At 44.6% G+C, this 46,596-nt stretch carries 38 protein-coding genes, 1 pseudogene and 1 other annotated feature; of the genes and pseudogenes, 12 read left to right on the forward strand and 27 right to left on the reverse strand.

Annotated features, from left to right (window positions below):
• From R7P67_RS19975 to R7P67_RS19985, 3 genes and pseudogenes are all read right to left on the reverse strand, one after another.
• Positions 1-161 (reverse strand): annotated as a pseudogene (locus R7P67_RS19975) (1-aminocyclopropane-1-carboxylate deaminase/D-cysteine desulfhydrase); the annotation flags it as partial.
• A gap of 107 nt (positions 162-268) precedes the next feature.
• The gene (locus R7P67_RS19980) at positions 269-1,555 is read right to left on the reverse strand and encodes a sensor histidine kinase (protein ID WP_213897749.1); all 1,287 of its coding nucleotides are present in this window, start codon (positions 1,553-1,555) and stop codon (positions 269-271) included.
• Positions 1,552-2,229 carry a response regulator transcription factor gene (locus tag R7P67_RS19985; RefSeq protein WP_005389368.1) on the reverse strand — a complete coding sequence of 226 codons (678 nt, stop codon included), beginning with the start codon at positions 2,227-2,229 and terminating at the stop codon, positions 1,552-1,554. Before R7P67_RS19985 ends, R7P67_RS19980 begins: the two co-directional genes overlap by 4 nt.
• 152 nt (positions 2,230-2,381) lie before the next feature.
• On the opposite strand from R7P67_RS19985, the gene R7P67_RS19990 reads away from it, so the two are divergent.
• The 3 genes from R7P67_RS19990 to R7P67_RS20000 are packed head-to-tail and all read left to right on the forward strand — an operon-like array spanning position 2,382 to position 5,252.
• Positions 2,382-3,422: a glycosyltransferase family 2 protein gene (locus tag R7P67_RS19990; protein ID WP_167415328.1), complete on the forward strand. Its 1,041-nt coding sequence runs from the start codon at positions 2,382-2,384 to the stop codon at positions 3,420-3,422.
• Positions 3,423-3,424: 2 nt separating this feature from the next.
• The gene (locus tag R7P67_RS19995; RefSeq protein ID WP_045412049.1) at positions 3,425-4,831 is read left to right on the forward strand and encodes an ArnT family glycosyltransferase; all 1,407 of its coding nucleotides are present in this window, start codon (positions 3,425-3,427) and stop codon (positions 4,829-4,831) included.
• Positions 4,832-4,835: 4 nt separating this feature from the next.
• Positions 4,836-5,252: a GtrA family protein gene (locus R7P67_RS20000; protein ID WP_262597335.1), complete on the forward strand. Its 417-nt coding sequence runs from the start codon at positions 4,836-4,838 to the stop codon at positions 5,250-5,252.
• 134 nt (positions 5,253-5,386) lie between these two features.
• Here R7P67_RS20000 and R7P67_RS20005 read toward each other — a convergent pair whose 3' ends face one another.
• The 3 genes from R7P67_RS20005 to R7P67_RS20015 all read right to left on the reverse strand — a co-directional run bounded on the left by R7P67_RS20005 (position 5,387) and on the right by R7P67_RS20015 (position 12,428).
• Positions 5,387-6,331, reverse strand: a complete 945-nt coding sequence (locus R7P67_RS20005) for a hypothetical protein (protein ID WP_167415325.1) — start codon at positions 6,329-6,331, stop codon at positions 5,387-5,389.
• A gap of 3 nt (positions 6,332-6,334) precedes the next feature.
• Positions 6,335-9,832, reverse strand: coding sequence for a T6SS effector BTH_I2691 family protein (locus R7P67_RS20010; RefSeq protein WP_167415324.1), 3,498 nt, complete (start codon positions 9,830-9,832; stop codon positions 6,335-6,337).
• Positions 9,833-10,094: 262 nt separating this feature from the next.
• A complete protein-coding gene (locus tag R7P67_RS20015; RefSeq protein ID WP_213874783.1) occupies positions 10,095-12,428 on the reverse strand; it encodes a YgiQ family radical SAM protein in 2,334 nt (777 codons plus the stop codon).
• A gap of 425 nt (positions 12,429-12,853) precedes the next feature.
• On the opposite strand from R7P67_RS20015, the gene R7P67_RS20020 reads away from it, so the two are divergent.
• The 3 genes from R7P67_RS20020 (at position 12,854) to R7P67_RS20030 (ending at position 16,460) form a co-directional block, all read left to right on the forward strand.
• A complete protein-coding gene (locus R7P67_RS20020; RefSeq protein WP_213874782.1) occupies positions 12,854-15,310 on the forward strand; it encodes an EAL domain-containing protein in 2,457 nt (818 codons plus the stop codon).
• An 86-nt stretch (positions 15,311-15,396) separates the two neighbouring features.
• Positions 15,397-16,107 carry a hypothetical protein gene (locus R7P67_RS20025; protein WP_064368604.1) on the forward strand — a complete coding sequence of 237 codons (711 nt, stop codon included), beginning with the start codon at positions 15,397-15,399 and terminating at the stop codon, positions 16,105-16,107.
• Positions 16,108-16,259: 152 nt separating this feature from the next.
• The gene (locus tag R7P67_RS20030; protein ID WP_005376762.1) at positions 16,260-16,460 is read left to right on the forward strand and encodes a DUF4250 domain-containing protein; all 201 of its coding nucleotides are present in this window, start codon (positions 16,260-16,262) and stop codon (positions 16,458-16,460) included.
• A gap of 21 nt (positions 16,461-16,481) precedes the next feature.
• On the opposite strand, the gene metR is transcribed toward R7P67_RS20030, so the two are convergent.
• Entirely contained in the window at positions 16,482-17,393 is a 912-nt protein-coding gene (gene metR / locus R7P67_RS20035; protein WP_005376763.1) for an HTH-type transcriptional regulator MetR, read from the reverse strand.
• Positions 17,394-17,674: 281 nt separating this feature from the next.
• Here metR and metE point away from each other — a divergent pair, with 281 nt between their 5' ends.
• Complete coding sequence (gene metE / locus R7P67_RS20040) at positions 17,675-19,957, forward strand: 5-methyltetrahydropteroyltriglutamate--homocysteine S-methyltransferase (protein WP_262653437.1); 2,283 nt, start codon at positions 17,675-17,677, stop codon at positions 19,955-19,957.
• A gap of 133 nt (positions 19,958-20,090) precedes the next feature.
• Here the strand turns inward: metE and R7P67_RS20045 are convergent, their stop codons facing one another.
• The 8 genes from R7P67_RS20045 to R7P67_RS20080 form a co-directional block, all read right to left on the reverse strand.
• The gene (locus tag R7P67_RS20045; protein ID WP_005386726.1) at positions 20,091-20,483 is read right to left on the reverse strand and encodes a GspS/AspS pilotin family protein; all 393 of its coding nucleotides are present in this window, start codon (positions 20,481-20,483) and stop codon (positions 20,091-20,093) included.
• A gap of 3 nt (positions 20,484-20,486) precedes the next feature.
• Positions 20,487-20,783 carry a YciI family protein gene (locus tag R7P67_RS20050; protein WP_005376766.1) on the reverse strand — a complete coding sequence of 99 codons (297 nt, stop codon included), beginning with the start codon at positions 20,781-20,783 and terminating at the stop codon, positions 20,487-20,489.
• A gap of 115 nt (positions 20,784-20,898) precedes the next feature.
• Positions 20,899-21,294: an acyl-CoA thioester hydrolase YciA gene (gene yciA, locus R7P67_RS20055; protein ID WP_005376768.1), complete on the reverse strand. Its 396-nt coding sequence runs from the start codon at positions 21,292-21,294 to the stop codon at positions 20,899-20,901.
• A 225-nt stretch (positions 21,295-21,519) separates the two neighbouring features.
• Positions 21,520-22,083: a septation protein A gene (locus R7P67_RS20060; RefSeq protein ID WP_213874780.1), complete on the reverse strand. Its 564-nt coding sequence runs from the start codon at positions 22,081-22,083 to the stop codon at positions 21,520-21,522.
• A gap of 198 nt (positions 22,084-22,281) precedes the next feature.
• Entirely contained in the window at positions 22,282-22,524 is a 243-nt protein-coding gene (locus tag R7P67_RS20065; RefSeq protein ID WP_005376770.1) for a hypothetical protein, read from the reverse strand.
• 111 nt (positions 22,525-22,635) lie between these two features.
• Entirely contained in the window at positions 22,636-25,176 is a 2,541-nt protein-coding gene (locus tag R7P67_RS20070) for a hybrid sensor histidine kinase/response regulator (protein WP_262653440.1), read from the reverse strand.
• Positions 25,169-26,353 carry an acyl-homoserine-lactone synthase gene (locus tag R7P67_RS20075; protein WP_262653441.1) on the reverse strand — a complete coding sequence of 395 codons (1,185 nt, stop codon included), beginning with the start codon at positions 26,351-26,353 and terminating at the stop codon, positions 25,169-25,171. The genes R7P67_RS20070 and R7P67_RS20075 overlap by 8 nt, the downstream gene beginning before the upstream one ends.
• Positions 26,354-26,509: 156 nt before the next feature.
• The gene (locus R7P67_RS20080) at positions 26,510-27,769 is read right to left on the reverse strand and encodes a dicarboxylate/amino acid:cation symporter (RefSeq protein WP_005376774.1); all 1,260 of its coding nucleotides are present in this window, start codon (positions 27,767-27,769) and stop codon (positions 26,510-26,512) included.
• A gap of 543 nt (positions 27,770-28,312) precedes the next feature.
• Between R7P67_RS20080 and R7P67_RS20085 the strand changes: the two genes are divergently transcribed.
• On the forward strand, positions 28,313-29,854 hold the full coding sequence (locus R7P67_RS20085) for a long-chain-fatty-acid--CoA ligase (RefSeq protein ID WP_213894015.1): 1,542 nt from the start codon (positions 28,313-28,315) through the stop codon (positions 29,852-29,854).
• A gap of 126 nt (positions 29,855-29,980) precedes the next feature.
• On the opposite strand, the gene R7P67_RS20090 is transcribed toward R7P67_RS20085, so the two are convergent.
• The 8 genes from R7P67_RS20090 to R7P67_RS20125 all read right to left on the reverse strand — a co-directional run bounded on the left by R7P67_RS20090 (position 29,981) and on the right by R7P67_RS20125 (position 37,927).
• Positions 29,981-30,676 (reverse strand): Crp/Fnr family transcriptional regulator, encoded by a 696-nt coding sequence (locus R7P67_RS20090; protein WP_182016734.1) that lies wholly within the window; start codon positions 30,674-30,676, stop codon positions 29,981-29,983.
• A gap of 196 nt (positions 30,677-30,872) precedes the next feature.
• Positions 30,873-31,679, reverse strand: coding sequence for a tryptophan synthase subunit alpha (trpA, locus tag R7P67_RS20095; RefSeq protein WP_047103302.1), 807 nt, complete (start codon positions 31,677-31,679; stop codon positions 30,873-30,875).
• The gene (trpB, locus tag R7P67_RS20100; protein ID WP_005445041.1) at positions 31,679-32,869 is read right to left on the reverse strand and encodes a tryptophan synthase subunit beta; all 1,191 of its coding nucleotides are present in this window, start codon (positions 32,867-32,869) and stop codon (positions 31,679-31,681) included. The genes trpA and trpB overlap by 1 nt, the downstream gene beginning before the upstream one ends.
• 64 nt (positions 32,870-32,933) lie before the next feature.
• Complete coding sequence (trpCF, locus tag R7P67_RS20105) at positions 32,934-34,373, reverse strand: bifunctional indole-3-glycerol-phosphate synthase TrpC/phosphoribosylanthranilate isomerase TrpF (protein ID WP_258473895.1); 1,440 nt, start codon at positions 34,371-34,373, stop codon at positions 32,934-32,936.
• A 13-nt stretch (positions 34,374-34,386) separates the two neighbouring features.
• On the reverse strand, positions 34,387-35,397 hold the full coding sequence (gene trpD, locus R7P67_RS20110; RefSeq protein WP_262653443.1) for an anthranilate phosphoribosyltransferase: 1,011 nt from the start codon (positions 35,395-35,397) through the stop codon (positions 34,387-34,389).
• A gap of 37 nt (positions 35,398-35,434) precedes the next feature.
• The gene (locus R7P67_RS20115) at positions 35,435-36,043 is read right to left on the reverse strand and encodes an aminodeoxychorismate/anthranilate synthase component II (protein ID WP_054574752.1); all 609 of its coding nucleotides are present in this window, start codon (positions 36,041-36,043) and stop codon (positions 35,435-35,437) included.
• Between the two features lie 16 nt (positions 36,044-36,059).
• Positions 36,060-37,625, reverse strand: coding sequence for an anthranilate synthase component 1 (locus R7P67_RS20120; RefSeq protein WP_262653445.1), 1,566 nt, complete (start codon positions 37,623-37,625; stop codon positions 36,060-36,062).
• A gap of 126 nt (positions 37,626-37,751) precedes the next feature.
• Positions 37,752-37,855 (reverse strand) — a sequence feature (Trp leader region).
• Complete coding sequence (locus R7P67_RS20125) at positions 37,802-37,927, reverse strand: trp operon leader peptide (RefSeq protein WP_005376787.1); 126 nt, start codon at positions 37,925-37,927, stop codon at positions 37,802-37,804. Its footprint overlaps the feature before it by 54 nt.
• Positions 37,928-38,022: 95 nt before the next feature.
• Between R7P67_RS20125 and rnm the strand changes: the two genes are divergently transcribed.
• Positions 38,023-38,880, forward strand: coding sequence for an RNase RNM (gene rnm / locus R7P67_RS20130; RefSeq protein ID WP_005386777.1), 858 nt, complete (start codon positions 38,023-38,025; stop codon positions 38,878-38,880).
• 59 nt (positions 38,881-38,939) lie between these two features.
• Complete coding sequence (locus R7P67_RS20135) at positions 38,940-39,560, forward strand: L-threonylcarbamoyladenylate synthase (RefSeq protein WP_005376791.1); 621 nt, start codon at positions 38,940-38,942, stop codon at positions 39,558-39,560.
• Between the two features lie 93 nt (positions 39,561-39,653).
• Here R7P67_RS20135 and R7P67_RS20140 read toward each other — a convergent pair whose 3' ends face one another.
• Entirely contained in the window at positions 39,654-40,364 is a 711-nt protein-coding gene (locus R7P67_RS20140; protein ID WP_005376796.1) for a calcium-binding protein, read from the reverse strand.
• Between the two features lie 565 nt (positions 40,365-40,929).
• On the opposite strand from R7P67_RS20140, the gene rluB reads away from it, so the two are divergent.
• The gene (gene rluB / locus R7P67_RS20145; protein ID WP_005376798.1) at positions 40,930-41,868 is read left to right on the forward strand and encodes a 23S rRNA pseudouridine(2605) synthase RluB; all 939 of its coding nucleotides are present in this window, start codon (positions 40,930-40,932) and stop codon (positions 41,866-41,868) included.
• Positions 41,869-42,055: 187 nt separating this feature from the next.
• On the opposite strand, the gene R7P67_RS20150 is transcribed toward rluB, so the two are convergent.
• Together R7P67_RS20150 and yeiP are read right to left on the reverse strand one after the other, a co-directional pair.
• Positions 42,056-42,376: an HI1450 family dsDNA-mimic protein gene (locus tag R7P67_RS20150; RefSeq protein ID WP_005376800.1), complete on the reverse strand. Its 321-nt coding sequence runs from the start codon at positions 42,374-42,376 to the stop codon at positions 42,056-42,058.
• Positions 42,377-42,378: 2 nt separating this feature from the next.
• Positions 42,379-42,945: an elongation factor P-like protein YeiP gene (gene yeiP / locus R7P67_RS20155; RefSeq protein WP_005376801.1), complete on the reverse strand. Its 567-nt coding sequence runs from the start codon at positions 42,943-42,945 to the stop codon at positions 42,379-42,381.
• Positions 42,946-43,139: 194 nt separating this feature from the next.
• Here yeiP and R7P67_RS20160 point away from each other — a divergent pair, with 194 nt between their 5' ends.
• Positions 43,140-43,907, forward strand: coding sequence for a nucleotidyltransferase (locus R7P67_RS20160; RefSeq protein ID WP_033905668.1), 768 nt, complete (start codon positions 43,140-43,142; stop codon positions 43,905-43,907).
• On the opposite strand, the gene R7P67_RS20165 is transcribed toward R7P67_RS20160, so the two are convergent.
• Positions 43,904-46,267 (reverse strand): DNA polymerase II, encoded by a 2,364-nt coding sequence (locus R7P67_RS20165; RefSeq protein ID WP_213876408.1) that lies wholly within the window; start codon positions 46,265-46,267, stop codon positions 43,904-43,906. The two genes, R7P67_RS20160 and R7P67_RS20165, sit on opposite strands and share 4 nt — an antisense overlap.
• Positions 46,268-46,596 lie beyond the last annotated feature (329 nt).

Raw genomic sequence — 46,596 nt, forward strand, 5'->3', positions numbered from 1 at the left:
CTTATTAACGTGGTGATGTCGGGATTTTGCTCTTCCATTAACGCCATAAACTTACGTGCTTTGTTCCCAGAAAAGTGAGAATGCAGCATGTCATCACGCTTAAGAAAAAACGTATGACCGTTGAAGTTGTGTTGAGTTATCGGGCTTTCAGAGAGTTTCATGTGACTGCTGACGTGTCCAACCACGCGACCTTGCCGTTAAAAAGGGCGCGTAGTGTAACGCCATTAAACCCAGATAAAAAGTCTGTGTTTCAGTACAACCATTTCGGTTATTCCTGATGCTCTGACGCAAGATCAATTACTGCCTCACAACCACCTTCTGGATGTGTACCAATCTTAAATTGCCAGCCATAGCGTTGGCACAAATCATCCACAATCATCAAACCTAATCCGTGCCCATCTGAGTGCGGAATGGTCGAAAAGCCTTCACCTTCATCGCGCACCGAGATGGTGTTTTCATCCATGCTGATATGAATTGATCCCGATGGTGTCGCGGCGATGCCGTTGCGAATCAGGTTACCAAGAATTATGGTCAACACGGCATTGGTCGCACGCGTTCTTGGGTTGCCGTCGTTCTGTACATTAAAGTTGAGTGCTTTCTCATCCGCCTGAGCTTGGCTTTGGAAGATGATTTGGTTGAGTTCTTCTTCGGTGATGCTGCGCACTGGTGAATCATCTGCATTACGCTCGTAACGTACTAAGCCGAGTAGGGCATCCACCATAGTCGACATTTGCTGCGTTGCATCCTGAATTCGATTCACTTGGCGGGTCTGGAAATCTGTGTTCGCACTTCTCGCCAGTAAGCTACTTGAGCCTTTCATCACGGTTAACGGTGTACGCAGTTCATGGCTTGCGTATCGTGCAAAGGCTTGCTCTCGCTTGATGACTTGGTTGATTTTGTGGCGATATTCATTCAACTCATCCGCGAGGGTTTGGAACTCTTTGGCCGAGCCCTCAGGCACACTAAAGGTCTGCGTGGCATCGCCTTGGTGGTGATCGAGTTGAGTTTTAAGCGCATTGACGGGTTCAATTAAGCGCTGTGATAAGCGCAGCAGCAGACTACCAAACAGAAACACCAGCACGGCGACAATGGACAGCACCATAGCGACGACGAGAATGAATTCCTCTGAGGTGATCTCGATTTCATCAATCAAGGAAACCAGAATAACGGGATGTTCAACGCCTTTGTAGGTGTAAGTGCTCATGTAAACCATGCGCGAGTATTCACCGTCTTCTACTTCATCAAGAAAGTGCTTTTGACCAATCAGGTATTTTTGATAGCGCTCGGCAACCAATGAGATGTCGTTGTATGCAGTGGTGAGCAGGTCAAGCTGAATACTGCCTTGCTCTGGGTGGGACTGGAAATGTTCAATTGCTTCTTTTTTGTCGACCATAATACGACGCTCGCCCACGCGGTCTTCAGACCAAAGCAGGGAGCCGGTAATCAACAAAAAGCAGAAGATGCCAATCACGACCGACACAAAAGAGAAAAACAGAGCGAGTCGCCCTGTCATACTTTGTGTGCTTTGCGTGCTAGCAAGTAAGCGATTGATCATGCACCTGTCTCCAAGCGGAAGCCAACTTTCGGCACGGTGATAAGCACATGTTGTTCAAATGGCTTATCAAGTTGGTTGCGAAGTTGGTAAATGTGGCTGCGCAGAACGTCGTTGTTCGGCTCGTTCTCTTGCCAAAGTTGGAAGGCAATTTCTTCGCGTGTCACTACGTCTGGCGCGCTTTTCACAAGCATTTCCAGAATGGTGTAAGTGGTAGGGTTTAGCGCCAACAGTTTATCTTGGCGATAAGCTTTACGCGTTTTTTGGTCGATAGACACTTCACCGTATTCCAACTTGCTCGATGCGACAGTGCCACGGTAACGGCGGATCAGTGCCATCATACGCGCTTCAAGAATATCCAGATCGAAAGGTTTGGTCAGATAGTCATCCGCACCGTGTTGGAAGCCTTTGAGCATATCGTCACGGCTATCGAGCGCCGTCAGCATAAGTACCGGTGTGTTGTTGCCCGCGTCGCGAAGTTTATTACACATGGTCAGGCCATCCATGCGTGGCAGCATGAGATCGAGCAAGATGATGTCGAAGGTGTTTTCCATCGCTAGTTTCAGGCCGAGTTCGCCGTTGTCTGCATAATCGAGTTCCATACCTGCACACTCAAAATAATCGAACAGCATGCCTGCAATTTCTCGATTATCTTCGACTAAAAGTACGCGTTTCATGTATTTCTCTCCAAGTGGGCAGGTGTTCGAAAATAAGACTTCGTCTTAACCGAACATTATTCACTAAGGACGTGAAAAAGATGTCAATAACATCTCTTTCACGTTGATGTTTGTAGACTGGATTCATTCATCGGATTTAGTGGAAGAGTAGCATGTCAACCTTCAACATTCACGCTGCAACCTTTTCAAAGGTGAGCCAACACACTGAGCCTAAAACAGTTTTGTCTGTTGTGGTGCCATTCTTTAACGAGCAAGAAGTCTTACCTGAATTTCATCGTCGTTTAGCCGCCGTTTTGGATGAAATGCCAGAACGCTGTGAAATCGTTTATGTGGACGACGGCAGCAAAGACGAGAGCCTAATGATCGCGCAAAACTTTTCTCAATCTTCTAGCGACGTTCGTTGTATTGCACTAAGCCGTAACTTCGGCAAAGAGTCCGCCATGAGTGCGGGTCTGGAACACTGTCAAGGTGAAGCGGTGATCGTGATTGATGCCGACTTGCAAGACCCGCCTGAGTTGATCCCGCAAATGGTATCAAAATGGCGTGAAGGGTATGACGTGGTGAACATGCAGCGCAGCGAGCGCCACGGTGAAACTTGGTTCAAACGCTTCTCGGCCGCTTGCTTTTACAAAGTGCTTAACAGCATGGCGAAATTGGATGTGCCTGAGAACGTGGGCGATTTCCGTCTACTGAGCGCAAAAGTGGTTAAGCACATCAATGCGCTGCCAGAACGTAACCGATACATGAAGGGCATTTTTTCTTGGCCGGGTTTCAAGCAAGTGACGGTTCAGTTTGAGCGTGACGCTCGTTTCTGTGGTGAGACCAAATGGAACTATCTCAAGCTGATTGGCCTTGCAATGGATGGCATTACCTCGTTTTCCATTCGCCCTTTGCGCTTAGCGACACTTGCTGGTGCGTTAGTGGCGTTCAGTGCCTTTATCTATGGCGTATTCATAGTGATGAAAACCGTTGTGTTTGGTGAACCCGTCACTGGTTACCCATCCATGATGGTCGTCCAACTTGCCTTGGGCGGTGTGCAACTGCTGTCGATTGGCCTTTTGGGCGAGTACATTGGCCGCATTTTTGTCGAGACCAAGCAACGTCCTCTTTATCTTGTTCAGTCCGTTTACGAGCAGCCTGCAAAACATCAATCCATCCAAACCATGAAGTTTAAACTTGGAGAAACCGCGTAATCATGAGTATTAATAAAACCCATTTGTGGTTGTTGTTGGCGTTTGCTCTTTTACTCCGTCTTATTTCACTTGCTGCTTACCCTTTGATGGACACCACAGAAGCCCGCTACGGCGAAATGGCGCGCTTAATGGTGGAAACCGGCAATTGGCTTACCCCACAGTTTGATTACGGCGTGCCTTTTTGGGGGAAGCCCCCCCTGTTCACGTGGATGAGTGCTTACGGCATTGAGCTGTTTGGATTGAATGAATTTGCAGTGCGCGCGCCTCATTGGTTAGCGGGTGTTGCGACGATTGTTTTTGTTGCTTTCATGGCGCATCGTGCAGGCTTTAATGCTGTCATCGCAGCGTTGGTACTGGCGACGTGTGGCATCTTTTCAATTGCGGCGGGTGCGGTGATGACAGACATGGCACTGACGTTGGCAATGACGATGGCGATGGTTGGTTTTTACTATTGCTGGCTTGGCAAAGACAAACACAGCCGATTGTGGGGTTACCTCGGTTTCTTTGGCTTGGCTTGCGGGCTGTTAGCGAAAGGTCCAGTGGCGATCGTGATCATGGGCATCGCAGTATTTCCTTGGCTCGTGATTCAGCATGGTTTCTTTGGTGCCTTCAAAGCCTTGTGGCAGCGTTTTCCAATTGTGTCGGGGTTGGCGCTCATGCTGGCGATTGCTCTACCTTGGTACATCATGGCTGAAATGGCGACGCCTGGATTTATTGATTACTTCATTGTTGGCGAGCACTTTAAGCGTTTTGTTGTCAGCGGTTGGGAAGGGGATCTGTATGGTTCTGCTCATGATCAACCACGTGGGATGATCTGGGTATTCTGGCTACAGTCGGCTGCGCCTTGGTCAATTGTATTGCCTATCTTGGCGTGGAAACGTCGTAAGGTGCTCAAAGCCATTGAAACTGATCATCAAGGTTTGTTTAGCTTCCTGATGTGTTGGCTGATTTCCCCAATGATCTTGTTCACCATGGCTGGGAATATTTTGCCTGCTTACGTGCTACCGGGTGTGCCTGCATTGGGTATCTTGATTGCGATGCTGGTGGATAAACACGATTTCAAATGGCTGACCGGAACGGCAGCGGTGTTGCCAGCGCTGCTTATGATTGCGATGTTGGTTTTGAATATGGGCAAAGCAGATAGCCGCAGCGACCGCATCATCTTCGCGCAAATTAATGACAACGCTCCAGTCTTCTACATTGGTAAGCGCCCGTTCTCAGGCCAGTTCTATAGTCATGGTCAGGCGAAAAAGCTTGAAGATAAGAATGACTTAAACAATCTGAAGAAATTCCACCTGATTGGTAAATCGCAGCAAGTGGATAGCATGATTCATGAAAATGCGTTGAGTTGTACCAACGAGTTCACAGCAAAATCGAAACGCTCACTCTACACCTGTGTGGTTGGGTAACGGAATGTGCAAATTACCAAGATTTGCTTCTTTAGAAAGGTTTGCTTCGTTAACAAGGTTTGCTCTGGTAGGTGGTGTCGGCTTTATGGTCGACACCCTTATCTTTTCTGTGTTGTTCCATTGGTTTGGTCTGGAGCTGATGTTGGCTCGTGGGATAGCATTTTTGTTTGCGGCAACCACGACGTGGCTTGGCAATCGCTGGCTGACTTTCTATCAAGCAGAAAAAACCAACCCTTTCGCTCAATGGCAAAAATTTATGGCGAGTGCCTTTATCAGTGCTTTGCCGAACTTTATTGTGTTCAAAGGCGTAACGCTCGCGCTAGGAACGCAAGGGGTGATGGTCTATTTGGCTTTGATCTTAGGCATATTGGCAGGCATGGTGAGTAACTATTTACTCAGTGCAAAATGGGTGTTTAGTTGAGGATAGAAAGGTTCGGGCTTACTATCCTATCCTCGAGTTAAAAATTCGTTATTTGAACCAATTTTTCTTTTTGTACATCAGAGTAAACCTAAAGCTTTTCATGGGGGGATGTAAAAAGGTAAATAAGCCAAGGTTTATACCTTGGCTGCCGTTAGTTCAGATTTTGATTGTTCGATTTCAGACTCGGTTTGCCACTTACCGTTGTAAAGGTATTCACGCTCAGGAAGCGGGGCATTTGATGCTCTTAAATCAAATACCTCATCGGCTTTATATTCTCTATTACAAACAGGAATGTTAAACAGTCTAGCTTCTGGCTTCGATTCAAACAGCTTTTTGTGGTCATCTACCTCTGTACAATCCAGCTTATATTCCGTAGCTAACTGATTTACCATCGATTCTAAGTCCGTTTCAGTTTTGAAAAATACGTAGCAATCAGATCTACTATGTGAACGGACAATAGTGTTGTGTTCCATATCGATATATTCACACTTATCCTGCTTAAAGTAGAACTGGATCACTTTGCGCTTTTTGTTGTAGTCGGCAAACAACCAATCTTCACGCTCTCCAATTCTCACTTCTGTTGGTTCATCGGGCTTGCGTTTTAACATACCAAATGAGAATAAAATAAGAGCGCCCGCTCCAGCTAACGCCATCGGGCCAACTACCGCTACCATCAAAACGCAAACTACCGCACCGATCCAGCCAACGGCTTGTGTGGCGGTATTCGCCCACTTAGGCATGTTGCGACGCTTCTTCATCACAAAGCCTTTGTCAGAAAAGATATAGTCATAGCGATAGTCGAGGCCAATCGTAAGATAAAAGATCCCGGCCATCATTACTGACAAGATAAGGCCAAAAAAGGTCACGACAAGCGTATCACTTGAGTGTGTCAAAAATACAATTCCAAATAAGAAGCTCATAAATGGCAAAGCCGTTAACTTGTAATGGTAGCGAAATGGCTCTTCTACATCATACTTATGCCATGTTGTTAAATTGTCCCCTTTGAGAATCTCTTGCTCTTGTGCTTCTTGATAAACCGCCAATTCTTCTGGGGTGATATAAAACGGTGAATATGCCAAGGGTTACTCCTGAAAACCTAGTGTGCCAACAGCGGGGGTGAGTGTTTTTTTAATTATGTCTTGTTTGATATTGTCTGAAATAATGCCATAAGTTGCACTCTGTTTTATGCCGTTTTGGAACCAATACTCACGCTTAGCAGGGGCATCATCTTCCACATCGTAAGCTACTTGCATTGCAAGGTAATGATCTGCTTCTTCAATTGGCAAGGTTACTTTGTACACCAGTGATTCTTTGCTCGCTTGATCTTGAGTTTGTAGCGTGACTAAATCTGCGTTTTGATGCCACGAGCCTGACATCAAATCATCTTCTGTTGCCTTGCTGTTAGTTCTCAACGTAATACCATTCGTTGCAGCACGCCTTGGCAGTTGAATATGCACTTCCAAACCGATTAACTCACGATGTGTGTAACCTGGGTAAGCTTGTACTTTTTCAATAGGTTGATGGTATACCGTAGGCTGTTGAATAATAGATTGTAAGTCAAACAGCGCTTGCTGAACCAATGCTGAATTATGCTTCTCTCGTTCGGGTAAGCTCGAAGATTGGCTCCACTGAGTGCGAGTCGGGTGATAACCCCAAGGCAGTTTATCTAACCATTTTTGGAAATCATCTTGTTTCAGTTTATTCAACTTATAATTGATGGCTAGGTATGCAATCGTGAGAATAACCAGGCCGGCCGTTATAGGCCCGCCAAAGGATAAGTTTAATGCAAATTGTCCAGTTAACCCTCCGTATACTTGGAATATACCGACAGCTGACATTGCTGTTAATACTAGGGAATTTGCTACATGCAGATATTTTTCTTGACCATAAACTTTGTCAGCACTCTGCCAAGAACGGTAAGCCTCAATACCCGAAGCTAACGCACCTAAAGCCCCTGTGATTGCTAGCCATTTATTGAATACCTTTAGGTCATCAAGGTTTAAGTTTTTAAAGGTATCTTCGTTTCTATTCACTAACTTTTTTAAGACATTATATGAATGTGACCTTAACCTAGGTTCACCCTTCACTTTCTCCCATAACTTACCTGTACGAACACCTGTCCAAGCGTTGACTGTGTAAAATAACTTTTGCTGGATATCCAAAAATTCATCTGAGGACATTAACCCCGTGTCTTGAATACTGCTCATGGCATCACCAAGCGCGATGCAGTTAAATATTAATGCCAGAAAGCCTAGACCACCGGCATTCTCGAACAGTTTATTCAAATCATTGAGCTTATTCATCACGATCCGCGTTCTAAGCTCGATGGTTCTTTGAGGTAGATCATCAGGTAACTCAATGTACTGCGGGTACTCCAATGTAGCTACAGCGAGAGCCTTCTTAATAGTCTTTTTATTTTTTAAAGCTGTTGTGTATTTAGAGTCAGCTTTGCGGTTATTTTTCTGGAAGTCAGCAATGATTGCATCGTTTTTTTCGAGCTTAATCAGATAATCATTTACGCGTGTTTTCCATTTTTTAAAATCGTGAGCGTAACCTTCTTTTATTGTTACGGGCATATTGTGTGCCATATGTTCTGCAATAACGGCAAATAAATAATAGCTATGACGGTTCAGAGGTTTAGCGAAAACAGGCATCAGCGAAATTGATACTTGTGAGGTCATGCTAACACCAAACTCTACAACGCCTTTTGCAAGCGCACCTATTGCAGATTTAAAAATAATATCCAGCTCTTGGAAACCTTTGGCGATATCTTTGAGAAAGGCTGTTTCCGCAGTGTTTGGGTTGGAAACAAAGTCCATGATCTTAGAGTACATATTCACGCGGTTGCTTGTATCAGATATCTGGTCCATCAACTGATTATCAGGTTCAGGATTTCCTGAGACGATCGACTGTTCATCAAGCGCCTCTGTAATATTCTTCTCCATCACTTTAAATAAACTACGACTAAACCCAGAGGCATAGAGAGCAAGTAAACTGGTTGGTTTCTCCCATTGGCTTTCAGCCCATTGGCGGTCTTCTTCTTGTATCACCAAAGTAAATGACTCAACCGCTTGCTTGTGTAGTTGATACAAGCTGTACTGCGTGTCTTCGCTGTATAGGTCGAAGGTTCTTTCGAGATGATGCGGCGTTAAGGACTCCATTACTGCGATAAAGTCGCGTTTGACCGAAACCACTTGGGCTAGCATGGTTTCTTTTTGTTCTGACAGCTCTTGCATCTCGCTCAGCATTTGCTTCCAGTTGAGCTGCTGACGCCAGCGTTCAGTCGCTATCCATTGTTCGTATTTACCAAAACGGCTCGCAGAAATTCGATATTTGTCCTGTATCGCTTTAGCAATGTCACTTTGGGTATGTTGGTGTGATTCAATCGCTCCAGCGGAAAATTTAGCAGGATAGCCGGACTGAACTGAGCTTTTGTTCTGCTCTGCCAAATCAAGTTGGTGAGAGGAGTCATAATAGTCAGCCATGTCGGTATAAAACGACAGCTCTTCGCCGTTACGCTTAACGCTAGCTGGCATGTCTATCTCGTCACTTGCACCAAACATACACAGTTGCATGGCGGTCTGCATCAAGTTCCACTGGTTTGAAAACTGGTCAGTGAAAAGGCGGTAAGGGCTTGCGGCACCAACAAAATGCAGTGACATATCTTGAATGTCTGCGGCGTAATCTTTTATCGCGACGAAGTAGCCTGATTCTTCTTCTGGAATCGCAGAGGTTAAATCGCTTTCGACTGCGACAGGTTTAAAGACAGAACCATCTTCATCTGCTTTGGTGGCGATGCCAGAATCCGCAAAGCGACCATCATCGACGGTAGAAGATTCAATATCAGCGACTTGGGTTAACTTATCTATTGGTGCAATGTTGTGCTGATTCTCGTTTGAGGACAGAACAATGGTTTGCATGCGATCGATATGATTACTCGGATTGTTAAGTACGCGCATGAACGTGTGCCATGTCCACCGGTGCTCAGAGAAGCAAATCGATAGTACGCTTCCGTTGACGTAAGTAAGGAAGGGCTTTGCATCTTGTGGTGTCCCACGCTGCTCTGATTTTGGGCTTTCTGATTCTCCCAACTTATAGAGCGTGAATTGCGTTCCTTTGATTTCGTATTCGTCTAAGCTTTTGTTGATTGCATCATAGACATACAGCCAACCGTCGCGCAGTTGACGCAGGGTGTAACCAACGGTATTGAGTTTGGCTGGGCCTTGGCCTTTCCATTCTTCAGGCAAACCAAAAGGTTGTGTCTCTTCTGTTTCTAGCTGATCGATGGCATAGCGGACTGGGATAAAGTGCGCAGGTGATGCTTCCGTTGCTTCTTTCTCAGTTTTTAAATTGAGAGGCTCTGGTTCAGACGGCGGTGGCGGATCGATTTTTTTTGTTTCTCCCTCCCAAAACATACTGCGCTCTGGGGGTGAGCCAGCAAGATCATCAGATTCCGTGGTTGGAACGATATTCAGCGATTTCAGTGTACCATCGCTTTCAAATGCCTGAACGGCCTCTTCATAGGTATAGCTGTTGTCATACCAGAACATAGAAGTTTTTGGGGGAAGTGGATTATTCATCGTTAGCCCATGTTTAAGAGTTTTACTCTGTTACGCAAATATCGCACCAAAATAAAGCAATTAAAAATCAATGAGTTAGATTTTTATGGTTTTGCGTCAATCAAATAATTGTTTGTTTTTCCAATAAGTTGGTTGGTGTTTACCATTTTTTGTATTGATTGAATCAAAGTTTGAGTTGTGAGTGATGCCTCAATGAGCCGACAAAACAAAAGGGCTCCAGAGTTACCTCTGGAGCCCTTTCTAGTATCTAAGTGCTAAAGAGTTAGCGACGCTTTGGTTTACGTTGACCAGTTGGTTTGCCTTGTGCTTGTGGGCGACCTTGGCCTTGCGGCTTGCTACCTGCCGGGCGGTTTGCACCGTTGCCGCTAGGACGTTGGCCGTTGCTTGCAGGGCGTTGACCACCTGTAGCTTTACCCGAACCGTTACGGTTGCCAGATGGTTTACCATCTTTTGAACCGCCTTCAGAGCGTTTGTTCAAATGACCACCGAAGCCTGGTTGGTTTTTGGTATGTTTGGTTGCAAAGCGGTTTGCCCCGTGACGACCAGATTTACGACGTTGCGCAGGTGTTTGTGCTTCAATGTCTTCTGCAGGAACGAGACAGCCTTGTTTGTCACCAATCAAATGTTTTTTACCCATACTGACTAGGGCTTCACGGATCATTGGCCAGTTTGCTGGATCGTGATAACGCAACAGCGCTTTATGCAGGCGACGTTGACGTTCACCTTTTGCTACAGGTACATCTTCACGTTTTTTGTACTTCACGCGTTTCAGAGGGTTTGTCTCTGAGTAGTACATCGACGTTGCGTTACACATTGGCGAAGGGTAGAAGTTTTGTACTTGGTCACATTCGAAGTTGTTCTTTTTCAGCCACAGAGCAAGGTTCAGCATGTCTTCGTCTTCTGTGCCTGGGTGCGCAGAGATAAAATAAGGGATTAAGTACTGCTTCTTGCCTGCTTCTGCACTGTATTTCTCGAACATCTCTTTAAAGCGATCGTACGTACCCATGCCTGGCTTCATCATTAGATCAAGAGGACCTTTCTCTGTATGTTCCGGTGCAATCTTCAAGTAACCGCCTACGTGGTGAGTCACGAGCTCTTTCACGTATTCTGGTGATTCAATCGCAAGGTCGTAACGTACGCCAGATGCAACCATCACTTTCTTCACGCCTTCAACTTTACGCGCTTCGCGGTATAAATCGATCGTGTGTTTGTGGTCTGTGTTTAGCTTGTTACAGATGCCCGGGAATACACAAGAAGGACGACGACAGTTCGCTTCCGCTTTTGGATCTTTACAGCCCAGGCGGTACATGTTTGCAGTCGGGCCACCAAGATCGGAAATTGTGCCGGTAAAGCCTGGAACTTTGTCGCGAATTTCTTCAATCTCGTTGATGATAGACTCTTTCGAACGGTTTTGAATGATTCGACCTTCATGCTCGGTAATCGAACAGAAAGAACAGCCACCAAAGCAACCACGCATGATGTTTACAGACGTCTTGATCATGTCGTACGCAGGAATTTTTGCTTTCCCGTACATAGGGTGAGGGACACGCGCGTAAGGCAGGCCAAACACAAAGTCCATCTCTTCGGTCGTCAATGGAATTGGAGCTTGGTTTACCCAAAGTTCACGATCACCATGGCTTTGAAGTAACGCTCGACCAGAGTACGGGTTCGTTTCTAAATGCAGTACACGGCTTGCATGCGCATAAAGAATGCGATCGTTTCTTAGCTTTTCAAACGAAGGTAAACGGACCGCAGTCGTCGCAGCATCGTGGCGTGATGGGCGAATTGTGATTGGTTGTGCAACTGGTTCGTCTTTTTTAGTTTCACACTGAGTTTCTACTTCGTATGGGTTCTTTGGTACGAACGCTTCTTTACGAGGTTTTTCAATGCGAGAAGAATCAATAACCGTGTAGCCATCTGGCGCCGCTGGCAAGTTCACGGCAGTACCACGAATATTGGTCATGGTACTGATCTCTTCGCCGTTTGCGATGCGATGTGCTACTTCGACAAGTGCGCGCTCTGCGTTACCAAAAAGTAGGATGTCTGCTTTTGCATCAAATAGTACCGAACGGCGAACTTTATCTGACCAGTAATCGTAGTGCGCAACACGGCGTAGGCTGGCTTCGATACCACCTAAAACAATAGGTACTTCTTTGTAAGCTTCACGACAACGCTGAGAGTAAACCAAAGTCGCGCGGTCTGGGCGTTTGCCACCTTCGTTATTTGGTGTGTACGCGTCATCGTGACGAAGTTTTTTATCCGCAGTGTAACGGTTGATCATGGAGTCCATGTTACCCGCAGTGATCCCGAAGAACAGATTTGGCTTACCAAGTTGCATGAACGCATCTTTATTTTGCCATTCTGGTTGAGCAATGATACCGACACGGAAACCTTGTGCTTCTAGCAGGCGGCCAATGATAGCCATACCAAAGCTTGGGTGATCCACATAAGCGTCACCGGTTACAATGATAATGTCACAGCTATCCCATCCTAGGGCATCCATTTCTTTGCGACTGGTCGGCAAGAAAGGTGCCGTACCAAAACACTCTGCCCAGTATTTTTTGTACTCATGAATAGGAGTGATGTTATTGGTCATATTTTGCTCTCTGTTCCAGGGAGCGCGAATTATAGCGATTTGATTATCAGGTATCTATAACAAACTCATCTATTCCAGCTTAGTTCATCGAGTTTTATTTGGTTTGTAAAAATATCAATGCTCTATCGGCGATTTTCTGTCTAATTTCACCTTGAAAGCCTCATGGTTATAGATCGGTTCATGAAAAATGTCGCAATCTTAATACAAAGTATAAGCAATGGTGTGCTTATATGGGGTAAGGCCTATAATCAAATTAGTGCATATTAAATGCAAAAGGCTGAGCTGCTCTGGAAATAGTTCTAAGTCGATAGGCTTATCGTTGACACAATCCATCTATAAAGAGGATCGGCAGGTCCCAACTGGAATGTCGCGAATTGACTGTGAATTTTGAGCCTTGGGCTAATTACAAAAAAAGGGGCTAGGGTATGAGTGAATCTACGACAACAGTGCATCCAAAAATGCAAACGACTTCCAGTCTAACTCCTGTTATAGAGTGGTCTTACGATATTGATACTCGCGAGTTCGAATGTGATCAGCAAGGAATGGCAAAGGCATTTGGGATAAGTACGCCAGTAACCAGCCTAAATAACTTGTTTGATCATATGCTGATGGGGCAACAAGAAACGCTAAAACAACGAATTCTAGAAGTGGAACTCTTTGGCGGACGGGGGCGGTTTTCTTGTTGCATGATGCTAAAAAACGTTAACTTAGTGCACGTTACTATTAGTTTTGAAAGGCTCAATAAGCGCATTATCCAAGGCACTATCATTCCACAATTAACAATCACTGGTTGCGAGGAGTTAGCGAAAATCCTCGAAACGATTTTTGATTTGCCAAATGTAGGCGTTTTAGTTGCCGATGAAGATACGCGCATCTTAGGTTGTAACCGTGCCTTTGAGTTACAAATGGGCTATCAAAACCGAGATCTGGTTGGGCTTAAAACTCATATATTCAGTACCTCTCACCATAGCCAAGCGTTTTATGAGCAGCTGTGGCAGCAAATTAATGATGAAGGATGTTGGTGTGGTAACTTGCTGAGCAAAACAGCAAACGGTAGCAACCAAGCTCATCATCTTTGTATTTACCGACTTACGTTTCACTCTGGACGAATTCTTTATCTCGGATTTTCTACGGATATTTCTGCTTCGTTGTTGTGGATGAAAAATCGTTGTGAACAACAGCATGATTGGGCTGCCTTTTTACCAACGAGGAAAGAATTTGAACTCCAATTAGCTAACTTAGCGAATGAAAGCAGAAATAAAGAACTCAACATTGTTATGACACTCAGACCCAAGTTTTCGGAGAGATACTTGCTTGAACAGCAATTAGGTTTTGCAGATTTTATTATGCGAAGTCGCTACACCAGTATTGCGGGGCAGTTATCTCGGGATGTGTTTGTCGTATGCTTGCAGACCCCTCATTGTCAATGGTTGAGCCCGGTTCGTTTGATCCAAATTGCCATGAAAGGGTTCTTTAATGAGCTTAGAAATGAAATGGGCACAAAAATGCATGCCACTATCGTTAAAGGCCAAACTGGTGTGTCAATCCTTGGCTATGATACGAACCGCCCAAGACAAGCGCTAGCACATGCAGCGCAAGCGATGTTGTCCTCTATTTCCGGTGAAGGTAGCTATTTCAACTTTTACGACAGTGAACTTCACTCTGAATTAGTGAAGCGCCAACATCTCGAGGCGTTTTTGGAGGCGCAAATAGAGAGTGGGCTAGTGGACGTTTACTTTCAACCGATTATCGACGTTCAAACCGGAAGCGTGGTTAAGTTCGAGGCTCTCGCACGCTTCTATGATGAAAATGATGCGTATTGCACGCAAAAGATGATCGCTATTATTGAAGATCTAGAACTCATAGCGGCACTTGATGATGTGGTCTGCCAAGCTGCGTTGAAGCACTTTCCGCGCTTACAAGAAATTTATGGCGAGGAAGTGGGCGTGACCATCAATCGCTCCCTCAATACGAAATTGGATTCTCTTCAGATCCTTCAGCGGTCGCATGATTTGATTAAAGCCAGTGGTGTAGACCCTAAGCGAGTAACTATCGAGCTAACAGAAACCGCGTATTTTGAACAAGATGAGGAGCATACTCGAGCTCTAGAGGAAGTGCGGAAAGAGGGCATTGAGATCGCGATTGATGACTTCGGTACTGGGTATTCTTCTTTTTCTTATCTAGAAAAAGGGCAGTTTGATTTACTGAAAATAGACCGAAAATTCATCAAGAACATTCATAAAGGGAGCACCAGCTATAACATTGTGAAAATGGTCACCGAGCTTGCACAGCAAATGAATGTAAAAGTGGTTGCTGAAGGCGTGGAATCTAAGCAAGAACTTCAAGTATTGGCAGAAATCGGTGTCGATTACATGCAGGGCTTTCTATTTTCTGCTGCCGTGCCTGTCGATTTGATGGATAAAGCGGACAGTTATGAGCATCTGTTCTCTGACATCGCGATTGAGTCTAAGCAAAGTGATGTGTTGCAATCTGTGAGCCATGAACAAGTCAGGTCTATGGACCCTGGAGAACCGCTCTCCTTGGCAGTGGAGTACATGAATTTGAATCCAAGCTCGCCTTTAGTTGTTCTCAATGAAAATCGTTGTGTTGGGTTAATTACGAAAGAGACGGTGAATTTACACCTAACGCCTTCGATGGGAACAGAGCGAGAAACTGAACGAGAAAGCCGAATTTGGAAACGTCCTGTTAATCAGATAATGAGCACCGAATTTGTGTTGGTTGATGAGGATTTACCTGTCTCTGTTATTCGAGAGTTGGTTAAAACCGGCATTCGTTTCCCTTGGGTACTGTGTAATACCAAAGAAGAGTACCGTGGAGTTTTAACGCAGGAAGACGCGTTGAAGTATCTTGCTTCTCTGTGAATAAAATTGTCTTACCGTTTTAGCTCATTTGGGGGCCGACTTTCGGTGGTTTGGCGATAGTTGATTTGATATTATCGCCCCCCAAAATGACTTTTGAGCGTGCATTCAACATGATTCAACAATTGCTGGTTACTTTCCCTCCGATGCTATTTGGCGCACAAGCGCTACTGACTTTGCTTCTAATAAAGGGCGATATTTGTCCTGGTCAGCGAGGACGTCTTCATAAAATGTTGCCAGCAGTAGCTGTATTGTGGCTCGCTGTTGCGTCACTTCGCATTGAAGCATTTATGATCGTGTTTGCTATTTTCTACTTCTATTCTCAGGTTCAAACCAAGAAAACGCGTGAAAAAGGGCCACTATGGGCGATGCATTTAGCGAATGGTTTGGCCTTTGCGTATGTGAGTATTCAAGTATTTGAGCAATCAAGCTGGCCAGCATCGATAGCGATGGCGCTAATGATATTTTTCCTTGGGGCGTCATTTTCTCAATTGCTGCTTACGATAGCTCGCAGCAGATTACAGGCATTTCACCGTATTTTACCAGTTACGGGCATTGTGTCTGGAATGCTATTAGTCATCGCAACGTTGTTTGCTTCTTACCAGTTAAATGAAGCTGCACTGAACGCTGCAACACAGTCAATCTTGCTGTCTTTAGCTATGTTAATTTCTTCAATTATTGTGTGGTGTTGGCATATTTTTACGCATAAGAAACCAGAAAAGGTGCAACTGAGCGTTGCCTTGTTGCTAGCACTCGCGTCGATGACGAGCCTGCAAGGTTTATTTTCTCTCGCGGCTTAACCTCTATTCTAAAGACAAAGCTAGACGGCTTATATCCAAGTGCTTTCTTGGTGCTTGGGTATAAGGTGATCACGTTTTAGATCGCACTCACTTTAAATTCGCGTGATTACTACTACGCTTGTTTATATACCTTGTCGAAGAGGAGAGTCGCGATGGATTTAAGCAATGTAGGTAATCTGGACAGCACTATTTTGCTAGGTATCGTCAACGAAAAGCTACGTTTAGAGTGCGACAGTTTTGACGAGTTAGTATCAGTGTATGAGATGGATGTAGAGTCTGTAGTCGGCAAGCTTGATATGCTCGGTTATCAGTACGATCCATTGACTAACCAATTTAAAGCATATCAACGCTAAGCCTTTCATAACCCAAATCTTTTAAGCCACCTTGATTCCGTCAAGGTGGCTTTTACATTGTAGCCTCGCGGTTGCGAAAAAAGCTTGTAAGTAACGCTTTTCTTTCTCTGAGTGACGCGTTGCAGCAAACAAGCGACGCCATAAGCCTTGGCCGAAAGGTTTACTGGTAATAAGACCTTGGCGAGAAAATTCAGAAATCGCCCAATTGGGTAGTGCCGCCACCCCTAATCCAGCAGAGACCATCTGAACTAACATGAGAGTGTTGTCGGCTTGCTTCCATTTCGCAGGTTCTATTCCTGCTGGCTGAAGAAAGTGTTTTACGACGTCTAGCCTTTGTTTTTGAACCGGATAAGAGAGCATGGTTTGATCTGCGAGATCTTGCGGATCAATAATTTCTTTTTCCGCCAATGGGTGGTTGGTTGCGGTAATTAAACGCATTTCAAAGTCGAATAGAGGCTCGTAGTGGACTTCAGATCGAGGTTGGATATCGGAAGTAATAACGAGATCGAGTTCGCCTGCCAATAGAGCTGGGAGTGGTTCAAAGCCAAAACCAGAGGAAAAGTCCAATGTTACGCTAGGCCAAGCAAGTTGGTACTCCCTAAGTGCAGGCATTAGCCATTGGAAGCAAGAGTGACATTCAATGGCCATATGTAATCGGCCATTGACGTCCTCTTTCAAGCTCGCTAAATCATTTTCTGCTCTTGCGAGTTTCGGAAGGATATCTTCTGCAAGACGCAATAGGATTTCTCCCTCTGAAGTGAACTTCACCGGACGAGTCTTTCTCAGGAACAGTTGCCCTCCAATTCGCGCCTCCAAATCTTTGATCTGATGAGACAGTGCCGACTGAGTGAGATGCAAAGCGGTCGCTGTCGCCGTTAGAGAGCCAGTGTCTCGAAGCGAAGTGAGTGTCCGCAAATGTTTTAGCTCTATCATGAATTCCTTTCATCCTTTGTTGCTCGCTATGAACAGAATAGCAATCGTGTAAATAACTTAACGACAAAAAATGGATATGTAAACGTCTAGACGTCTATTTGTTGTTTTTATTTGCGAATCATGTCGCTTCATGATGAATTTTTTTAATAAACAAGTTGAATAAATGGACGTTGTTCTAATATCAGATGAGAGCGATAGTTTAGCCATCCAGACATCTTAATCTTTACCGAAAGATGCTCTGATCCAAACAAATTGAACAAAATTGAGAAAGGAATAGGGACATGGCGACAACGACTCACATATTAGGTTATCCACGTATCGGTGAAAAAAGAGAATTAAAATTCGCTCAGGAGAAATACTGGCGAGGAGAAATTGAACAAGCTGAGCTTAAAAAGGTTGGGGCAGATCTACGCGCCAAAAACTGGCAAACACAAACGGATGCTGGTCTGAGTTTTGCCACCGCTGGCGACTTCGCTTGGTACGATCATGTACTGACGACCACGTTGCTATTGGGTCATGTGCCAAAGCGTCACGCTGATGGTTTCCCTAACCTGGATACGTTGTTTAAAGTGGGTCGCGGTCAATCTCAGGCGGGTTGCAGCTGTGCGGGCGCTGCGGCATCGGATATGACCAAATGGTTCAACACAAACTACCATTACATTGTCCCTGAGTTCAGCAAGGACGATACGTTTGAAGTGAGCTGGCCGCAACTGTTTGAAGAAGTCAACGAAGCGCTTCAAGCTGGCCACCAAGTGAAGCCTGTTTTGCTTGGCCCAGTCAGTTACCTTTACTTGGGCAAAGAGGTCGAAGAAGGGTTTGACCGCTTAACCCTGCTACCACGCTTACTTACTGCTTACCAAGCTATTTTGGCAAAGCTAGCAAGTCAAGGTGTTGAGTGGGTTCAGATTGATGAGCCAATTTTGTCACTGGAGCTAGAAAGCAAATGGGCTGATTCGTTTAAGCTAGCCTACCAAGTGATTCGAAGCGATGTAAAAGTGCTGCTAACGACGTACTTTGACTCCGTAAGCGATACGCTAGACAAAATTGTAGAGCTACCGGTGGATGGTTTGCATATCGATTTATCTGCCGTCCCTCAGCAGCTTGACGATGTGGTTGCCAAGTTACCGGAGGGGTGGGTGCTTTCTGCCGGCGTTGTGAATGGTCGTAACGTGTGGCGTTCAGATTTAAGTGCCCAACTCGAGCGTCTACAGCCAGTCAAAGAGAAACTGGGCGACAAACTTTGGGTTGCCAGTTCATGTTCTCTGCTACATAGCCCTGTTGATTTAGCACTGGAAACAGAACTGAGCGAAGAAGTAAAAAGTTGGTTTGCCTTTGCAAAACAAAAAGTGGCAGAAGTCGCCTTGCTTGGCCGAGCGCTCGATGGTGACCAAAATGCGATTCTCGCTTGTGATACCTATAGCCAGCCAATCAAAGCGCGCAAGACAGCAACACATGTGAATAAACCTCAAGTACAAGCGCGTTTAAACAACATTACCGCGTCACTTGCCGAGCGCAGCGCACCTTATGCAGAGCGTGCTGCGCATCAAGCTGAAGTATTGGGCTTGCCTTTGTTGCCAACAACGACAATCGGCTCTTTTCCTCAAACGGGTGAAATCCGGGTGCAGCGCAGCGCTTATCGTGCAGGTCAATTATCTGAGTCTGAATATATCCAAGCACTTAAAGGACATATTGCTGACGCAGTAAAACGTCAAGAGGCGCTCGACCTAGATGTGCTTGTTCACGGCGAAGCAGAGCGTAACGACATGGTGGAATACTTCGCTGAGAACTTGGCGGGTTTTCAAACGACCAAATTTGGTTGGGTACAGAGTTATGGCTCTCGCTGTGTGAAACCTGCCATTGTAGTTGCTGACATTGAACGTGAAAAACCGATCACGGTTGAATGGTCGACGTACGCCCAGTCGCTAACCCGCAAACAGATGAAAGGCATGTTGACTGGACCAGTAACGATTTTATGTTGGACGTTCCCACGTGAAGACATCACACGTCAAGAAATTGCGCAGCAACTTGCTTTGGCACTGCGTGATGAGGTGTCTGACCTGCAAGATGCAGGCATCAATATCATTCAAATTGATGAGCCAGCCATTCGAGAAGGTTTACCACTAAAAAAACGCGATCACAAAGCGTACTTAGAATGGGCCGTAAATGCCTTTAAGGTCTCTGCGGCAAGTGCAAAACCAGAAACTCAGATTCACACTCATATGTGTTACAGCGAGTTCAATGAAATCATTGATTCGGTTGCGGCACTCGATGCGGACGTCATTACCATTGAAACATCTCGCTCAAATATGGAACTGCTGAAAGCATTTGAAGAGTTCAATTACCCGAACGAAATTGGCCCTGGTGTTTATGACATTCACTCACCAAACATTCCTACGGAAGAATGGATTGAAGGTTTAATCAAGAAAGCGGCAGAAAAAATTCCGGCTCAACGTTTGTGGGTAAATCCTGATTGTGGGCTGAAAACACGAAACTGGAAGGAGACAGAAGCCGCATTGGCAAATCTGGTTTCAGCGGCGAAGAAGCTCCGTGCTGAGCTGGCGTAACACATCGTTGCAGCAAATAAAAACGGAGACTGTGATCTCCGTTTTTCTATTCTTAACTGTTAACTTTCGTTTTCAGATTATCCAATAATAGCGAATCATCGTCTCATGCCGAAAGCAACAAAAATTACTGTAGCTACTTCACCTGAGTACAAGTCTGTGCGGAAACCAACTCATCTGCCATCAACTGACCGCGAGAATTACGTACCTTAATACGATACATCAAGCCCATATCAATTTGCTTGCGAACTTCTGGGTTGCTGCAATAGGTATAGATACTGGTATTCAGTACTTGATTTAACGGCTTTGCACCGAGTGCGCCATCGTTATAAATCATCATCATCTCTACAACATTTTTGTTGGATGAGACACGCATTATTTGCAGTGGACCGTACTCTAAAGGGAGGCCCGCTGACAAGACTCCTGCTCGGTTTGATGCCATAAGCTCAAGTTGCCGCTGATTATCATCGGTTGATGAACAGCCAGCCAGAGCACCAAATACCAAGAAAAGACACAGTAATTTTTTCATAAATTAAAACACTTTTTTGAACGGTTTCACGATTACATTATCGTAAACACCAGCCGCTACGTAAGGATCGGCTTCTGCCCACGCTTTAGCATCCTCTAGCGAGGCGAATTCAGCGATGACAGTTGAGCCCGTAAATCCAGCTTCACCAGGATTGTCAGAATCTATCGCAGGCATCGGACCAGCTGTAAGAAGGCGACCTTCGTCTTGTAACTTTTGTAAGCGATCCAAGTGTTGTGGGCGAACGCTCATGCGTTTTTCCAACGAGTTCTCAACGTCCTGTGAAAAGATGACATACCACATAGCATAGTTCCTTAATTGGTAGGGTAAAGTGTTAATTTAACGCCTTTTTTGTGTCTCTCACAAGTGAACAACAGAAAATGTGAGATCCTTTCTAACTGTTAGCGTTGTAGGTTGACTAATTCTGAACCGGACGTGGTTTACCTTCACTGTCAATGGCTACGTAGTTGAAGGTCGCATCACAAACCATGAAGCGTTCGCCAACACCGTGAGCTTTGACGGGTTTGACCCATACTTCCAAATCGACACTCATGGATGTGCGGCCGATCTTAGTGCATTCGCCGTAGCAGCATACGACATCGCCCACACCAACAGGTTTTTTGAACGTAATGCTTGATACCGAAACGGTGACAACGCGACCACAAGAGATCTCTTTTGCCAGAATCGCGCCCGCTAAGTCGAGCTGAGACATTATCCAACCGCCAAAAATATCGCCATTGGCGTTTGTATCTGCAGGCATTGCAAGGGTACGAAGCAGCATTTGACCTTTCGGAGAGCTAATTTCTTGACTCATTGTGACATCCTAAATCTTAAAGGCGCTCAAACTAAGCGCCAACATAGTAAATACCTAGAACCAAAGGTCCTTAAAAAACCGCAGATACCGGACCAGAGAAAGTTGGTTTACAGCAGCAAGAATGGTCTGAAAACGGTACGTTGTTTGAGCGGTTTACTGATACATGGAGCAAAACAGCGACCCGAAGGCCGCTGTGAAGTCGCGGATTATAGCAAAACTGAGTTTTTAATCATCAGTGGACACATCGGATGAGTTATTTTTTTGTTCTTTTGGCATGTGTTTATAAATGTAAAAGCCAGTCGCAAACATGTAGGCAAATGTCGCGATCAACATTCCAAATACTTTGAAGTTAACCCAAACATCCAACGGCAATTCGTAAGCAATATAAATGTTTAGGCCAGCGAAGAATGAGAAGAAGCCAACCCAAGCCCAGTTAATCTTTGCCCAAACAGCGTCAGGTAACGTAATTTCCTTGCCTAGCATACCTTTGATGGCTGATTTTCCCAATGCGTGGCTCACTGCTAAGCCAATCGCCAGAATCGCGTAAATGATGGTGACTTTCCACTTTATAAAATTGTCGTCGTGGAAGAAAAGGGTCATGCCGCCGAAGATAGTGACGATAACAAATGTTATTAGCTGCATCTTTTCGACTTTCTTATACAGCGCATAGGTGACGACAAGCTGAATGCCTGTTGCTGCGATCAGTGCACCTGTCGCCACATAGATGTCGTACAGCTTGTATAAAGCGAAGAAAACGATGAGTGGTATAAAGTCTAGGATCTGCTTCATGATGGCAAAATCTACCTAATTGTTGAATTGAAGACAGTCTAACGGAATCTGACAAGATGTGAATACTGGGGAAGTTAAGGTAAGAATAGTAACGCTTAGTATATCGTACAGCCCGCAAGCTTCTTCCACGTCGAAACAGCAAATGGAAAGAATAAAAATTGCCGCGTGAAGCGGCAATAAAGTTGAGAGTTTTAAACCTTAAGCAACACGTTGATATTGGGAAATAAGCGTTTTTACATCTTCTAAATAGCCTTCCCGCAGTAAGTTATCGACCGTTGCTTCTAGCTCTTCGAGAGACATCGTGAAGCAAGTGGATTTACCAGTCATCAGGCTCAGATATTGATGATACTCTTCTTCTGTATAGTGGCCTAAGCGATCAAGTAACAGTGTTTTGATTCCATGATGAATCAAGCCGTAGTATGTATGTCGATGAAGTAACATGGCGATCTCCTTATCAAGCTCATACGCTACTCATTTGCAGCCTGCTTGACCTTCTGGATAATTCGATTTACCCCAATAATGCACATCTAGTGCCAATTCTATATTTGCAAATTAAAAAGTGTTGGAAGGTGCAAAATTCTCGTTCTGTAACCATCTTTGGATGACGACTTGAAGTGCATTTAACGTGGTGGGCTTTTCGAGTCTGTCATCCATGAGTTTCGAAATTAGCTCCAACTCTCTAGCTCCAGACTCACCAGATAAGGCAATGATTGGAACGGAGGATGTGATTTGCTTAATCCGTTGGCTTGCGTCAAATCCATTCATTACCGGCATTTGGACATCCATAAGAACGAGATCAATCTTGTGAGAGTGGAATAGTTCTACCGCAGAGGCTCCATTATTTGCTTGTAAGCTGTTGACTCCCAGCCTTTTTAAATACATCTGTACCAAGGTGCGTTGCACCTCTTTGTCATCAACAATGAGCACTGTTGGTGCATCTTTAGATACTTGTACGTGTTGAGCTGAATGATTTTCAGAATGTGATGCAGTTGCTTTCCAGCTATCAAAGTCCGGTGCTCTTAATGTCTCTGGTTTTGGTGCGTTTGGTACGACTGGGAAATACAAGTAGAATTCTGTGAACTCATTCAATTCAGACTGGCACTCTATTCGTCCTCCGAAGGAGCGCATAACACGTTGGCAATAGCCCAAACCTAAGCCACTGCCTCCGCTTTTTTGATACGAGAAAAAGTCATCAAATATCTTGTGTAAGATACTGCGATCTATACCTGGCCCACTATCTCGGAAGATCAGAATGTTTTCGTAAGCCCCCGTCTGGGTACGAATCTCAATTTGACTGTCGGGATAAGAATCAAAATAGTAGATAGCGTTACGAATCAAATTGAAAATGACAAAGTTAAACAGGGTCTCATTTAACTTCGCGACAAAATCGTGTGCCTGTGGCAGGTTAATTCTCTCTATTATTTGATCGTTTTCAAAACCATAACGGCTTACTGCTTGGTCGATGGCTTTATGTATGGAAGTGAGAGCTAAAGGCTCATGCTCTGGTGAACTGTCGCTAACTTCTCGTAAAATAATATCGATAAGTTGTCGACCGCGTTGTATAGCGGCTTCACCTTTATCAATTTCTCTTTTTAGCGTATCCAGTGAGGCGTTTGACTCTATATGCTGTTTTAAAGCTTCAAATTGTAATTGTACTTGAGCGAGAGGGTTACGCATTTCATGTGCAATGGAGTTAGCCAGCGCACGGCTTTGGCGTACCTTTCTATCGGCTTCAATGGTGCTCTGGATGCGAACTAATAACGTTTGCAGAGCTGAGATTTCTTCATTAGAAAACAGCTTATTATCTATTTTATGTGAAGAAATTAGTAAGTGAGTAACAGACTTTCCACGACCGAAGAGAGGCATAACGAGCGCAGTATTGCTTGAGCGCATGCGCTCGTAGAGCTTTCTCATCGACCCTTTAGAAGAGGAGGCATAATCAATTTCTTCAGACAACTCATCTAGCACGAGAACTGACTTGCTTGACGGCAGGTACTCTTCGTAAAACGTTTCTGTGTAATTGCTAGTGACTAGCTGTAGCTTGTTGTTTGGTATGTTAAGTAACGATGCCAACTGACGCATAGCATCATCTATTGAGCGTTTAAACTCTTCCTCTAACCCAAGGATTTGCTGAACGGGAGTGTGTCGTTTCCCATAAATAAAATACGAAGCGAAACGACTGACTCGCTTAAAAAGCAAGTGCCAAGTGATACCGATAAGCGCGCATAAAGGTACCGCAACAAGCCATTGGTTATCTTCAGAGATAGGAATAAATATCGCCCCTAGCGGCAGAACAAAAATGGCGCAAACTAAGAGCGCGCTTACCGTTAAGTACGTGAGATATTTAGCGCTGTAGAAGCGAGAGGTAAGTAGAGCATAGCCGACAAACAACATTTCGCTGATTGAAAGTGCTGGTGGTAACCAAGTTAGGGAGAAGTCGCCAAGGAAATACGTCATTCCAAGGTGTATCACTGCCGTAGATAACATGAATACCAAAATGCCAGCGATCATATAGTTGCTTTTTGCTAGCGTGAGCTTGCTGCTGTTAGCGCGCATGGCAATCAAGTTAAGCAGCGTTAGTACCACGAAAGCTAGCAAACTAATGAAAAAATATGAGGTATGTGGGCCAAATTCAATGACGAACTGGCTTGGACCACTAATGGTGACATTTTCGACAGTAAGATTCGGCACTAAGTTGATGTACAGTGAATACGTTGCTAGTGCGACAAAGACGACTTTTTGCCAGACTTTGACCGCTGTTTTTTTAACATCTGCGGTTAACTGGCAAGAAAAATAGAATGCAAACGCAAAGGCGAAAAAAGACGCTAAGTTCGCTAACTTAGCCATAAAAATGCCACCAACAGAGCCTAATTCTGGCAATAAATCGGTATGGAAATAGGCGTTGCTGCTTATCCAAACAATGATACAGCTGGAATAAGCGATGTAAGGCGCGTGATGCGAGCCTAAGATTGATTCACTCTTCTGTTTTAGGCGATAGCAGTAATACAGTAACCAAGCGAATACTATTAGTACAGTCGCGTACAATGCCATTGCTTTTGGGTAAAAGAGACCGTGCAAATGAACATCAAGCATGCTCATTCACCTTTTTATCCATTCTTTTTGTTCGTACGCAATGTTTGTAGTCGCGAAATTGTATGTCTTGAAATGCTTCAACCATCATACCTAAATTCCAGAAACCGCGGTATGTCTTGGTACCGTCACCGTTAATGTCGCGGTATCCTGAGTGAAAGTAGGCACTTAAATCAATAGATTGATAGAAATTTAACATAAATACTTGCTCAATAATGGTAAAGCCGAGCTTATAGCCTGCTTTATAGAGCTCGCTCATCATAGTTTTTTGCGCCAGATACAAAAAATACAGCTTTTGTTGAATGTTGCCTCCCACCGTAAGACGCAGTACTTCGCAAACCGTTTCAGTGTTCTTTACATGAGATTGAAACTGAGCATCAAACCCAATAAGAGTGTGCTCATGAGTTAGAGCACGACACTCCAAAATACCCAGTTGATTGAGAACACTGTACCCATGATTAGGAAAGCAAAACTGCCATTGTTCGTTACTAAACTGTGGTGAGTAACTGAGCCAGTTATTTCGTTGATGCCAGCCTTGCACTAAAGCGGAGGAGACCATGATTGGTGAAGATGACGATTTGAGCAAGAGCGCAAAGTGCTGCCCTTTTTGCGAGAGTGATAAAAGAGGCAAGATTTCAAACCATTGTTCAGTTTGGACGAAAAGCTCAAGATTATTCAGTGTGATCGCTTCGGAAATCGGCATTAACGCTGCATGATTTGGCAGCATTACCTCAAGATCGCAATCTGCGATATCTTCAATTAACACGCTAGTATAGCTGTGGTCGTCAAACGGAAGCGGAGTAGGAATCGCAGCTTCGTTTGAAGGATATTTTTGCTTGATTGCTTCGATCTCGCATTGACACCAGAAAACCATCCAATGCGGGTAACAATCTGCGGCAAGTTGTTCAAGTAAACGAATCTCTTTGGAGAAACCTGTCGGATACTGTTGCACTAAATCTCGATAATCCATTAACTCAAATAGTGCAGAAAGACTTTTTGATGCGTGTTTAGGAAAGAGAGATTTAAGCAGTTTTATTCGATACAGAGCAACCTGTTGAAAAAGAGCATCTCGTTTTTGTTTCGTTAGGGTAAGAATAACTGAGTCAACCAGTGCCTGCTGCTTTGATTCGATCGGCAAATTTGTTTTGGTGAGATATTCCAAAGATTGCTCAAGACTCATGATATAACCTAGTTCTAACGTTTTGTTATATTTTGTAATGGTTTATATCATTTTGAAAAATTTATGCCATCGGTTTCTATTTGTATAGTTACGTAATGCAAGAAAAGACAAAAAAACCGCTCATAATGAGCGGTTTTTGGTCTATTCAAGAAAGAGTTAGGCTTCTTGCTTTTTAAGCTCAGCTTCTGCCGTTTCTTCTTCAATTAGCGCATCAACGATAACTGCACATGCAGCATCACCTGTGATGTTCAGTGCTGTACGAATCATATCGAAAATACGGTCAAGAGCGAATAGCAGCGGTAGACCTTCAATTGGAATACCAGCGGCAAGAAGCACGGCAACCACTAGGAAAGAAGGGCCAGGAACACCCGCTTGACCAACCGCACCCAATGTAGACGTTACGATAATTGCAATGTAAGCGCCCATGCCTAGATCGATATTGAACAGTTGAGCAAAGAAGATAGCAACCAAGCCATAGTAAATCGCATTACCTGACATGTTGATCGTTGCGCCTAGAGGCAGAACAAATGATGCAGTTGAATTTTTTACGCCCAGCTCTTTTTCACAGGTGTCCATTGTGACAGGCAGTGTTGCCATAGAAGACGCTGTTGAAAGCGCAACTGCTTGCGGTTTCTTCATTGAAGACAGGAATTTCTTCGCAGATGTCTTCGTGAAAACATGCACCATTGCTGGGTAAACAACGAAACCGAAGATTAGGATGGCGGCAACGTAAACAACGAACAGTTTAAACACCACCATTAGCGCACCAAAACCAAACGTACCGACGGCTTCTGCCATCAGACCAAATACACCGATAGGTGCAATGATCATTACTTTGTTGATCATCCAAACCATTGCGTCAACGATGCAGTTGACACCATTGATGATTGGTTCACGACGCTCTTTTGCTTGCTTAGAAATCGCAATACCAAAGAACATACAGAAAACGAGGATCTGTAGGATGTTTGCTTCATTTAGTGATTGGAAAACGTTGGTTGGGATCATACCAGTGATGGTTGCCCAGAAAGTCGGTAGTTCACCTTTTGAAGCGTATTCTGCTGAGAACATGCCTTCAACGCCAGAGACGTCGATACCCATGCCTGGTTGGAATACTTCACCCATAAATAGTGCAAGCGCAACGGCTAGGGCGGATGTTAAACCAAAATAACCTAGAGTGACGATACCAACTTTACCTGCTGACTGGCTGTTCCCAAGACCAGCGGCGCCAGAAATCAAGGCTACAGCAACCAAAGGAATAACCAACATTTTGATTAAGTTGATAAAGATAGCACCTAAAGGAGCGAACACTGTCGCATCATGACCCATCATGGCACCAACGGCTGTGCCCACGATCATGGCGATTACGACTTGTACGCCAATGTTGTTTAGCAAACTCTTTTCTTTTAACACTTCCATAACCTCTGTGCTAATAAAATGTAAAATCCTAAAATTACCCACTAACCATAAATGGATTTACGGATAATTATCTCGCCTTGCTTTTTACACTTATCGTTTACAATTGGCAATATGCAGCAAGGTATTATTGATGGATTAATCGATATTTTATTGACGAGCGATAAAGTTTTGTTCAATAGCAAACGTTTGCTATTGATTTTTCTTATAAGGGTTACGCTTGGGATTGTTCAAGTTTATTTTTCTTTATTTGTTTTCTTTTTGTTAATTTTAACCGCTTTTGTATTTGCTATTGCAGTCAGAGTTTTTAGTGACTTGGGGTGATATTTATAACAATTCATCTCTTTCAAGCTCACACTTTTATTAATTTGCCTTCTGAAATGTTAATTGCTTTACATTCTTAGTTCTGATTGCGTTGTAAACATAATGTTAAATGGTAATGACTGGTGAGAATCAAATGCTGACGATCCAGTGTTAAGGATAACTTGCTTAGTTAATGCTCCTGAGCTGATTAGACGAGAAAGACAAGTAAGAGGTGAAGAGACTATGATGAATCTTGCTGCTGCGTTACAAAGAAATGCTGCGAGTAAACCAGATAAAACGGCGTTGATATGTGGCACTGAAAAGATAAATTATGCGCAGTTTGATGCGATCGCCGGCAAGATCGCAGCGTCTTTAATCAATAAAGGCGTAAAGCCAGGTGACCGCGTTGCGATTTCATGCCCAAACATTCCTTTTTTCGCGTTTGTTTATTATGCAATACAAAAAGCTGGCGCGGTTGCAGTCCCATTAAATGTGCTTTTGAAAGCGCGAGAAATTAAGTATCACTTAGAAGATTCAAAAGCGAAGTTTTATTTCTGCTTTGAAGGGACGAAAGAACTGCCAATGGCAAAAGAGGGTGTAAAAGCCTTTGAACAAGTCGATACATGCGAAGGCATAGTCGTACTGACTCAATCTCAAGATGAAAGCTATTGGAATGGTGTAATAACTCTCAATGCGTTTATAGCCGATGTCCAACCGTTGCCAGATTATATACCGCGTAATGCGGATGATACTTGTGTGATTTTGTATACATCAGGGACGACAGGCTTACCAAAAGGCGCTGAGCTGACTCAGCAGAACATCATAATGAACGCTCTGGTGGCACAAAACATTATGGGCAGCCAGGCCGATGATATTCACTTAGTAACTTTGCCTTTATTTCATACATTTGGTCAAACCGTCCACTTAAATGCTAGTGTTTTGGGCGGGGCAACATTGGTGTTAGTGCCTAGGTTTGAGCCTAAACATGTTCTTGAGCTGGTGGAAAAACATAGGGTGACGATATTTGCTGGTGTGCCAACGATGTACATCGGTCTGCTTCATGTGCAGCATCAATTTGATACCTCGTCATTGCGTGTTGCAGTAAGCGGTGGTGCGTCATTGCCAACCGAAATCTTTCGAACCTTTGAAGAAACATTTAATGTGCCGATCTTAGAAGGATACGGGTTGTCGGAGACAAGTCCTATTGCATGTTTTAATCATTTGGATCAGGAGCGCATACCAGGCTCGGTAGGTCAACCGGTTCAAGGTGTCGAAGTAAAAGTTATCGATATTGAAGGTAATGCACTACCGATAGGCGAAGAAGGTGAGATTGTTGTGCGTGGTCATAATGTTATGAAGGGATATCTTGACCGCCCAGAAGTTACTGAATCTGCACTACAAAATGGTTGGTTCCATACTGGTGATGTGGGCCGATTTGACAGTTCAGGTAATTTGTTTATTGTCGATAGAATGAAAGATCTGATCATTCGAGGTGGATTTAATGTTTATCCCAGAGAAATTGAAGAAGTTTTCATGACTCATCCTGCAGTTTCAATGGTCGCGGTGATAGGGATTCCAAATGAAGAGTATGGCGAAGAGATAAAAGCCTACGTTGTACTTAAACCAAAAGAATACATTGACGCCGATTCATTACAAAAGTGGGGTAAAGAGCAATTAGCCTCGTTTAAATATCCTCGTTATGTCGAAATTCGTGAGCACCTCCCGATGAGTGCGACAGGAAAGATTTTGAAACGTGAGTTGAAATCTGAATTGAATATAGCTTAGTCAATTCAATGGTCTTTGTGTCACAGCGCCACTTGCCTAAGCGCAAATGGTGTTGTGCTCTTGACCAATTAGATGCATAAGGTTTTTAGCTATCGTTAGACAATACTTACCGTTTGTTGAATGGATCTATTGCTCGAGTTTTTTAAAGTATTCTTCTAAGCGCTTCGGATTGGTAATGGTTACTGAGCCATAGTTTAGCTCTAGCATCCCGATACTTTCTAATCGTTTTAGTATCTTGTGTACACTCTGACGAGTTAGCCCCATCATGTTAGCGATATGTTCTCTTGTTACCCTGACAACGCATGGTCGAGTATCGATCGCTTGATTAAGTTGGTATTCAGCAAGCAGCAGCAACCTTTTGGCGACTCGTTCTTCAATTCCTCTAATCGCGTCATCTTCGATAACAGAAATAGCAGACCACAAGCGGCGGCTAAGTAAGTCGAGTATAGTGGGGTAACTTTGAGGGTATTTGGCGAGTAATTGGCGAAATTTATCTCCAGGAAGCTCCATTACAGTCACGTCAGAATGCGCGGTCGCACCAAAAATACGAGGCATACCGGGAGAAAAAACATTGTCTCCAAACCAGCCACCAGCTTCGAAAATCATCAGTGTGACTTCTTTGCCTTTTGAACTAATTGAGTTCACTCTCACTGCACCTTGAGCTATGACCATAAGAGAAGATTGAAGCGCACCTTTATTGCAAATCAGTGCTTTTTCGTCGAAGCAGCGAACCTTAGTCATTTGCGCTGCTTCACTAAGCCCTTTATCTGGCAGCCCTGATAGTACAGGACATTTGGCTAGCAGTGTTTTGACTTCTTCCATGTAGCAACCTTACTGCACATTGCTTTATTGAGTGAGTTAAGTTACCCAAGCTTAACACTCTTTGAGTGCTCTGCTTGAGATAGATTTGGAAAGTGCGGGCGTTGAACAAAAAATGACGTGGTATAAACGCGATAGTAAGAAAACGCCCACTAAACATAATGTTAAGCGGGCGTTGTTGTGTCATATCAAACTGAAATTATTTTTGAGTGGCAGCTTTCATTGCAGAAACGAATTCACCTAGCTTGTCGAGCATAATTTGTGGCTGATCAACGTTCGCTTCAATGATTTTTACCACGGCTGAACCAGAAATTGCACCAGCGGCGCCAGATTCTAGTGCTTGTTTCACCTGTGCAGGCTCAGAGATGCCAAAACCAAGTAGTGCTGGTGGCGCATCAAACTGGTTCAGTCTATCGAGCATATGACCTACAGGCATGTTTGCTTTGGTTTCTGCGCCAGTAACACCTGCACGAGAGAGTAGGTAAGTGTAGCCGCCACCTAACTCTGATACTTGCTTCAGTGTTTCATCACTTGCCGTTGGTGGTGCGATGAAGATTGGGTGAATACCAAACTTTTCTGCAGCAGCAACAAATTCGGCACTTTCATTAGTTGGTACATCTGCAATCAAAACAGAATCGATACCTGCTTTTGCACAACGCTCATAGAAGTTCTCGATACCACGAGAGTAAACAAGGTTCGCGTACATAAGAAGACCAATAGGTAACTCTGGGTATTTAGCACGGATCTTACCAATTTGCTCAAAGCAGATATCTGGTGTTGCGCCTGAGTCTAACGCGCGAATGTTAGCGCCTTGGATGGTTGGGCCATCCGCTAGCGGATCTGAGAATGGAATACCAAGTTCAAGGGCATCTGCACCAGACTCAACCAGTGTTTCCATGATTTTGTAAGACTGCTCGGCGTTTGGATCGCAAACCGTTACGAACGGTACAAATGCGCCTTGGTTCTTTTCGTTTAGGCGCTCAAACATCTTTTCATAACGGCTCATTAGATTGCTCCTTTTTCTTCTAAGATGGCGTGTACGGTGAAGATGTCTTTGTCACCACGACCTGATAGGTTAACGACCAATAATTGCTCTTTTTCTGGATTCTCACGAGCCATACGCAGTGCATGAGCCAGTGCGTGAGAAGATTCTAGAGCAGGGATGATACCTTCGTGACGCGCAATTTCTTGGAATGCTTCTAGTGCTTCATCATCCGTCACGTTGTCATATTCAGCACGGCCAATTGCGTTTAGATGTGCGTGCTGTGGACCAACTGAAGGGAAATCAAGACCAGCAGAGACAGAGTATGACTCTTCAACCTGACCGTTTGGATCTTGCATCAATGGAGCTTTCATACCAAAGAAGATACCCGTTTTACCATGTTTAAGTGGTGCACCGTGCTGGTCAGTATCGATACCTTTACCTGCTGGCTCAACACCAATTAGGCGAACGCTTTCTTCTTCGATGAAGTCAGCAAACATGCCAATCGCGTTTGAACCACCGCCCACACATGCGATAACCGCATCAGGAAGACGACCTTCACGTGCCAAAATCTGATTCTTCGTTTCTTCACCAATCATGCGTTGGAAGTCACGCACGATTGTTGGGAATGGGTGAGGACCTGCCGCTGTACCTAATAGGTAGTGTGCATCTTCATAAGTTGCAGACCAGTCACGCAGCGCTTCGTTACATGCGTCTTTAAGTGTTGCTGAACCCGAGTGGACAGGAATAACCTCTGCGCCCATTAGCTTCATACGGAATACGTTCGGGCTTTGACGCTCAACGTCTTTTGCACCCATGTACACGCGACACTTAAGGCCAAGCAGTGCACATGCTAGTGCGGTTGCAACACCGTGTTGACCTGCGCCAGTTTCAGCGATGATTTCGTTTTTGCCCATGCGTTTCGCAAGTAGCGCTTGACCCAACACTTGGTTGGTCTTGTGCGCGCCACCGTGAAGTAGGTCTTCACGTTTTAGGTACAGTTTGGTTTTCGTACCTTTGGTTAGGTTACGAGTTAGAGTCAAAGCCGTTGGACGGCCCGCATACTCTTGAAGAAGCGTCATGAATTCGCTGCGGAATTCTGGATCTTCTTGCGCGTCGATAAACGCTTGCTCTAGTTGCTCCAGTGCTGGAACTAGAATTTGCGGAACGTACTGACCGCCGTATTCGCCAAAGTAGGCATTCAGTTTTGCCATCGTTATATTCCTTCTCGTATTTTTCGCTACGAATAGCTTTAAATTTTTTAGCTGATATCCAGCTTTAGTAGTTGCGAATAGCAGTGAATGCCGCGAGCAACTTCTGTGAATCTTTTTTGCCTGGTGCGCTTTCTACACCAGAGTTTAAATCTAATCCCAAGCAACCTAGTGTCGCTGCTTGTTGAGCATTTTCTGGCGACAGTCCGCCCGCTAGCATAATTTGACTTGGGTCGCCGATCAGTGACCAGTCGAACACTTGACCAGTTCCACCAGTTTGAGTGCCAACTTGCGCATCTAATAAATGGCGATCAATGTTGTCTGCTAGCAGTTCTGGCTTGGCATCAGTCACGCCGTAAGCTTTCCAAATTTCTACCGCTGCTGGTAGTTCGGCTTTGAGTTGGTTTACGTAAGCTTGGTCTTCTTGACCGTGCAGTTGCACCGCTTTTAAACCCAAAGAGGTGACGACAGAAGCAACAAAATCGATATCGTGATTTTGGAAAACGCCTACATAGTTCAGTGGAGCACCGCTCATGGTTAAGCGAGCACCCTCAAGGTCAACCGCACGCTTCGACTTCTCGACAAAAATCAGGCCACCAAATACTGCGCCAGATTGATACGCTTTTGCTGCGTCATCTGGATGCGTTAAGCCACACACTTTGTTTTCGCCTAACGTCACTTTACGTACAGCAAGTTCTAGGTTGTCTTCCGCCATCAGTGAACTACCAATCAAGAAGCCGTCTGCGTATTCCGCTAAATCACGAACTTGTTGATGTGTATAAATGCCAGATTCTGAGATTACTGTTGCGTTAGGAGCCAGTTCGCGAATTGTCGGTGCCAGTTCTTTAGTACGATTCAAATCAGTACTTAGGTCGCGAAGGTTACGGTTATTGATGCCGATAACGCGTGCGCCAAGCTTAACGGCACGATGAAGCTCTTCTTCGTTGCTGACTTCGGTCAAGATACCCATGTTCAGGCTGTGTGCTGCTTCTTCTAGCGCTTTGTACTCTTCGTCATTCAGGACAGAAAGCATCAATAGCACAGCATCAGCACTGTAATGACGTGCTAGGTAAACTTGGTAGGTGTCTACCATGAAGTCTTTGCACAGAACGGGTTGTTTAACTTGACCACGCACTTGAGGAAGAAAATCAAAGTTACCTTGGAAGTACTTCTCGTCTGTTAGGACTGAAATCGCATCAGCATAGTTGTTGTAAACCGATGCAATGTAATCCAAGTCGAAGTGATCACGAATCAAACCTTTAGAAGGAGATGCCTTCTTACATTCGGTGATGAATGCCGTCTTTTCGCCACTCAGAGCATTGTAGAAGCTGCGGTCCGATGGCAGCAAATCAGACTGAAATGTGCTTAGCGGTTGAGACACCTTACGGTCTGCTACCCATTGATATTTGTCGCGGACAATTTTCGCCAGTACTTCTGCCATTTCTGCTTCTTTCTTAGAAACGTGTTCAGACAGGTTGCCAGCTTGCTGAGTGTTGAAGTCAGTCATCTTCTTCAATTCCTTAAGCATGTGCGGCAAGTTGTTGTACCAATTGGTACGCCTTGCCTGAATTCATTGCCTCAATCGCTTGTTGCGTGTTGGCTTTTAAATCTTCGTGGCCGAATAGACGCATTAGCAGAGCAACGTTCACTGCCACTGCACCCAATTGTGCGTCTGTACCTTTACCCGTCAGGATATTGATAATGATCGCTTTGTTTTCTTCAGGATCGCCACCTTTGATTGCTTCTAGTGGGTGCGCTTCTAGACCGAAGTCTGCTGGTGTTAGCGTGTACTCAGTGATCTTGCCGTCTTTGATTTCTGCAACCGTTGTTTCGCCATGAATCGCGACTTCGTCCAAGCCACTGCCGTGAACTACAGCGGCTCGCTTCATACCCATTTGTAGCATGGTTTCTGCGATAGGACGAACCAGTTCTTCACTGTAAACGCCCATCAATTCGATGTTAGGACGAGCAGGGTTAATCAGTGGGCCAAGAATGTTAAAGATGGTGCGTGTTTTCATGGTTTGACGCACTGGCATCGCATGGCGCACACCACCGTGGTATTGAGGTGCAAATAGGAAAGCAACACCGATATCGTCTACCGCTTTGCGCGTATCTTCTGCGCTCATAGCTAGGTTGATACCAAATGAATCAAGAAGGTCAGAAGAACCCGATTTGCTTGAAACGCTGCGGTTACCGTGTTTCGCTACTTTTAGACCACATGCTGCAGCAACAAATGCCGCAGTGGTTGAAATGTTGATGGTGTTGTGACCGTCGCCGCCAGTACCTACGATATCCGCGAAATCATAATCTGGACGAGGGAATGGGTTTGCGTTTGCCAGCAGTGCTTTTGCCGCGCCTGCAATTTCGTCTGGCGTTTCGCCTTTGATTTTTAGTGCAGTCAGCGCTGACGCCATCAAAATTGGATCTAGTTCACCACGGATAATGATGTCGAATAGCTGTTGGCTCTCTTCCTGAGTAAGCGATTCTTGCTCGTACAGTTTGGTAATAATAGGGTTGATGATTGCTTCCATATTTCCTCTCCTAAATTTCTTATGTGCCAAGTGCTTTTTAAGCAGTGAGTGGGTTCGCTGAAGTTTGTTCTTCAAGTGCCCATTCAATGGCATTGGCCAACAGTGTTGCTCCGTAGGTCGTCATAATAGATTCCGGGTGGAACTGGAACCCGCAAACTTTATCTTCTTCATGTACAACAGACATTACCAAGTTATCCACTTCTGCTGTGATGGTTAGGCTCTCAGGAACCTTGGTCGCAACCAGCGAGTGGTAACGTGCAATTGCAAGTGGTGATGGTAGGTTTTGGTAAATCGCATGGTTTTGGTGCTCCATCATAGAGACCTTACCGTGAATGATTTCGCCCGCGCCAGCAACGGTGCCGCCGTATGCTTCAACAATCGCTTGGTGACCAAGACAAATACCAATCATTGGCACTTTGCCTTTCATACGTTGGATAAGCTCTGGCATTGAGCCTGCCTCTGAAGGTGCACCAGGACCTGGTGATAGTAGAACCACTGGGTTTTCAAGCGCGTTTACCGCTTGTTCGATGGTTTCTGCTGGGATGTTGTTTCGGTAAATCTTGACTGAGTGACCTAGCGAGCGGAATTGATCCACAAGGTTGTAGGTGAACGAGTCAAAGTTGTCGATAAAAATGATATTAGCCATCTCTGAACCCTACTCCTTATTGTGACTTATGCGCTGCTTGGATAGCAGAGATTACCGCTTGTGCTTTGCCGCGCGTTTCGTCTGCTTCCGCTTGTGGATCAGAGTCGAACACCACGCCAGCACCAGCTTGAACTTGAGCAATGCCGTTCTCAACGTACGCTGAGCGGATCACGATACAGGTGTCGAGTGTGCCTTCACCAGTGAGGTAGCCAACAGCGCCGCCGTAGCTACCGCGTCGTGCGCCTTCTACATCGCGAATCAACTGCATGGCACGAATCTTAGGTGCACCGGTGAGCGTACCCATGTTCATACATGCTTGATATGCGTGCAGCGCGTCTAGGTCTTCACGCAGTTGACCAACCACACGAGACACCAAGTGCATTACGTGGCTGTAGCGGTCGACTTTTAGAAGGTCTGCTACGTGGCGAGTACCAGCTTGAGCAATACGAGCGACGTCGTTACGTGCCAAGTCAACCAACATCATGTGTTCTGCGTTTTCTTTCATGTCGGTGCGCAGTTCAAGTTCGATGCGGCTGTCTAGGTCGAAATCAATATCGCCGTTAGGGCGCTTACCGCGGCGACGAGTGCCTGCGATTGGGTAGATTTCAATTTGGTTGGTATCGGTTTCATACTTAAGCGCGCTTTCTGGTGATGCGCCAAACAGAGTGAACAGCTCATCTTGCATGTAGAACATGTAAGGGCTTGGGTTACTTTGTTTCAGTTCTTTATAAGCAGCCAGTGGAGAAGGACAAGGTAGAGTGAATCTACGAGACGGTACAACTTGGAATACATCGCCTTTCACTACGAACTCTTTTAAGTCGCGAACGGTTTGGCAGAAGTCTGCATCAGACACGCTAGGTTCTACCGTTACATCTGTTATTTGCTCTGCACTCGGCAACAGTTTTGGCGCTGCACATTGGGCGCTAATTTCTGCAATACGAGTCTCTAACGCTGTTTTCTCTGAACCATCAACAAACAACGTCGCTTGAAGCTGGCAAGATTCCGTTTGATGGTCGACAACAAGTAGTGTTTCCGCGACGTAGAAAACGTAATCTGGACACTGATTTGTTGCTTCGGCATTACCAAGCGGCTCAAAGTTTGCGACTAAGTCGTAGGCAAACAGACCACCAAGGAAAATTGCGTGTTTGTCTTGCTGTGAAATATCAAAACTATGCTGAACCAAACGCAGCGCATCGAAAGAAGAGGCTTCACGTAGGCGAGAGTCTTCATCTAACGTGTCGCATGGCTGGTTAAACTGCAAAGTTAGCGTTTCGCCATCGAACTTGCTCTCAACGTCACCACGGATGTTCTGGTTTAGGTGAGACAGTAGGTTTTTACCGTTATTGGTCAAGGCGTGCATGCTAACGGTATGGCCGAAGCAAACAATGCGAACCGCTGAATCTACGATCAGCAGGGATTTTAAATTTTGCTTTGAATCGATCTCAGCAGATTCCAGCAATAGGCTGTCAGTTTTGTTCTCACATAGTGTGTGGAACAAGCGAGTCGGGTCTTGAGTATAAGGGACGGAAGCCGTTAGCACTTCAAGCTGTCCAAGTTTCTTAATTTCAATGGCCTTGTTCACAAGACCTCCTTGTAGCTGTTTAAATCTTCCTGCCGTACATAGTCGCATAAAGCAAACGTTCTCCCAATCTAGAGTTGGCTATATTCGATTAATGTTTAGGCAGTTGAATGTGAAATGAGCAACAAAACAAAAAAGCCCGCTTAAGTAGCGGGCTTTACAACGTTTGGTTCTATAAACTAGAAGTATACGTTTGCCCACCAAGAACTAGTCCAAGTGCGCCACCAAGCAAGATCTGATGAGTTTGCCTTATTAAGACAAACCGCAACTTTCGCTTTTTGGTTTTGGTTAAATTCTTGTAACATGGTGAACCTTAAATTACGTACTTTGTATTTGTGTACTAGTTAACTAGTGCGAGAGTAAAAAGTCAACCCCAAAACGGCATTAAAACGATAAAAATATGAGAATTGATTTACATAGTCACACCACTGCATCGGACGGTCGGTTAGAGCCTAAAGATTTAGTGGAAAGGGCGCTGAGTTTTGATATCGAGGTTTTGGCGATCACTGATCACGATACGGTTGACGGTTTGGCGTTAGCTAAGCAATACGTTCAAGATAATAATTTGCCGATAAAAATCATCAATGGCATTGAGATATCGACCGTCTGGCAAAACAAAGACATTCATATTGTCGGCCTGAATATCGATCCGGAAAATGAACAATTATCTGCCCTCATAGAACAGCAGAAGCAGCATCGCATAACACGATCTGAGTTAATTGCAGAGCGACTACAAAAAGCAACTCGAGTAGGTGTGCTTGAAGAGGTAAGGCAAATCGCCGGTGATGCTCCAGTGACAAGAGCGCATTTCGCGAAATGGTTGGTAGATAATGGTTACGCAAAAACCATGCAAATGGTGTTTAAAAAATACCTAACGCGTAATAACCCAGGTTATGTACCACCGAATTGGTGTTCGATGAAGGATGCGGTTGATGCTATCCATGCGGCTGGTGGAATGGCGGTATTAGCGCATCCTGGTAGATATAAGTTGACAGCGAAGTGGATTAAGCGTCTTCTAGCAGCGTTTGTCGAAGCGGGTGGTGATGCGATGGAAGTTGCACAGCCACAGCAAGCGCAACAAGAAAGGCGCAACTTGGCTGATTATGCTATACAATACAAACTATTAGCCTCTCAAGGCAGTGATTTTCACTACCCATCACCGTGGATGGAGCTAGGAAGGAACCTATGGTTGCCTGCTGGCGTCGAACCAGTTTGGAAAGATTGGGGAATAGATCCTTCGTTGAATAATACTCAGTAATACGAAGTCGAGAACCCATAAAAATATAGAGCCGAGAGGCTCGATAATGAGGAATTACAATGAGCCAGTTTTTTTACGTTCACCCAGAAAACCCACAGGCTCGCTTGATTAATCAAGCAGTAGCAATCATTCGTAACGGCGGCGTTGTGGTTTACCCTACTGATTCAGGGTACGCACTTGGCTGTCAGTTGGAGAACAAACAGGCACTGGAACGAATCTGTCAGATTCGTCGTCTGGATGATAAGCATAACTTTACTTTACTGTGTCGTGATTTGTCGGAGCTTTCTCTCTATGCGCGAGTGGATAACTCTGCATTCCGACTGCTGAAAAATAACACACCAGGTCCTTACACCTTCATCTTCAAAGGCACAAAAGAGGTGCCGCGTCGTTTGATGAATGCAAAACGTAAGACCATCGGTATCCGTGTTCCAGACAATCAAATTGCCTTGGACTTGTTGGAAGCATTAGGTGAGCCGATGATGTCTACGTCGTTGATTCTACCTGGCAGTGACGTAACAGAATCTGATCCAGAGGATATTCGCGATAAACTAGAACATGCGGTTGATGTGATTCTTAATGGCGGTTACCTAGGTGAACAACCTACGACTGTAATTGACTTTAGCGAAGGTGAACCTGTTGTGGTTCGTTTGGGATCTGGTGACCCTGCACCATTCGAATAGTAGACGCACACCACCGTCAAACAAAATAGGAGGCATCGCGCCTCCTATTTTTGTTATCATATCGAATATCTCATTGAACTTAACTGATTGAGGTTAAGCGAAATCGAAAATGTCGATACCATTTTGTTCTGCATAGTTGATGTATGCAGAGCTCACACCGTTTAGTGTCACTTCAACATTGTATTCATCACTTGAGAATACTGCCCAGCCACATTCATTGTAAGATAAAGTCAGATCATCCGCTGAATCCAAGAACGTATCTCGAATGCCATCGTTATCAGTGTCTCGGCCCATATCAAAGACAAGTTTGTCATGGAAAATATTAAAATCGACAATGTCGGCTTTAACATCAATATCGTTGGAAGACACTGGCTGATCAGGTACACCAATAGCTAGGCGGTTTGTAAGCACGAAGGTGTCGTCTCCACAGCCACCGCTCAGTACTGATTCACCATCACCAACAACGAGCGTGTCGTTACCCCAGCCACCACTCAAGTAGTTGTTGCCTGAATAATCAAAAATTGTGTCGTCGCCGCAGCCACCAAAGAGTTTGTCGTTTCCTAATCCGCCGGATAGGAAATCGTTTCCAAAGCCGCCAGAAACAAAGTCGTTACCTCGGCCACCAAGCAAGGTATCATCTCCCCAGCCACCGAAGACAATATCATTACCTCCGTATCCTACAAACTTATCATCACCACAGAAGCCGAAGAAAATATCGGTTGTTTCAGAGCCTTTTGTGCCTGTCATATCGTCATCTTGAGATGTCCCAAAAATCCAATTTAGGTCGAGATTTAGCATAGACATTGTTCTATTCCTTTTTGTCTGATTTATGCCAATCGCCGAGAGTGCAGAGCGAACCTAGAGAGTCAGAGTACACGATAGCATTAGTGTTATTTTTGATGTGAACTAATGACTTAAAGACAATTTTTGTCTTGTTACCCACGACCTTGCTTTGCTATGAGCGCTCATTGTCTGCGGTGATTGGTATTACTTAGCAGCAAACAGGGACGGCTTATTTTTCGTTGCTTTCTAGCAATACGAACAGTAAACACACCCCAAGTGGTTATTGTTGTAACCCTGACAATTTTATCAGGTACCGCGTGGTTAAAGTGGTTCAGGAAGACCGATATTAGTGGGATTCTCGTTGAGCAATGCCTGCATTAAGTAGTAAAAAAGTTGCAGAATAGGACAAATATTTCGGTCATTTTTGATGTGAATTTTGGTGTGGAGAATGGCGCCGATTTAGCTTACATTAACTAAGAAAGTTACGTATAATGTCCGACCGAAAAATCCCACTGAAATGGGTAAATAGCAAAATGCAGACCAATCCTGGTCTAGACGTCTGTGAAGACGACACATAGGTAGATAAATGAGCGAAAAGTTACAAAAAGTATTAGCACGTGCTGGTCACGGTTCTCGTCGTGAGATTGAATCGTTAATTAAATCTGGTCGCGTTAGCGTGAACGGTGTAGTCGCTAAGCTTGGTGAAAGACTTGAAGACGAGAGCAGCGTAGTTCGTATCGATGGTCACATTGTCTCTGCAAAGATTCAAGAAGAAGTGATTTGTCGTGTACTTGCGTACTACAAACCTGAGGGTGAACTGTGTACTCGTCACGACCCAGAAGGTCGTCGTACTGTTTTTGATCGTCTGCCAAAAATTCGTGGCTCTCGTTGGATTTCAGTTGGTCGTCTGGATGCGAACACTTCTGGTCTTCTACTTTTCACAACGGATGGTGAACTGGCGAACCGCTTAATGCACCCAAGCCGCCAAGTTGAACGTGAATACCTAGTACGTGTGTTCGGTGAAGTAACTGAACAGAAAGTTCGTAATCTAGTCAAAGGTGTTGAACTGGAAGACGGTTTAGCTCGCTTTGAAGATGTTGTTTACGCGGGTGGTGAAGGCATGAACCACACGTTTTACGTTGTTATCAACGAAGGTCGTAACCGCGAAGTTCGTCGACTATGGGAATCGCAAGAGTGTACCGTTAGCCGTCTGAAACGTGTTCGTTACGGCGACATCTTCTTAGATAAGAAACTGCCTCGTGGCGGTTGGATGGAGCTTGACCTGAAAGAAGTAAACTACTTGCGTGAGCTTGTAGAGCTTCGTCCAGAGAAAGAAACCATGCTTGATCTGAACAAAGACAACACGTCACGCAAACGTGAGCGTGCACGCAGCCAAAAAATTCGTCGCGCAGTTAAGCGCCATGAAGAGCGTGTTAACACGCCAAAAGGCCGCAGCAACAACCCTTCTCGTCGTAAGCCGAAGAAGACTGCTGGTGACCAAGGCGCACGCAACAAGCATCGTTAATCGATAGCAAAACATCAGAAAGGCTTGCCAATTCGGCAAGCCTTTTTCTTATCTGTTACATAACAAAAGGATCTAAAGCCGATATAGAGCAGGGTGCTTTGGATAAACAAATATCTCAGCTAAACAAAAACAACAGATAAAAAAATACCAGCACTAGGCTGGTATTTTTGTTCATGATGAAGAAACGTTAATCGCGTTTCCAAAGCATATGGCAGAACTTATGTTCAGGGTCTCGGCTGATTAGCATACGAGCAAATACGTCATCAAGAACGTCATTTTCCTCATTTACTAGGCCGATACGAACCTCTGCATATACTTCTTTGTCGATCTCGAAGCCAACATGTTCAACCCAGTCATCACCGGTTTCAACAAGTTCTGCGGCACCACGATCTTCAAATTGCGCAGTAAACAGAATCACGTCAGCAGGCTCTAGGTTATCTGGAGCCATCTCAAGGAAAATGTCGTACGCTGCGTCGATGACGTCGTCGTAAGAAATCAAATCAGACATGCTTATGCTCGGCTCATGTATTTACGTTCAGCTGTGTTAATGATAACTCGGTCACCAGTTGCAATGTACTCAGGAACCTGGATGACAAGACCTGAAGCGAAGCGTGCTGGTTTAGTACGAGCAGATGCAGAAGCACCTTTGATTGAAGGGTCAGTTTCTTCAATCACTAGCTCAACAGAAGATGGTAGTTCAATACCCACTGCAGCACCGTTAACAAGGATAATGTGGATACCTTGTGTATCTTCGTTGATGAACAGCATGTCGTCTTCAACTTCATTGTGCTTGAATGTGTATTGTGAGTAGTCTTCGTTATCCATGAAGATGTGCTCATCGCCGTCAGCGTATGAGTACACAACTGCACGTTTGTTCATTTCTACCGTTTCAACAACGTCATCAGACTTGTAACGCTCATCTACACGTGCGCCCGTGTTTAGATCTGTACAACGCATTTTGTAGATTTTAGCGCCGCCACGACCGCCAGGAGTCGTTACTTCGATGTCTTTAACTAGAAGAGTTTTACCATTAGACTCGATTGCGAAGCCTTTTTTGATTTCACTTGCCTTTGGCATTGTATATTCCTATTCATACTTATTAAGCAAAACTCGGTGATTATAGCGCTAAGTTAGCCGCCTAGCATTAAAATTCATTGCAGAAATTTGTTGTTACTCCCATGACTAAACACCTGAATGGACTTGATTCGGTGAGTCGGCTAAGAGAACATATAGCCCAACTTCTTGAACCATCTGAGAACACGTTTTAAGTCATGTCTCTGCCTGTTATCGATCCTAAACAACCATTTCAACCAGAGTTTGCGCCTTTAATTAGGGAAGTCACCGCTTGTCTCAAAGGTGGATTGGGGCAAAACTTACACAGCGTTTATGTATACGGTAGTGTTGCTCGTAAAACAGCGATCGTTGGGAAGTCGAACTTAGACCTGGTTGTCGTTACTCAATCATCCTTTGAGCACAATCGCGCGACTTTGCTCAACACAATTAAGTGGCGTGCGCAGCAGAGTTACTCTCAAGTTAATGGTGTATCGGTCCGTACAGCCTTAGTGAGCGAAGTGGCTAATTTAGATAGTATTTTTACTTGGGGCTTTATGCTTAAGCATTGCTGTGTCTGCGTTTATGGTGATGATCTAGCAGACTGCTTCGGTGATTACGTCCCAAGTTGGGAAATTGCTAAGCACTGGAATATGGATGTGGAAGATTGGATTACGGTGTATCGCAAAAAAATCGTACAAGCGAAGACGATAGAAGAGCAGGTGGCCGCCCAGCGCGTGATTGCTAAAAAGTTACTAAGAGCGTCATACTCTTTGGTGATGTATCGAGATAAACGTTGGTTTGATGACCCCGTAGAGTGTGGCAAGGTATTCTTAACTTATCATCCTGAAAAGCAGCTTGAGATCGAGCGGCTAGAAATTTTACTTTCTGGCCGGGGGATTCCCAAGCGTTCTGTTATCGGGCTAATTGATGCGTTTGGTGATTGGTTAGTCAAACAGTACCAGAAAACAGAGTTTCGTATCGGCTAAAACAACCCCATTTGTGGCGCTGAAAGCCTGTCAAAGTCCGTCCCAATGAAAGGGAGAATCGCATCTGCAACGGGTTTGAGTTGTTTATCAATGTAATGTTGATAATCAATCGGGCTATTGAGGTACTCATAAGGTTCAGGGCCGTTCACGGTAATAATGTATTCAATTCGTCCTTTGTTTTGATACTGTAATGGGCGGCCAAGCTTGGCATTTATCTCATCCGCTAAACGAGCTGCACGCACTTGTGGCGGGACGTTTTTCTGATACTCATGCAGTTTTCTGCGCAGTCGCTTTTGATACACCAACTGTTCATCAAATTCACCGTTGTTAGTATTCTCAACCATCTCTCGGACATAGTCGCTTGGATCTTCACCATGGAAAATCATGCTATAGAGTGTATTTTGAAATTTCTGTGCTAACGAGGTCCAGTCAGTACGGGCACTTTCTAACCCTTTAAATACAATCCGTTCTTGCTCTCCTTCACCGATTAAACCCGCATAGCGCTTTTTCGAGCCAGTTTCTGCGCCACGAATCGTTGGCATAAGGAATCTGCGATAATGGGTTTCATACTCGATTTCCAACATAGATGTTAGGTTGTACTCAGAACGCAGGTGTTCTTGCCACCAAGAGTTGATGTAATCAACTAATTGATTTCCAACAGCGTCAGCTTCTACTTGACTGTATGGTCGATTCAACGACACGAATGTGGAATCCGTATCGCCGTAAATCACTTGATATCCTTGCTCCTCAATCAGCACCTTAGTTTGCTTCATGATTTCATGTCCGCGCATGGTAATACTAGAAGCTAACCGAGTATCAAAGAAACGACATCCCGATGAGCCCAGTACGCCATAAAAGGAGTTCATGATGATTTTGATTGCCTGAGAAAAAGCTTTTTCATTGTTCTTCTTTGCAACATCACGTGCTGCCCAAAGCTTTTCAATCATTTCTGGTAAAAAGTGTTTCGTACGATGGAACTGCCCACCGCGAAAGCCAGGTACAGCCTGATTTTCTTCTTTTCCAATATCGAGCAATAACCCCTCAACTAACCCCATAGGATCAATCAAGAACGAGCGAATAATCGATGGATATAGACTCTTAAAATCCAATACTAAAACAGAATCATATAGGTTAGGGATGGAGTCCATCACGTAACCGCCGGGGCTCGCAATCCAATTTTCAGGGTGTAGGTTTGGGGCAACGTAGCCTGCTCGGTGTATCTGAGGCATGTATAGGTTTGTGAATGCTGCAACCGAACCGCCGACACGATCTAGTTCGACACCAGTGAGACGAGAGCGCTCTATTGCAAAGTCAAGCAGGTGAGTGTGATTGAAAATCTTGTTCACCAACACGCAGTCTTGTAAGTTATATTTAGCCAGCGATGGTTTGTCGGAGCGGTACATACGATTGATCTCATCCATACGGTCATGCACGTTGTGGATTTCTTTACCTTCCCCCAAGAGTTCTTGAGATACAGACTCTAATGACCAAGATCGAAAGTGGTAAGTAGCCGTTTTTAGCGTATCGATACCATCCATCACAACTCGCCCGGGAATGGAGATAAACCCTTGTTGGCTTTGAGATGAACTTCTAAAAAAGCTGGCTTGGTCTGCTCTGCCAAGCATTAGCTTCATGTTGTGCCATTCTGCTCGTTTGTGTAGCAGACGAAAGTCAAAATCAATGACATTCCAACCGACAATGACATCGGGGTCGAATTTTTTAAACCAATCGATGAGTGCTTCTAGAAGCGCTTTTTCATCCTTAACCCATTGTATCGGTGTCTCCGAAGGTTCTGGTTCTCCGATCATGATAACGCGGGAATCCATGACGCTGTCTAATCCGATTGAGTAAAGAATGCCTTTCTCAGAGCATTCTAGATCTAACGAGACAACGTTTAACTTCGGCTCATATTGCCCCGCACGGCATTTTGCGCTCTGGACGCGTTGGTAGCCATTGGTGCGAGTCACATTGCCTGTAAACTCGATACTGCCTTTGATAAAACGCTCCATTAGGTAGCGATCGGCGAGGCGAATATCACTTTCATACGTAGTGATATCTTTTTGAGCGAATGTGTCTTTGAGTGCGAGAGCGTCTCTGGTTACATTGGTATAGCAGGCAGCAAGAGGCGTATGTTCAAACGTTTTGAGATCCAAAAGGCGGATGTCGACGAATATGTTTTTTTCTCGTGCGAGTGTCTTTGCTTGCTCTGAGTGTTTCTGAGCGATGAAAAATACTGGCTTCTCACCATTAATAAGTAACTGAGTAGGGCCTGCTTCTGTCGAAAGCCACAGCTCGATTTGAGTTTGACCTTTGATGTCTCGTGCCTGTCGAGTTAGCAGGAAGCCTTGTTGAATATTCAAATGTGAGAAACCTTAGAAAACTTGAAGAACGTTAGTTTAACACTAAGAACTGTGAAAATAACCAGTAAAGAAAGCGTCTCAAATTTTTGCTGGAATTAGTGATTACAAGTTAGTCTTTGGTGCAAGAGGGACAGTGTCATTTTAAGTTATTGCGTGTTTCTCTGGGCAATATGAAACCTAGTTACTTGATTTATTGTACTTAATGTTGTTAATTGTCTTTTCTTAGATTTCGGTTCTGCTCATCACGCTCTAAAATAATAGAGTGGTTTATGAATAAGTTCTTGCTAAAGTTTGCGTTTCAGCACATATTCATAGAAAGCAATTTTTTG

The sequence above is a fragment of the Vibrio sp. Vb0937 genome (assembly GCF_033338855.1).

Bases quoted from the DNA above. Each gene is read 5' to 3' on its own strand.
- R7P67_RS20140 (WP_005376796.1), bottom strand. From the start codon at position 40,364: ATGTCTATGCTAAATCTCGACCTAAATTGGATTTTTGGGACATCTCAA.
- R7P67_RS20065 (WP_005376770.1), bottom strand. From the start codon at position 22,524: ATGTTACTTCATCGACATACATACTACGGCTTGATTCATCATGGAATC.
- R7P67_RS20075 (WP_262653441.1), bottom strand. From the start codon at position 26,353: ATGAGTCTTGAGCAATCTTTGGAATATCTCACCAAAACAAATTTGCCG.
- R7P67_RS20135 (WP_005376791.1), top strand. From the start codon at position 38,940: ATGAGCCAGTTTTTTTACGTTCACCCAGAAAACCCACAGGCTCGCTTG.
- R7P67_RS20045 (WP_005386726.1), bottom strand. From the start codon at position 20,483: ATGAAAAAATTACTGTGTCTTTTCTTGGTATTTGGTGCTCTGGCTGGC.
- yciA (WP_005376768.1), bottom strand. From the start codon at position 21,294: ATGAGTCAAGAAATTAGCTCTCCGAAAGGTCAAATGCTGCTTCGTACC.
- R7P67_RS20115 (WP_054574752.1), bottom strand. From the start codon at position 36,043: ATGGCTAATATCATTTTTATCGACAACTTTGACTCGTTCACCTACAAC.
- metE (WP_262653437.1), top strand. From the start codon at position 17,675: ATGGCGACAACGACTCACATATTAGGTTATCCACGTATCGGTGAAAAA.
- R7P67_RS20085 (WP_213894015.1), top strand. From the start codon at position 28,313: ATGATGAATCTTGCTGCTGCGTTACAAAGAAATGCTGCGAGTAAACCA.
- metR (WP_005376763.1), bottom strand. From the start codon at position 17,393: ATGATAGAGCTAAAACATTTGCGGACACTCACTTCGCTTCGAGACACT.
- R7P67_RS19995 (WP_045412049.1), top strand. From the start codon at position 3,425: ATGAGTATTAATAAAACCCATTTGTGGTTGTTGTTGGCGTTTGCTCTT.
- R7P67_RS20090 (WP_182016734.1), bottom strand. From the start codon at position 30,676: ATGGAAGAAGTCAAAACACTGCTAGCCAAATGTCCTGTACTATCAGGG.
- R7P67_RS20060 (WP_213874780.1), bottom strand. From the start codon at position 22,083: ATGAAGCAGATCCTAGACTTTATACCACTCATCGTTTTCTTCGCTTTA.
- R7P67_RS20030 (WP_005376762.1), top strand. From the start codon at position 16,260: ATGGATTTAAGCAATGTAGGTAATCTGGACAGCACTATTTTGCTAGGT.
- R7P67_RS20070 (WP_262653440.1), bottom strand. From the start codon at position 25,176: ATGCTTGATGTTCATTTGCACGGTCTCTTTTACCCAAAAGCAATGGCA.
- R7P67_RS19990 (WP_167415328.1), top strand. From the start codon at position 2,382: ATGTCAACCTTCAACATTCACGCTGCAACCTTTTCAAAGGTGAGCCAA.
- R7P67_RS19985 (WP_005389368.1), bottom strand. From the start codon at position 2,229: ATGAAACGCGTACTTTTAGTCGAAGATAATCGAGAAATTGCAGGCATG.
- R7P67_RS20160 (WP_033905668.1), top strand. From the start codon at position 43,140: ATGTCTCTGCCTGTTATCGATCCTAAACAACCATTTCAACCAGAGTTT.
- trpA (WP_047103302.1), bottom strand. From the start codon at position 31,679: ATGAGCCGTTATGAAAAGATGTTTGAGCGCCTAAACGAAAAGAACCAA.
- yeiP (WP_005376801.1), bottom strand. From the start codon at position 42,945: ATGCCAAAGGCAAGTGAAATCAAAAAAGGCTTCGCAATCGAGTCTAAT.
- R7P67_RS20050 (WP_005376766.1), bottom strand. From the start codon at position 20,783: ATGTGGTATGTCATCTTTTCACAGGACGTTGAGAACTCGTTGGAAAAA.
- trpB (WP_005445041.1), bottom strand. From the start codon at position 32,869: ATGGCAAAACTGAATGCCTACTTTGGCGAATACGGCGGTCAGTACGTT.
- rnm (WP_005386777.1), top strand. From the start codon at position 38,023: ATGAGAATTGATTTACATAGTCACACCACTGCATCGGACGGTCGGTTA.
- R7P67_RS20000 (WP_262597335.1), top strand. From the start codon at position 4,836: ATGTGCAAATTACCAAGATTTGCTTCTTTAGAAAGGTTTGCTTCGTTA.
- trpD (WP_262653443.1), bottom strand. From the start codon at position 35,397: ATGGAAGCAATCATCAACCCTATTATTACCAAACTGTACGAGCAAGAA.
- R7P67_RS20125 (WP_005376787.1), bottom strand. From the start codon at position 37,927: ATGTTACAAGAATTTAACCAAAACCAAAAAGCGAAAGTTGCGGTTTGT.
- R7P67_RS20080 (WP_005376774.1), bottom strand. From the start codon at position 27,769: ATGGAAGTGTTAAAAGAAAAGAGTTTGCTAAACAACATTGGCGTACAA.
- R7P67_RS20150 (WP_005376800.1), bottom strand. From the start codon at position 42,376: ATGTCTGATTTGATTTCTTACGACGACGTCATCGACGCAGCGTACGAC.
- R7P67_RS20025 (WP_064368604.1), top strand. From the start codon at position 15,397: ATGACTTTTGAGCGTGCATTCAACATGATTCAACAATTGCTGGTTACT.
- R7P67_RS19980 (WP_213897749.1), bottom strand. From the start codon at position 1,555: ATGATCAATCGCTTACTTGCTAGCACGCAAAGCACACAAAGTATGACA.
- trpCF (WP_258473895.1), bottom strand. From the start codon at position 34,373: ATGACTGACTTCAACACTCAGCAAGCTGGCAACCTGTCTGAACACGTT.
- R7P67_RS20010 (WP_167415324.1), bottom strand. From the start codon at position 9,832: ATGAATAATCCACTTCCCCCAAAAACTTCTATGTTCTGGTATGACAAC.
- R7P67_RS20020 (WP_213874782.1), top strand. From the start codon at position 12,854: ATGAGTGAATCTACGACAACAGTGCATCCAAAAATGCAAACGACTTCC.
- rluB (WP_005376798.1), top strand. From the start codon at position 40,930: ATGAGCGAAAAGTTACAAAAAGTATTAGCACGTGCTGGTCACGGTTCT.
- R7P67_RS20015 (WP_213874783.1), bottom strand. From the start codon at position 12,428: ATGACCAATAACATCACTCCTATTCATGAGTACAAAAAATACTGGGCA.